Source organism: Arthrobacter sp. P1_C12_2 (assembly GCF_056406415.1).
The window spans coordinates 1-54,395 of record NZ_JBFUAF010000013.1; the positions used below are offsets into that span (position 1 = coordinate 1).

At 65.4% G+C, this 54,395-nt stretch carries 55 protein-coding genes (1 of these 55 running past the window's edge); 23 read left to right on the top strand and 32 right to left on the bottom strand.

The features are described 5' to 3' along the window. The 5 genes from AC1DZQ_RS14340 to AC1DZQ_RS14360 form a co-directional block, all read right to left on the bottom strand. The coding region (locus AC1DZQ_RS14340) for a xylulokinase (protein ID WP_476964160.1) at positions 1-804 on the bottom strand (804 nt) is incomplete at its 3' end. 340 nt (positions 805-1,144) lie between these two features. Beyond that, the gene (locus tag AC1DZQ_RS14345) at positions 1,145-2,287 is read right to left on the bottom strand and encodes a glycerate kinase (protein ID WP_476964161.1); all 1,143 of its coding nucleotides are present in this window, start codon (positions 2,285-2,287) and stop codon (positions 1,145-1,147) included. A gap of 1 nt (position 2,288) precedes the next feature. Further along, positions 2,289-3,755, bottom strand: coding sequence for a C4-dicarboxylate transporter DctA (gene dctA / locus AC1DZQ_RS14350; RefSeq protein ID WP_476964162.1), 1,467 nt, complete (start codon positions 3,753-3,755; stop codon positions 2,289-2,291). A 113-nt stretch (positions 3,756-3,868) separates the two neighbouring features. Beyond that, positions 3,869-4,966: a tartrate dehydrogenase gene (locus tag AC1DZQ_RS14355; protein ID WP_476964163.1), complete on the bottom strand. Its 1,098-nt coding sequence runs from the start codon at positions 4,964-4,966 to the stop codon at positions 3,869-3,871. A gap of 117 nt (positions 4,967-5,083) precedes the next feature. Further along, entirely contained in the window at positions 5,084-5,998 is a 915-nt protein-coding gene (locus AC1DZQ_RS14360; RefSeq protein WP_476964164.1) for a LysR family transcriptional regulator, read from the bottom strand. 342 nt (positions 5,999-6,340) lie between these two features. Between AC1DZQ_RS14360 and AC1DZQ_RS14365 the strand changes: the two genes are divergently transcribed. Next, the gene (locus AC1DZQ_RS14365; protein WP_476964165.1) at positions 6,341-7,858 is read left to right on the top strand and encodes a CYTH and CHAD domain-containing protein; all 1,518 of its coding nucleotides are present in this window, start codon (positions 6,341-6,343) and stop codon (positions 7,856-7,858) included. A 16-nt stretch (positions 7,859-7,874) separates the two neighbouring features. Here AC1DZQ_RS14365 and AC1DZQ_RS14370 read toward each other — a convergent pair whose 3' ends face one another. Then, the gene (locus tag AC1DZQ_RS14370) at positions 7,875-8,624 is read right to left on the bottom strand and encodes a phosphotransferase enzyme family protein (protein ID WP_476964166.1); all 750 of its coding nucleotides are present in this window, start codon (positions 8,622-8,624) and stop codon (positions 7,875-7,877) included. A 168-nt stretch (positions 8,625-8,792) separates the two neighbouring features. On the opposite strand from AC1DZQ_RS14370, the gene AC1DZQ_RS14375 reads away from it, so the two are divergent. Further along, complete coding sequence (locus tag AC1DZQ_RS14375) at positions 8,793-9,731, top strand: 5'-3' exonuclease (protein WP_476964167.1); 939 nt, start codon at positions 8,793-8,795, stop codon at positions 9,729-9,731. Between the two features lie 83 nt (positions 9,732-9,814). Here AC1DZQ_RS14375 and AC1DZQ_RS14380 read toward each other — a convergent pair whose 3' ends face one another. The 10 genes from AC1DZQ_RS14380 to AC1DZQ_RS14425 all read right to left on the bottom strand — a co-directional run bounded on the left by AC1DZQ_RS14380 (position 9,815) and on the right by AC1DZQ_RS14425 (position 16,938). Continuing rightward, positions 9,815-9,991 (bottom strand): CsbD family protein, encoded by a 177-nt coding sequence (locus AC1DZQ_RS14380; RefSeq protein ID WP_476964168.1) that lies wholly within the window; start codon positions 9,989-9,991, stop codon positions 9,815-9,817. Positions 9,992-10,141: 150 nt separating this feature from the next. Continuing rightward, positions 10,142-10,273: a hypothetical protein gene (locus AC1DZQ_RS14385; protein WP_476964169.1), complete on the bottom strand. Its 132-nt coding sequence runs from the start codon at positions 10,271-10,273 to the stop codon at positions 10,142-10,144. Positions 10,274-10,712: 439 nt separating this feature from the next. After that, positions 10,713-11,789, bottom strand: a complete 1,077-nt coding sequence (locus AC1DZQ_RS14390) for a cation diffusion facilitator family transporter (protein WP_476964170.1) — start codon at positions 11,787-11,789, stop codon at positions 10,713-10,715. After that, positions 11,786-12,163 (bottom strand): ArsR/SmtB family transcription factor, encoded by a 378-nt coding sequence (locus AC1DZQ_RS14395; protein WP_476964171.1) that lies wholly within the window; start codon positions 12,161-12,163, stop codon positions 11,786-11,788. The genes AC1DZQ_RS14390 and AC1DZQ_RS14395 overlap by 4 nt, the downstream gene beginning before the upstream one ends. A gap of 80 nt (positions 12,164-12,243) precedes the next feature. Beyond that, positions 12,244-12,849: a PadR family transcriptional regulator gene (locus AC1DZQ_RS14400; protein WP_476964279.1), complete on the bottom strand. Its 606-nt coding sequence runs from the start codon at positions 12,847-12,849 to the stop codon at positions 12,244-12,246. A gap of 125 nt (positions 12,850-12,974) precedes the next feature. Next, on the bottom strand, positions 12,975-13,508 hold the full coding sequence (locus AC1DZQ_RS14405; protein ID WP_476964280.1) for a DinB family protein: 534 nt from the start codon (positions 13,506-13,508) through the stop codon (positions 12,975-12,977). A 37-nt stretch (positions 13,509-13,545) separates the two neighbouring features. Next, entirely contained in the window at positions 13,546-13,968 is a 423-nt protein-coding gene (locus AC1DZQ_RS14410) for an arsenate-mycothiol transferase ArsC (protein ID WP_476964172.1), read from the bottom strand. Then, positions 13,965-15,392 (bottom strand): FAD-dependent oxidoreductase, encoded by a 1,428-nt coding sequence (locus tag AC1DZQ_RS14415; protein ID WP_476964173.1) that lies wholly within the window; start codon positions 15,390-15,392, stop codon positions 13,965-13,967. Before AC1DZQ_RS14415 ends, AC1DZQ_RS14410 begins: the two co-directional genes overlap by 4 nt. A gap of 193 nt (positions 15,393-15,585) precedes the next feature. Then, positions 15,586-16,008, bottom strand: coding sequence for an arsenate reductase ArsC (locus AC1DZQ_RS14420; RefSeq protein WP_476964174.1), 423 nt, complete (start codon positions 16,006-16,008; stop codon positions 15,586-15,588). Positions 16,009-16,263: 255 nt separating this feature from the next. Next, positions 16,264-16,938: an arsenate reductase/protein-tyrosine-phosphatase family protein gene (locus tag AC1DZQ_RS14425; protein ID WP_476964175.1), complete on the bottom strand. Its 675-nt coding sequence runs from the start codon at positions 16,936-16,938 to the stop codon at positions 16,264-16,266. Positions 16,939-16,983: 45 nt separating this feature from the next. On the opposite strand from AC1DZQ_RS14425, the gene AC1DZQ_RS14430 reads away from it, so the two are divergent. The 3 genes from AC1DZQ_RS14430 to AC1DZQ_RS14440 all read left to right on the top strand — a co-directional run bounded on the left by AC1DZQ_RS14430 (position 16,984) and on the right by AC1DZQ_RS14440 (position 18,700). Continuing rightward, complete coding sequence (locus AC1DZQ_RS14430) at positions 16,984-17,724, top strand: aquaporin (protein ID WP_476964176.1); 741 nt, start codon at positions 16,984-16,986, stop codon at positions 17,722-17,724. Between the two features lie 104 nt (positions 17,725-17,828). After that, positions 17,829-18,179: an ArsR/SmtB family transcription factor gene (locus AC1DZQ_RS14435; RefSeq protein WP_476964177.1), complete on the top strand. Its 351-nt coding sequence runs from the start codon at positions 17,829-17,831 to the stop codon at positions 18,177-18,179. Beyond that, positions 18,176-18,700: an N-acetyltransferase family protein gene (locus AC1DZQ_RS14440; RefSeq protein ID WP_476964178.1), complete on the top strand. Its 525-nt coding sequence runs from the start codon at positions 18,176-18,178 to the stop codon at positions 18,698-18,700. Before AC1DZQ_RS14435 ends, AC1DZQ_RS14440 begins: the two co-directional genes overlap by 4 nt. Here AC1DZQ_RS14440 and AC1DZQ_RS14445 read toward each other — a convergent pair. Then, positions 18,697-19,980, bottom strand: coding sequence for a DUF1479 domain-containing protein (locus AC1DZQ_RS14445; RefSeq protein WP_476964179.1), 1,284 nt, complete (start codon positions 19,978-19,980; stop codon positions 18,697-18,699). The two genes, AC1DZQ_RS14440 and AC1DZQ_RS14445, sit on opposite strands and share 4 nt — an antisense overlap. A 192-nt stretch (positions 19,981-20,172) precedes the next feature. Here AC1DZQ_RS14445 and AC1DZQ_RS14450 point away from each other — a divergent pair, with 192 nt between their 5' ends. After that, positions 20,173-21,312 carry an ROK family transcriptional regulator gene (locus AC1DZQ_RS14450; protein WP_476964180.1) on the top strand — a complete coding sequence of 380 codons (1,140 nt, stop codon included), beginning with the start codon at positions 20,173-20,175 and terminating at the stop codon, positions 21,310-21,312. Between the two features lie 84 nt (positions 21,313-21,396). Here the strand turns inward: AC1DZQ_RS14450 and AC1DZQ_RS14455 are convergent, their stop codons facing one another. Continuing rightward, a complete protein-coding gene (locus tag AC1DZQ_RS14455; RefSeq protein WP_476964181.1) occupies positions 21,397-22,041 on the bottom strand; it encodes a MerR family transcriptional regulator in 645 nt (214 codons plus the stop codon). A 71-nt stretch (positions 22,042-22,112) separates the two neighbouring features. Between AC1DZQ_RS14455 and AC1DZQ_RS14460 the strand changes: the two genes are divergently transcribed. Next, on the top strand, positions 22,113-22,589 hold the full coding sequence (locus AC1DZQ_RS14460) for a DUF4188 domain-containing protein (protein ID WP_476964182.1): 477 nt from the start codon (positions 22,113-22,115) through the stop codon (positions 22,587-22,589). A 35-nt stretch (positions 22,590-22,624) separates the two neighbouring features. Here AC1DZQ_RS14460 and AC1DZQ_RS14465 read toward each other — a convergent pair whose 3' ends face one another. Beyond that, entirely contained in the window at positions 22,625-23,338 is a 714-nt protein-coding gene (locus tag AC1DZQ_RS14465; protein ID WP_476964281.1) for a TetR/AcrR family transcriptional regulator C-terminal domain-containing protein, read from the bottom strand. A gap of 274 nt (positions 23,339-23,612) precedes the next feature. Here AC1DZQ_RS14465 and AC1DZQ_RS14470 point away from each other — a divergent pair, with 274 nt between their 5' ends. Further along, positions 23,613-23,870, top strand: a complete 258-nt coding sequence (locus tag AC1DZQ_RS14470; protein ID WP_476964183.1) for a hypothetical protein — start codon at positions 23,613-23,615, stop codon at positions 23,868-23,870. Positions 23,871-24,512: 642 nt separating this feature from the next. Here AC1DZQ_RS14470 and AC1DZQ_RS14475 read toward each other — a convergent pair. Further along, complete coding sequence (locus AC1DZQ_RS14475) at positions 24,513-25,388, bottom strand: PhzF family phenazine biosynthesis protein (RefSeq protein WP_476964184.1); 876 nt, start codon at positions 25,386-25,388, stop codon at positions 24,513-24,515. Positions 25,389-25,509: 121 nt separating this feature from the next. Next, entirely contained in the window at positions 25,510-25,887 is a 378-nt protein-coding gene (locus tag AC1DZQ_RS14480; RefSeq protein ID WP_476964185.1) for a MarR family winged helix-turn-helix transcriptional regulator, read from the bottom strand. An 84-nt stretch (positions 25,888-25,971) separates the two neighbouring features. On the opposite strand from AC1DZQ_RS14480, the gene AC1DZQ_RS14485 reads away from it, so the two are divergent. The 5 genes from AC1DZQ_RS14485 to AC1DZQ_RS14505 all read left to right on the top strand — a co-directional run bounded on the left by AC1DZQ_RS14485 (position 25,972) and on the right by AC1DZQ_RS14505 (position 32,546). Then, positions 25,972-27,438 carry an MFS transporter gene (locus AC1DZQ_RS14485; protein ID WP_476964186.1) on the top strand — a complete coding sequence of 489 codons (1,467 nt, stop codon included), beginning with the start codon at positions 25,972-25,974 and terminating at the stop codon, positions 27,436-27,438. A 472-nt stretch (positions 27,439-27,910) separates the two neighbouring features. Then, positions 27,911-29,509, top strand: coding sequence for a glycoside hydrolase family 68 protein (locus tag AC1DZQ_RS14490; RefSeq protein WP_476964187.1), 1,599 nt, complete (start codon positions 27,911-27,913; stop codon positions 29,507-29,509). 115 nt (positions 29,510-29,624) lie between these two features. Then, on the top strand, positions 29,625-31,580 hold the full coding sequence (locus AC1DZQ_RS14495; RefSeq protein ID WP_476964188.1) for a glycoside hydrolase family 32 protein: 1,956 nt from the start codon (positions 29,625-29,627) through the stop codon (positions 31,578-31,580). 265 nt (positions 31,581-31,845) lie between these two features. Further along, positions 31,846-32,079, top strand: a complete 234-nt coding sequence (locus AC1DZQ_RS14500; protein WP_476964282.1) for a hypothetical protein — start codon at positions 31,846-31,848, stop codon at positions 32,077-32,079. Beyond that, complete coding sequence (locus tag AC1DZQ_RS14505; protein WP_476964189.1) at positions 32,076-32,546, top strand: pyridoxamine 5'-phosphate oxidase family protein; 471 nt, start codon at positions 32,076-32,078, stop codon at positions 32,544-32,546. Before AC1DZQ_RS14500 ends, AC1DZQ_RS14505 begins: the two co-directional genes overlap by 4 nt. Before the next feature lie 10 nt (positions 32,547-32,556). On the opposite strand, the gene AC1DZQ_RS14510 is transcribed toward AC1DZQ_RS14505, so the two are convergent. Continuing rightward, positions 32,557-33,213, bottom strand: coding sequence for a M15 family metallopeptidase (locus AC1DZQ_RS14510; RefSeq protein WP_476964190.1), 657 nt, complete (start codon positions 33,211-33,213; stop codon positions 32,557-32,559). Positions 33,214-33,315: 102 nt separating this feature from the next. Here AC1DZQ_RS14510 and AC1DZQ_RS14515 point away from each other — a divergent pair, with 102 nt between their 5' ends. Next, positions 33,316-33,762: an SDR family NAD(P)-dependent oxidoreductase gene (locus AC1DZQ_RS14515; RefSeq protein ID WP_476964191.1), complete on the top strand. Its 447-nt coding sequence runs from the start codon at positions 33,316-33,318 to the stop codon at positions 33,760-33,762. Here the strand turns inward: AC1DZQ_RS14515 and AC1DZQ_RS14520 are convergent. The 4 genes from AC1DZQ_RS14520 to AC1DZQ_RS14535 all read right to left on the bottom strand — a co-directional run bounded on the left by AC1DZQ_RS14520 (position 33,657) and on the right by AC1DZQ_RS14535 (position 37,802). Next, positions 33,657-34,634 carry a carbohydrate kinase family protein gene (locus tag AC1DZQ_RS14520; protein WP_476964192.1) on the bottom strand — a complete coding sequence of 326 codons (978 nt, stop codon included), beginning with the start codon at positions 34,632-34,634 and terminating at the stop codon, positions 33,657-33,659. The two genes, AC1DZQ_RS14515 and AC1DZQ_RS14520, sit on opposite strands and share 106 nt — an antisense overlap. 100 nt (positions 34,635-34,734) lie before the next feature. Further along, positions 34,735-35,529 (bottom strand): ATP-binding cassette domain-containing protein, encoded by a 795-nt coding sequence (locus AC1DZQ_RS14525; protein WP_090955893.1) that lies wholly within the window; start codon positions 35,527-35,529, stop codon positions 34,735-34,737. Further along, positions 35,526-36,572 (bottom strand): ABC transporter permease, encoded by a 1,047-nt coding sequence (locus tag AC1DZQ_RS14530; RefSeq protein ID WP_028275204.1) that lies wholly within the window; start codon positions 36,570-36,572, stop codon positions 35,526-35,528. Before AC1DZQ_RS14530 ends, AC1DZQ_RS14525 begins: the two co-directional genes overlap by 4 nt. Positions 36,573-36,683: 111 nt before the next feature. Then, positions 36,684-37,802 (bottom strand): substrate-binding domain-containing protein, encoded by a 1,119-nt coding sequence (locus AC1DZQ_RS14535; RefSeq protein WP_476964193.1) that lies wholly within the window; start codon positions 37,800-37,802, stop codon positions 36,684-36,686. 162 nt (positions 37,803-37,964) lie between these two features. Here AC1DZQ_RS14535 and AC1DZQ_RS14540 point away from each other — a divergent pair, with 162 nt between their 5' ends. From AC1DZQ_RS14540 to AC1DZQ_RS14550, 3 genes are all read left to right on the top strand, one after another. Further along, positions 37,965-38,963: a LacI family DNA-binding transcriptional regulator gene (locus AC1DZQ_RS14540; protein ID WP_091564630.1), complete on the top strand. Its 999-nt coding sequence runs from the start codon at positions 37,965-37,967 to the stop codon at positions 38,961-38,963. A gap of 55 nt (positions 38,964-39,018) precedes the next feature. Then, positions 39,019-39,312 carry a putative quinol monooxygenase gene (locus AC1DZQ_RS14545; RefSeq protein ID WP_476964194.1) on the top strand — a complete coding sequence of 98 codons (294 nt, stop codon included), beginning with the start codon at positions 39,019-39,021 and terminating at the stop codon, positions 39,310-39,312. A gap of 288 nt (positions 39,313-39,600) precedes the next feature. Beyond that, on the top strand, positions 39,601-42,237 hold the full coding sequence (locus AC1DZQ_RS14550; RefSeq protein ID WP_476964195.1) for a GH32 C-terminal domain-containing protein: 2,637 nt from the start codon (positions 39,601-39,603) through the stop codon (positions 42,235-42,237). A gap of 147 nt (positions 42,238-42,384) precedes the next feature. Here the strand turns inward: AC1DZQ_RS14550 and AC1DZQ_RS14555 are convergent, their stop codons facing one another. After that, a complete protein-coding gene (locus AC1DZQ_RS14555; RefSeq protein WP_476964196.1) occupies positions 42,385-42,846 on the bottom strand; it encodes a hypothetical protein in 462 nt (153 codons plus the stop codon). Positions 42,847-43,301: 455 nt separating this feature from the next. Between AC1DZQ_RS14555 and AC1DZQ_RS14560 the strand changes: the two genes are divergently transcribed. Continuing rightward, positions 43,302-44,120: a GAF domain-containing protein gene (locus AC1DZQ_RS14560; RefSeq protein ID WP_476964197.1), complete on the top strand. Its 819-nt coding sequence runs from the start codon at positions 43,302-43,304 to the stop codon at positions 44,118-44,120. A gap of 57 nt (positions 44,121-44,177) precedes the next feature. Here the strand turns inward: AC1DZQ_RS14560 and AC1DZQ_RS14565 are convergent, their stop codons facing one another. The 3 genes from AC1DZQ_RS14565 to AC1DZQ_RS14575 all read right to left on the bottom strand — a co-directional run bounded on the left by AC1DZQ_RS14565 (position 44,178) and on the right by AC1DZQ_RS14575 (position 47,718). Continuing rightward, positions 44,178-44,771 (bottom strand): NADPH-dependent FMN reductase, encoded by a 594-nt coding sequence (locus tag AC1DZQ_RS14565; protein ID WP_476964198.1) that lies wholly within the window; start codon positions 44,769-44,771, stop codon positions 44,178-44,180. 100 nt (positions 44,772-44,871) lie between these two features. After that, positions 44,872-46,134, bottom strand: coding sequence for an N-acetylglucosamine-6-phosphate deacetylase (locus tag AC1DZQ_RS14570; protein ID WP_476964199.1), 1,263 nt, complete (start codon positions 46,132-46,134; stop codon positions 44,872-44,874). A 474-nt stretch (positions 46,135-46,608) separates the two neighbouring features. After that, positions 46,609-47,718 carry a M20/M25/M40 family metallo-hydrolase gene (locus tag AC1DZQ_RS14575; RefSeq protein WP_476964200.1) on the bottom strand — a complete coding sequence of 370 codons (1,110 nt, stop codon included), beginning with the start codon at positions 47,716-47,718 and terminating at the stop codon, positions 46,609-46,611. Positions 47,719-48,201: 483 nt separating this feature from the next. On the opposite strand from AC1DZQ_RS14575, the gene AC1DZQ_RS14580 reads away from it, so the two are divergent. Genes AC1DZQ_RS14580 through AC1DZQ_RS14595 form a run of 4 tightly spaced genes read left to right on the top strand, consistent with a single transcriptional unit; the run spans position 48,202 to position 52,130 of the window. Beyond that, the gene (locus AC1DZQ_RS14580) at positions 48,202-49,296 is read left to right on the top strand and encodes an extracellular solute-binding protein (RefSeq protein ID WP_476964201.1); all 1,095 of its coding nucleotides are present in this window, start codon (positions 48,202-48,204) and stop codon (positions 49,294-49,296) included. 1 nt (position 49,297) lies between these two features. Next, positions 49,298-50,185 carry an ABC transporter permease gene (locus AC1DZQ_RS14585; protein ID WP_476964202.1) on the top strand — a complete coding sequence of 296 codons (888 nt, stop codon included), beginning with the start codon at positions 49,298-49,300 and terminating at the stop codon, positions 50,183-50,185. Then, a complete protein-coding gene (locus AC1DZQ_RS14590) occupies positions 50,172-50,999 on the top strand; it encodes an ABC transporter permease (protein ID WP_476964203.1) in 828 nt (275 codons plus the stop codon). The genes AC1DZQ_RS14585 and AC1DZQ_RS14590 overlap by 14 nt, the downstream gene beginning before the upstream one ends. 9 nt (positions 51,000-51,008) lie before the next feature. After that, complete coding sequence (locus tag AC1DZQ_RS14595; protein WP_476964204.1) at positions 51,009-52,130, top strand: ABC transporter ATP-binding protein; 1,122 nt, start codon at positions 51,009-51,011, stop codon at positions 52,128-52,130. Positions 52,131-52,354: 224 nt separating this feature from the next. On the opposite strand, the gene AC1DZQ_RS14600 is transcribed toward AC1DZQ_RS14595, so the two are convergent. Next, positions 52,355-53,197, bottom strand: coding sequence for an alpha/beta hydrolase (locus AC1DZQ_RS14600; RefSeq protein WP_476964205.1), 843 nt, complete (start codon positions 53,195-53,197; stop codon positions 52,355-52,357). Positions 53,198-53,554: 357 nt separating this feature from the next. Between AC1DZQ_RS14600 and AC1DZQ_RS14605 the strand changes: the two genes are divergently transcribed. Next, positions 53,555-53,974 (top strand): DUF7793 family protein, encoded by a 420-nt coding sequence (locus AC1DZQ_RS14605; RefSeq protein WP_476964206.1) that lies wholly within the window; start codon positions 53,555-53,557, stop codon positions 53,972-53,974. A gap of 23 nt (positions 53,975-53,997) precedes the next feature. On the opposite strand, the gene AC1DZQ_RS14610 is transcribed toward AC1DZQ_RS14605, so the two are convergent. Beyond that, positions 53,998-54,395 carry the 3' portion of a helix-turn-helix transcriptional regulator gene (locus AC1DZQ_RS14610; protein WP_476964207.1) on the bottom strand. 496 nt of this gene lie beyond the right edge of the window, so the window shows 398 of its 894 coding nt (coding positions 497-894); the start codon falls outside the window, past its right edge; the stop codon is at positions 53,998-54,000.

Consider the following 54,395-nt stretch of genomic DNA (forward strand, 5'->3'; position numbering starts at 1 on the left):
ACGCCGGACCGGCTCGGCCGTGCCCAGGATGTCCACGACCACCCCGGGCCGGACGCCCCCGGCGCCCAGGCACGCGGCGTGGTCATCGCCGGTGCTCACCACGACCGCGCACCGCGTGGTCAGGCCCAGCGCGGCCGCGGCCTCCGCGGTCAGCGTGCCGGCCACGTCGGTGGCCCGGCCGATCTCGGGCAGCTTGGCCCGGTCCAGCCCGGCCGCATCGATCAGTTCATCGCTCCAGTCCCGGGCCACCACGTCATACAGCAGGGACGAGGAGGAATTGGCGTGGTCCTGGATCGACCGGCCGGTCATCCACGCCACCGCGTAGCCGCCCACCGAGGGCAGCGACGCGGCCCGCGCGTAAACCTCCGGCTCGTTGTCGGCCAGCCACATCAGCTTCGGCCCCGTATGCGAGGCATCCARRTTCAGCCCGGTCCGGGCGAACAAACGCTCCGGATCGATCGCCCGGCCCAGCCGGGCCACCTGCTCGGTCGCGCGCCGGTCCAGCCARATAATCGCCGGCCGCAGCGGCCGCAGGTCCCGGCCCAGCGGAACCACCCCGTCCACCTGGCTCGACAGCCCGACATGGGTCACCGCCGCCGGATCCACCCCGGAGGAGGCCAGCACCGCACGCACACTGGACGCGATGCCGTTCCGGTAGTCCGCCGGATCCTGCTCCGCCCAGCCGCTGTGCGGGTGCGCCATCGCATACCCCGCACTGGCCGTCGCGACGATCCCGCCCTCCGGCGACATCAGCACCGCCTTCGCGCTCTGCGACCCGAGGTCACAGCCGATTACATATCCCAATGAAATACTCCTTTGTATCCCAGCGGCCGTCCCCCGAAGCCATCACCATCTGCGCAAGTCGTCAGACGTCTAATAACTACGATACGGGCAGTGTTCCGTGATCGTCAACTCGTGGAACCGGCCGCCCGGTCCGGAGACCATGAAGGAAGCTGCCTGGCCACCGCCGCCCGGGACATCCTTCGAACTGAATGACTTCCGGGGGGCCTGCTCCGTTGCGAAAACCCGGCCAGAGCCGCCGGCCCGAGCGTCGAAGTCACTGCCTGCTCGACCCGAAAATCACGAACGCCCGCCCGGGTTACCCGGGCGGGCGCATTTGGATTCTGCGGCACGTGAAGGCCACCTACAGCAGGCTCGTGCCGATGTCCCTTCCGATCCGGCGAAGCAGCGCGGCGGAAAGTTCGGGGTCTTTCGACGAGTCCTGGTCGGTGTACTCGGCCAAGGTGTAAACCCGGGTGAGGTCCATTTCGGACCACCGTTCCTGTGGCAGGAGGGAGCGGCCGGCGACGGCGATGATCGGACGGGATCCGGACCGCCGGGCGACGGCGGCGGGCAACTTCCCGGCAAGGGTCTGTTCGTCGAGGCTGCCTTCGCCGGTGATGATGACGTCGCAGGTGTCCTTGCGGGCATTGAAGTCCAGCAGGTCCAGGAAGTAGTCGGCGCCGGAGACCTGCTTTGCCCCGAGCAGCAGGCATGCGTAGCCGATTCCTCCGGCGCTGCCGGCGCCGGCGTGCCCAGCCAACCGGTCCGCCTCGGTAATTCCTGCGGCCGTCAGCTGGGCGACGAAGTGTTCGAGGCCCTCGTCAAGGGCGGCGATCTCCTCGGGTCCGGCGCCCTTTTGCGGACCGAAGACCGCCGGCGCCCCCTGGGCGCCGAGCAGCGGGTTATGGACATCGCTGGCGACGATTAGCTCGGTGTCGGCCAGTTCAGCAAGTGTGGTCTGTTCGATGGTGTGGATCTGTGCCAGCGCCCCGCCGCTGCCGTTGAGCTGCCGGCCGTCGGCGTCGCGGAAGCCGTACCCGAGGGCGGTGAGCATGCCCATGCCGCCGTCGGTGCTGGCGCTGCCGCCCAGGGCCAGGACAATCCTGGCCGGTTTCAGGCTGAGCGCGAACAGAATGGCCTCGCCGAAGCCGCGGCTGGAGGCACCTAGCGGATCCGGTGTTCCGCCCGGCAGGAGTCCGAGGCCGCAGGTGTTGGCCACCTCGACGACGGCGGTGGCGCCGTCGAACGCGATGTTGGCCTGGACGTGCCGGCCGGTGGGTCCTGAGACGGTGTAGCTGCGCCGGGTGAAGCCGGAGGCGACGGCGGCATCGACGCTGCCGTCACCTCCGTCCGCCAGGGGAAGCAGTTCGCAGTGGATCGTCCCGGCTGCGGAGCGGAGTCCTGCCGCCAGGGCATCGGCCACCGCGCCGGCCGTGAGGCTGCCCTTGAACTTGTCGGGTGCGATCAGGGCTCGCACGCTTTTCGGGGCGGTTGTGGTGAACATGTCAGATGCTTTTCGAGTAGGCAGGGCGCCGGTCATCACTCGAGGCGGGGGCGTCGTCGGCGGATTCTGCGTGCTGGGGACTGGCCGTGCGGGGATCGTGGACGGTCAGGTCAGCAGCGATGTCCGTGAACTCGTCGAGGGGGGTCGGATCCTCACTGGGCAGGGGCTCAACCACTTCGCCGTTGAAGACGCGGCGGACCCGGTCCGCGTCCAGCGTCCGGTCCCACCAGGCGATAAACAGGGTGGCGACGGCGTTGCCGGTGAAGTTCACCAGGGCCCGGCATTCGGACATGAACTTGTCGATGCCGAAGATGAGCATGATGCCGGCAGCCGGGATGGTGCCGATGGTGGCCAGGGTGGCCGTCAGGGCGATGAAGCCGCCGCCGGCGACGCCGGCCGCGCCCTTGAACGTGAGCAGCATGACCGCGATCAGGCCCAGTTGCTGGCCGATGGTCAGCTCCGTGTTGGTGGCCTGGGCGATGTAGACCGCGGCCAGTGACAGGTAGATGGCGGCGCCGTCGAGGTTGAAGCTGTACCCGGTGGGGACGACGAGTCCGACCGTTTCCTTCTTGACCCCTGCGTGCTCAAGCTTGCGCATCAGGCCCGGCAGCGCCGGTTCGGCGGTGGAGGTGCCGAGGATGAGCAGGTACTCCTCCTTGAGGTGGCGGATCATCTTGAAAATGTTCAGCTTCAGGAAGGCCATGACCGATCCGAGAACCACGACGACGAACAGGATCGAGGTGGCGTAGAAGAGCACGATCAGCCCGCCCATGCTGGAGAGGGAGGAGACGCCGTACTTGCCGACGGCGAAGGCCATCGCGCCGAACGCGCCCAGCGGGGCGGCCTTCATGATGAAGCCCAGGATCTTGAACATGACCCCGGTGAGGCGCTGGACCCCGTCCAGGACGGGCGCCCCGACCTTGCCCATGGCGTTCAGGGCGATGCCGAAGATCACGGCGATGAAGATGATCTGGAGGATGTCGCCTTCCACGAAGGGCGCGACGATGCTGGTCGGGATGATGTGGGTCAGGAACTGCCACCATTCCTGGTGGGCGCCGGCGTCGATGAGCTTGGCCGCGGAGTCCGTGGTCTTGATGGCGCTGGCATCGGCGTTGACGCCATCGCCTAGGCGGAAGATGTTGATGGCAACCAGGCCGAAGAGGAGGGCGAAGATGGTGCCGATCTGGAAGTACGTCAGGGCCTTCAGGCCGGTCATGCCGACCTTTTTCAGGTCCGCGACGCTGGCGATGCCGCCGACGATGGTCAGGAACACGATCGGACCGATCAGCATCCTCATGGCGTTGACGAACGTGGTGCCTATCGGTTCCAGTGCGATGCCGGCGGCGGGCGCAAGCCAGCCCACCAGAATGCCGAGGACGATGCCGGTCAATACCCAGAAGTACAGCTGCCTGTACCAGCGTGTCTTGGGGGCGGGCGTTGCGGCGCCCGCGGTGGTGATGGGTCCCATGATTCCTACCTCATTGTGGAATGTGAATGCCAGTGGTGCTTGAAGAATGAAGAGCTGGGTCGGGCGGGCGGCGGCGACGGTGCGCGGCGCCGCCCGCCCCGAACGTGGGCTGGCTAGACGGCGGCCAGGGTGTGGGTGAGGGCCTTGATGATGGCGTCGGTGACGTCATCGGTGTTGGCCTCGCCGCCGACGTCGCGCGTCAGGTGGCCGCCGGCCGTGGTCTGCTCGATGGCGGCCTCGACCAGGCGGGCTTCCTCATGCAGGCCGAAGTGGTCCAGCATCAGGGCGGCGCTGGCGATCGCGCCGATCGGGTTACTGATGCCCTTGCCGGCGATGTCCGGCGCGGAGCCGTGGACCGGTTCGAACATGGACGGGAAGCGGCGTTCCGGGTTCAGGTTTGCGCTGGCCGCCAGGCCGAGGCTTCCGGCCAGGGCCGAGCCGAGGTCCGAGAGGATGTCCGCGTTCAGGTTCGAGGCGACGACGACGGAGAGGTCTTCGGGGTGCAGGATGAACTTGGCGCTCATGGCGTCGACCAGAACGCTTTCCGTGGCCACGTCCGGATAGTCCAGGGCCACCCGCTGGAAGGTTTCGTCCCAGAGGACCATGCCGTACTGCTGGGCGTTGGACTTGGTGACGGAGGAGACCTTCTTCACCGTGCGGGTCCGGGCGAGGTCGAAGGCGAAGCGCATGATCCGCTCGCAGCCCTTTTCGGTGAACAGGGCGGTCTGGAGGGCCACCTCATTGCCGGGACCGCGGCCGCTGAGGTTCCGTCCGCCCAGGCCGGCGTACTCGCCTTCGCTGTTTTCGCGGACCACGATCCAGTCGAGCTCGGTGTGATCGGCCTTGCGCAGCGGAGACTGGATGCCGGGCAGGAACTTCACCGGGCGGATGTTGGCCCACTGGTCGAAGTTCTGCGTGATGTTCAGACGCAGGCCCCAAAGGCTGATGTGGTCCGGGACGTTCTCCCAGCCGACGGCGCCGAAGTAGATGGCGTCAAAGTCCTTGAGGACTTCCAGACCGTTCGGGTCCATCATCTGGCCGGTCTTTTCGTAGTAGCCGCAGCCCCACGGGAACTGGGTCCACTCGAAGGCGAACTTACCGCCGGAATTCTCGGCAAGGGCATCCAGGACGCGGCGCCCCGCGGAGACGACTTCCTTGCCGACGCCATCGGCAGGTATTGAAGCGATGCTGAAATTCTGGGTGGCGCTCATGTGCCTACCTCCTCGTTGAGTGTGTTAGCAGCGTCACACTGCTTGTCCTCTTCAAGTAGAAGGCCCGGCACCAGCCACCGTCCAAGACCAAGATCCGATCCGATAGATAGGTTTAGCCTATTCGTCGACGACCTGCGAGCCTTTGGCCGCCGACACGTGCAGCTCTGCGACCGTCAGGAAGGCATTGGCGGCGGGCGTCAGATCGTCCTTCCGGCTCAGGATGGCGACGTCGAGATGGGACACCGGTTCGATCAGTAGGGTCCGCAATCCTGACTTGTGCGCCAGCGGCGCCCAGGACGAGGGCATCACGGCGTGGCCCACCCCCGCCAGGACCAGCGGCAGGATCGACGTCCGGTGTGCGACCTCCACCACGATTTCAGTGTCGACGCCACGGGCCAGGGCATCGTCGACCAGCCAGCGCATCAGGGATCCGCGCTGGCTTGCGATCAGCCGGTGGCCGCCCAGATCCTCACGCTGAATGGCCGTCCCCGGGCCGAACGTGTCCGCGTGCGGGTTGACGATGAGGATCAACGGCTGGCGCTCGAGCTCCAGGACCTGGACACCCGGGACCCGGATGGGGTTTGGGGATCCGGCCAGGCCGATCTCGGTGCTGCCGCTGCGGACGGATTCAACGACCTCCTCGGGCGTGAACGCGGCACTGACGTTTAACCGCACCGACGGATGCGCCCGGGTGTACTCGGCGATCATGGACGTCAGYGGCTCGATGCCGGGCGAGGGCATGGAGATAATGTCCAACCGCCCGCTCCGCACGCCCCGCAGCGCCTGCACCGCGGACTGCGCGGCATCCAGGTCCCGCATGACGAGCCGGGCGGGCCCGACGAGTTCCTTACCCGCTTCGCTGAGCACCGCCCGGCGGCCGATGCGGTGAAAGAGCGGCACCCCAAGGTCCTTTTCCAGGCCAGCGATTGTCTGGGAGAGGGACGGCTGGGCGATGAGCAGGTGCTCTGCGGCGCGGTTGAAACCGTCGTGGTCAACGACGGCCAGAAAATACTTGAGCTTCCGTGTGTCCACGCTAACTCCTTCACCGGTCCGGTCTTGGGCTCCCGGCGCCCTGGGAATGCACGCCCGAGGGCGGCAAGGCGTGCGGCGCTGAAGCATAGATAGCCTACGCCTATCAGGAGGCGCCGGCTCAGCGTGACGTAGGCGCCCGCTGACGGTCTGGTCTGGCTGCAACCCCCGGGCCTAGAATCGGGCTGGGCGCAACGGGCCAAGGCACCGGCCGGACACGCCCGCCGGAGGATCACATCCATGTTCCAGCGGTGCCAGTAGGGGGAGCCCCGCCATGACTGTTGTTAACAGGCCCATCAGTTCGCTGCCRCCGGAACGCGCATCCCGGGTGGAGTCCTGACCGCCGTGGAGACCACCGGAAAGCTTGAAACGGAACGAAAATACGACGCCGAGACCTCCTCAGCGCTTCCGGACCTGCGGGAAATGAAGGGTGTGGACGACGTCGCGGAGCCGGTGACGGATCACCTTGAGGCTGTGTACTTCGACACCCCGTCCCTGGCCCTCGCCGCACGGCGCCTGACCCTGCGGCGGCGCACTGGCGGCACGGACGCCGGGTGGCACCTCAAGCTTCCCGCCGGAACCGACCAGCGGGAGGAAATCCACGCCCCGCTGGGCCAGCCGGAAACCGTTCCGGAAGAACTGTCCGATCATCTGCAGGTATTTACCCGGGGCGAAGAACTGATGCCCGTCGCCCGGCTGAGTACGCGGCGCACCACCTACCGGCTCTACGGGCCTATCGGTGAGCACCTGGCCGACTTCGCCGACGACCAGGTCCATGCCGAGGCTCTGCAGCCGCCGGGGCCGGCCCTCGACTGGCGTGAATGGGAGCTCGAACTCGTCCACGGAACCAGGGAGTTCCTCGACGCAGCCGCCGAAACCCTGACGTCCACGGGAGCGAGCCGCTCCGCCTATCCTTCCAAACTTGCCCGTACGTTTGGCGAAGCGTGGCCAGCGGAGCTCAGCCCCCGGAGCGGAAAGCCCCGGAAGAAAGGACCGGCATCCGACGTCGTGACGGCCTATCTGGGCGCGCGGATCGAAGACTTCATCGCCCATGATCCGGGCGTCCGGCTGGGAACACCGGATTCCGTCCACAAGATGCGGTCCGCGACCCGCCGGGCGCGCTCCGTCCTGGCCACCTATCGCAAACTTTTCAACCGCTCAGCGGTCCGCGAACTCCAGGCTGAACTGAAGTGGCTGGGCCAGAGCCTGGGCCCGGCCCGCGACGCCGAAGTCATGCTGGAGCGACTGCGCCAGCACCTGCTGGAACTCCCCGAAGAACAGAGGTCCGGCTCTTTGAACCAGATGATCGAACTGGAACTGGTCGCAGTCCACAACGCAGGTTACAGAAACGTCCTCAAGACGCTCCAGACCGACCGCTATTTCCGCCTCCTTGGCTCCCTTGAGGACTTCCGGGACCACCCGCCGGCCAAGCCTCGCGCCTTCCGCCCCGCGCGCAAAGTGACGGCGAAGCTGGTGAACAAGGCCGCAAAACGGGTTGAGCGTTCCCGGAGGGCCGTCAAAAGCTCCGCCGACCGGACTGCCCGCGACACGGCGCTGCACGAGGTCCGAAAAGACGCCAAACGCCTGCGCCACGCGGGCGAATCGGTCACCGAGATCCACGGCAAACGCGCCGGCAAGCTCACAAAATCCGCTGGACGGCTCCAGACAGTACTCGGCGACCATCAGGACAGCGTCATGGCGATCGCCCTGCTGCGGAGACTGGCGGCCATCCCGGACCTGCCCGCCGACGCTGAGCTCGGCCTGCAAAGTTTGCTGGAGATGGAGGAACGCCTCGCCCGGAAGACGGACAAGAAGGCCCGCAAGGCAGCGAAAAAGCTTCGCGGCCTGCGCCTCCGCTCCTGATCCGGGATGCGTCGAGTTACTGGTCGGACAGCCTGCGGGCCATCGCGGAAACTCTGGCGCGATCCCTGCGGTACATGGCGGAGTGATCGAGAAAATCTTCCCGTCCGGTAGCTGCAGCGCGACCGTCCGTCAGCTCAGCCAGTTCGTCCAGCCTGGCCGCGAGGGTTTCGAAGACTCGCACGTGTCCGAAACGGACACCGTAGGCGTCAATCAGGGCATCCAGACGGGACAACCGCTCCTGCTCGTCCGGGGCCCCGGGGCCGCCGTTTTCTCCCAGCGGCACGAGCCGGTATGCCAGGTAGGCAAAGTCCCATATCCGTGGTCCCGGCGAGGCCGTGTCGAAGTCGATGAGCGCCGTCAGCCGCCCGCCGGCAAACACCATGTTGTACGGCGCGGCGTCGTTGTGGCACACGACTTCTGCGGGTTGGTGCGTGGGCAGTTGCCACGTGAGATCCGCTTGGGCCAGCCCGGCGCTGGCATCGTGGATGCGGCGCAGTAAGGCCCCGGCGTCCTGCAGAACGGAAGGATCCCAAATCCACTCCGGCAACGGGTAGTGTGCCGCATCGCCGTCGATGAAGCTGAGGATCTCCCGGCCATGTTCGTCCAGGCCCAGTGCCTGGGGGACCTCAGCGACGCCAGCATGCCGAAGCGCTTTCAGGAGCGCATGAACTGCCGGCGTCCACGGCCCCGCGGTCCGCCGCACCGTCCCACCGACCCGCGTGACGAGATTCGAATTGCCTCCGGTCAGAACCTCTTCTCCATCCATCCGCCCAAATCTACCCTCGTGGACCCTCGCCGCAGGATTGGGGGAGCGAGGGCCCGGTTCGGCATCACCGGGTCGGGGCGTCGGCGCCGACTGCGTCACTTTGTGCCCCTCCGACGACGAAACCGTGACGTTACACCCCGAGCGGGCGCATCCGTGTCAGGATCAGTCATGACCGACCGCCTGATGCTCCTCGACACCGCGTCGCTGTACTTTCGCGCGTTCTACGGCGTGCCCGACACGATCCGCCGGGCCGACGGCACCCCGGTGAACGCCGTTCGCGGGCTGCTCGACATGATCGCGCGGCTCACCACTGACTACGGCGCGACGCATCTCGTCGCGTGCTGGGACGACGATTGGCGCCCGCAGTGGCGGGTGGATCTCATCCCGAGCTACAAGTCGCATCGGGTCGCCGAGGCGGTGGCCGGCGCCCCCGATGTCGAGGTGGTGCCGGACGAGCTCGAGGCGCAGATTCCGATGATCCGCCGGGTGCTCGGGCTCGCCGGCATCGCCGTCGTCGGGGCTGCCGAACACGAGGCCGACGACGTCATCGGCACCTACGCCAGCCACGCCGAGCTCCCGGTCGACGTAGTAACGGGCGACCGCGACCTCTTCCAGGTCGTCGACGACGCTCGTCAGGTGCGGGTGATCTACACCGCGCGCGGCATGAAGAACCTCGAAGTCCTGACCGACGCGGTCGTCGTCGGCAAGTACCGCGTGCTGCCCGGGCAGTATGCCGACTACGCGACCCTGCGCGGCGACAGCTCTGACGGGCTGCCGGGCGTCGCCGGCATCGGCGAGAAAACCGCGGCGTCGCTGCTCGGCGAGTACGGCACGCTCGACGGGCTGCTCGCAGCTGCCGCGGACGCAGGAAGCGGGCTGTCCACTGCCGTGCGGTCCAAGCTCGCCGCGGCGGCGGACTACCTCACGGTCGCTCCCGCCGTCGTGAAAATCGTTCGGGACCTGGAACTGCCGACGCTCGAGGAGGCGGGAGCGCAGCTGCACCCGGTCCCCGACGGTTCGCGCGCCGACCTTGAGCGTCTCGCCACAGAGTGGAACCTTGGCGGCTCGGTCAGGCGGCTCCTTGAGGCGCTCGACCTGCGTCGTTAGGGGAAAGTCCTTGGATTGCGTGGGCAAAAGGCCGCGGCAGAGGTGCGATCCGGACCGCACCTCCGCCCTCCGGCTGCCTGTTTTCAGTGTTTCTTGAAGGCGTCTTTGACTTTTTCGCCGGCCTGCTTCAGGTCTGCTTTGATGTGCTGGGTTTTGCCTTCGGCCTTCATCTTGTCGTCGCCAGTGGCACTGCCGGCCGCTTCTTTGCCCTTGCCGTGGAGTTTCTCGGCGGCGTTATGGATCTTGTCACCCATGCCCATGATGATCCTCCTTATTTGGTCGCCCCCGCGACGTGAATGCCATGGAGGCCACAATTAATTGTATGGACAGAGCGCCGAAAGTGGGGCGATGATCCATCACCATTTGCAGTGGTCCGGGGGCTGCCGTGCGGCGCGGGGTAACAACCCAAATCAGGCGATCAAGGTATGCAGATCCACTCCGAAGATGGCCACCAGGGGCCAGAGGATAATTGCCACCAGGCCTTCCAGGATGTTGCCGGGAATGTTCCATGCCACGAGGTAGCCGTGGGTGGCGGCGACCACTACACCTACGGCCAGATATATGGTCCCGATCAGACCTATTCCGCGCCCGCCAGATTGGCGCCTGCCTAGTCCGCGCATCATCGCTCTTTTCCCGCTGCGGGTTGTGGCTTTAACTATAGTGATGGCGCAGGTAGTCGGGGAGGGGCCATTGGCAGGGATGGCTGTGCGCCGGCCGCAACGGCGGTGTTAGTCGGCCCGGACGCGGCGTGCCGGCCTCCGGTTCCTTGCTGGACACGCACCGTACAGGGGCCCAGATCCGTGGGAAAGGATATGCCGCCGCAGCGTGGCCGTTCCCGCGCCGGCGGTTTCCTGCTGAACACCCATGGTCACCTTCTGTTCGTGATCTCTGGAAGTGATTCGGAGCGGCAGGGGCGCAGGACCGGAGTGAGGTCCAGCGGGTTGTGGCCGGCGTGGATCAGCGCTTCCTTGACGGCCGCCGTTATCCGTCGCTCGGGGGATGCAGTGGTCCGCCCTGCCCTGCCCGGGCGAACGTGGGCACCGTTGTCACGGATCCCACGTTCGGGAGCGCGTGGCGGGTGGCGTGGTCGATTTCGTTGTGGAGAGTGGCAAGTTCCCCTAATGCGGTGATCGAGGTCAGCGGGATGGAGACCTCGACGTGAAGCCGGTGGCCGGACCAACGCAGCCGGGATGTTGCACCCGCGGGGGCGTGGGCGGTGACGACTGCTGCCAGGCGTTCCGTCAGGTTCGGGTCGACGCCGTCCATGAGCCGGCGCCCGATGTCGCGAATGGTTCCCCAGAGCAGCACGGCGATTGCTGCGGAGATGAGCAGGCCCACGATCGGGTCCGCGAGCGGAAATCCGAGCCATATGCCGATGACTCCGGCAACGACGGCCAGAGAGGTGAAGCCGTCGGTGCGGGCGTGAATGCCGTCGGCGACGAGCGCGGCGGAACCGATCCGTCGTCCCACGCGGATCCTGTAGATCGCGACAAGTTCGTTGCCGGCAAAGCCCACGAGCCCGGCGGCGAGCACCCAGCCCAGGTTCTGGACGGGCTGGGGTTCAAAGAAACGGCGGATGGATTCGACGGCGGCCACCACGGCCGAGAGTGCGATCATCGCCACGATGAACAGCCCTGCGAGGTCCTCGGCACGGCCAAATCCATAGGTATACGTCCGGGTCGCGCGGCGGCGTCCGAGCAGAAAGGCGATCCACAGCGGCACGGCGGTCAGGGCATCGGAAAAATTGTGCACCGTGTCCGCCAGCAACGCCACGGAGCCGCTGATGAGGACGATGACCAGCTGGAACAGCGATGTGGCCCCCAGCCCGAGCAGGGACACTTTGACGGCGCGAATACCTTGGGAGCTTGTCTCCAGGGCTGAGTCGATCGAGTCGGCCGAGTCATGGGAGTGGGGCACGAATAGCTCCTGCAGCCACCCCTTGAACCCGGTCGCATGAACGTGCGTGTGCGGGCCGTGATCGTGGTGATGGCCGTCGTCGTGCGCGTGTCCGTGCGGGTGCGGGTGGATATCGTGGCCAGGATGCATCGGCTGGTTCATGCGCCGGCCTCCGTCGTGAGGCGGTGCGGGGCGGTGCTGTGATGCGGAGCTGTGCCGAGGGTGTGTTCGGCCTGGTGGATGGCATCGGCAACGAGCTGCCAGGCGTGCCCGTCCTGCAGCCGGTAGTAGACCTTGGTGCCTTCCTGGCGGGTGGCGACCATGCGAGCCAGCCGCATCTTGGCCAGATGCTGGGAAACCGCGGCCGCCGATTTCCCGGCCTTTTCAGCGAGCTCGTTGACGGGCAGTTCGCCGTGGCGCAGGGCCAGGATGAGCCTGACCCGGGTGGCATCGGCCAGCATGGCAAAAACCTCTACCGCAAGTTCGACGTACTGGCTGTCCGCGGTGAGAGCGCAAGCCTTGTTATCTGCATTCATACGCAGATACTTACATATAAAGGTGCTTCGCTCAAGACGGCCCTGGCGGGCCCGCGTGCGGTGGCTCCGGAACTGTGGTGTCAGTCGGCCAGGATGCGGTAGAGCGCGCGGCGGGTCTCGTCGATTTTTTCCGTCGCGGCAATGCGTTGCTCCTCGGTAGCCGAGAAGCGGAACTGGTGGATGACTCCGAAGAGCTTTCCCACGCTCTCGTGAAACGCCGGCCCGGATCCCTGGGGATCGGTGTTCCACGCGTTCGCGAGCTCCTCGGCGTGATCGGCCACATAATCCTTGCCGGCATCGGTGAGCGTGAACTCAGTGCGCCGGCCGTCACCAACAGGCGCAATCAGCTCTTCATCAACGAGCTGCTGCAGTGTCGGGTAGACGGAGCCCGGGCTCGGACGCCAGGCGCCCGACGTCTTTTCAGCAATGGTCTTGATCAGGCCGTAGCCGTTGGACGGTGATTCGGCCAGGAGGGAGAGTATCGCCGAGCGAACATCGCCCCTGTTGGCCCGACGTGAACCGCCCGGACCAAAGCCCGGACCAAAGCCGGGGCCGAAACCTGGGCCAAACCCGCGGCCCGGTCCGAATCCGCCGTGTCCGTGGGGCCCGCGGCGGCTCCTGCCGCGTCCGAAGCGTCCCAGGTTGGGTCCGCCGTCGGTAGTTTTGTCGTCGTGAATGCCTTTCATAACGGCATCGTCCTTCCACTTTGTTGTGTTCCCCTGATGACCGCCGATCGTTCGGCGATAGTTAACGATATATCGGCGAGTGTCGCCGGGCAAGGGGTAATTCAACTGAATATCGATCGTGGCCGTCAGGACGATCCCGGCGTGTCCGGATGCCGAAGACTCAGCTGCCGGGCGTGGAAGTCGAAGTGAAGTGTGGGGTAGGCGTACACATCGTTGAGTGTCATCAGCGGCGCGAAGAAGGGGTCCCACCTGTCGGGGAACGGCATCGACCTGGCGAGGGAGCCGGAGTTTTCGTGTTCGAGCCGGCGGGAGAGTGCGGCGATGGTTTTGTCCAGTTTCCGGCTCATCCTGCGCTTGTTGTAGACGCGGGCGGCGGCCCGGGAACCCCAGTAATTCGCCACATCAAAGGGACCGGTGCCCGCGTTGAGGACGGCAGCGAATGCTCTGCCAACCGGGCGGGGGAGCCGGCTGACAACGTGGACCAGCGGAAGCAGGGCACGGACCACCATGTAGCCGAAGACCATGTGGAAGAGCAGCTCCTCGTTGGTCCAGCGGGTGCCCTCGCTTCTGCGGTCGAGATCCTTGGGCGCAGCGTTCTGCAGCAAAGCGCCGAGGTCGCGGCGGGCGCGGCTGTACCCGGCCAGGATCTCTTCCCTCATCGGGTCCACGATGTGCGCTCCGGTGTCGCGGGCTCGGTCAGCTTCCGGTGAGCTCCGCATACAGCTTCTGGACGCGCGCCCGGATGTCGTCCCGGACCAGGCCCATGCGTTCCATGCCTTCGATGCCGCGTTCGGAGGGCTCGTCCGTATCCCAGAACTCGAGCCGCTGGCCCTCGCGGGGCTCGACCTTAGCCTGGTTGCCCAAGACGATGACGACGTCGGCCGCGTCCCGTATTTCGTCGGTGATGGGTTTCGGGTGTTCGCCGGTGATGTCGATGCCGAGCTCTGCCAGGGAGTCCACGGACTGGGGGTTCAGCGATTCGGCGGGTTTGGTCCCGGCAGAGTGCACCGTGACGGTCCCGTTGGCGAGCTGGTTCATGAGTCCGGCGGCGAGTTGGGATTTTCCGCCGTTCTTGCTGCAGACGAACAGGACGCTGGGTGTTTTCGTGGTCTCGGTCATGCGTTCGATTCTTCCTTATCGGAGCTCGGGCTGCTGAGCAGTGATGCTGCAAGTGGGTCTTCGCCGGAGCGTCCGTGGGACAGTCCGGTGGGGAAGCCGACGAATACTGGCTCCGGCGCCGCGCAGCACGAGGACTCGGATGCGGCGGCGGCCGCCGGAACGTCGCAGCTGGTGCCGGCGTCGGAGGAGCAGACGCCGGTTTCGGGGAGTTCGAGCTGGACCGTGTTGGCCGCCTCGCGGTCACCGGCCAGGGCGGCGACGACGGAGCGGACCTGTTCGTAGCCGGTGGCGAGCAGGAAGGTCGGCGCCCGGCCGTAGGACTTCATGCCGACGATGTAGAAGTCGTTGTCCGGGTGCGCCAGCAGTGCTGCGCCATGCGGGGGAACGGTGCCGCACGAGTGGAATTCCGGGTCGATGAGCGGGCCCAGCTCCACGGGTGCTTCGACGGCCGGGTCCAGGTTCAGCCGGAGTTCGCGCAGGATGTCGAGGTCCGGGCGAAAGCCGGTGCAGGGGACGATGACGTCGGCGTCGAGAGTCCGGCCGTCAACGGCTCCCACCGTCACGCCGGAGTCCAGGGCTTTGAGGGAAGCAATGCCGAAGCCGGTGTGCAGTTCGATGGTGCCTGCCTCGACGAGGCGGCGCAGGCGGGCGCCGAGCTGGCCGCGGGCGGGCAGCCCGTCGGCGTCGCCACCGCCGTAGACCTTCTCGGCGGACGCGCCGCGGACCGCCCAGAGGATCCGGGTGCCCGGTTCGTCTTTGGCCAGGTCCGCGAGGCTGATCAGGGTGTTGGCGGCGGAGTGGCCGGCGCCGACGACCAGGGCGCGTCGTCCGGCGAACGACGCGCGGTCACGGCCGGTGACGTCGGGGAGCGGCGAGGAGATCCGGTCCGCGGCGGATTCTTCGCCGATGGCGGGAAGCCCGGAGGTTCCCAGCGGGTTGCGGCTGGACCAGGTGCCGGAGGCGTCAATGACCCCGGCCACGGTGTGGTCGCGGGTTTCTCCGTCCTCGTGCTCGACCCGGACGACGAACGGTGTGCTCTCGCGGTTGCGGGTGTGGGTCTTGTCCATGCCGGCGCGGGTCACCGCGATGACCCTGGCGCCGGTCTGCAGCTGCGGGCTGATGGCCGGGAGTGCGGCCAGCGGGGACAGGTACTGGTCGATCAGTTCCCCGCCGTAGGGCAGGGCCGTGGGCCGGGGAGATTCCCAGCCGGAGGCTTCGAGCAGGCGGACGGCGGCGGCGTCGATGTTGAACCGCCACGGGGAGAAGAGGCGGATGTGGCGCCACTGTTCAATGGCGGCGCCCGCGGAGGGTCCGGCTTCGAAGATCAGCGGTTCGAGTCCGCGTTCGATCAGGTGGGCCGCGGCGGCCAGGCCCGCGGGGCCGGCGCCGATCACGGCAACGGGAAGGTTCTTCGCTGAATCCATGGTTTCCTCTTTCATCCGTTGTGGTGTTGCGGTTGTTTTCGGTTGGCCCTGCCGGCCGGGGTTTGGCCGGCAGGTGCCGGGGTTGGGTTAGCAGCAGTCCTGATCCTCGTCGTCGCAGCATCCGTCGTCGCAGCATCCGGTGTTCATTCAGCTCACCCCCCTCCGTCCTCTGTCAGACGTGTGGTGCTGCCCGTTACTTGATGACGGGCGTCAGGGAGGCGATCAGGCCCTCAATGCGGGCCTTGATCTCGTCGCGGATCGGCCGGACGGAGTCCACGCCCTGCCCGGCAGGGTCTTCCAGGACCCAGTCCTCGTAGCGCTTGCCGGGGAAGTAGGGGCATTCGTCGCCGCAGCCCATGGTGATCACGACGTCGGATTCCTTCACGGCCTCGGTGGTGAGGATCTTGGGGATTTCGGCGGACATGTCGATGCCGAGTTCCGCCATGGCCTCGACGGCTGCCGGGTTGACCTTGTCCGCGGGCTGGGAGCCGGCGGAGCGGACCTCGATCCGGCCCTCGCCGAGGGTGGTGAGGAAGGCGGCGGCCATCTGGGAGCGGCCGGCGTTGTGGACGCAGACGAAGAGGACGGAGGGCTTCTTGGCGGTTTCGGTGCTCACGGGGTTCTCCTGGAGTCAGTTGGGTGGCGGGTGCATCGCGGGCCGGTGGAGGTCCTGCGCCCGACACGTGCAGCGCTCGACAAAACATTGATAAGGATCGATGTACAAAGTATTGGACTATAGATTGATGATTGTCAATATTTAGATGATGTCGACTTCACCGGCCCTTCGGGCATCCCGGCCAGCCCTGGAGGGGCCTGCGGGATATGCCCCTCGTCCGTAGCGGCAAGGAGTGGGCGGGCATTGTCGGGCGAGTCAGGCTGCGAGCACGCGCGGTGCAAGCTCATTGATCCGGTGGGCGATGTCATCGAAAGCCTTCTCGAAGGCGTCTTCGGTGCCCAGGCGCAGCGGATCCGGCACTGACCAGTGCACGCCGCCAAGCCCGACGAGTTCCTCATGGGCGTTGTCGCACACGGTCACCATGAAGTCGCCCGGCGCGGCCACCAGGTCCAGCTTGCGCGGGGGGCGGTCTGCGAGGTCCACGCCGTGGCGGCGGGCGACCTCGATGGCGCCTTGGGCGATGCGGTCCGCGGGGTGCGTTCCCGCCGACGTCGAGGGGATTTCGCTGACCTGCTGCCAGAGTGCGGCGGCCAGCTGGGACCTGGCGCTGTTTCGCGTGCAGATAAACAGGACGCGACTGGCCCCGTGTTCGGCCCCCGGGACCAGGCCTTCCAGGGCGCCGGCAGCAAGCCGGATGTAGCTGCGGCGCCTGTCGGCTTCGGAGCGGTGGCGGGTTGCCAGGCCGGCCTCTTCCAGCGTGCGCAGATGGTGGGAGAGCAGATTCGACGGCATCCCCAGCTCTGCCTGCAGCTCCGTCGGGGACAAGTCGCCCAGGGTCAGCAGATCAACGATGCGCAGCCGCGCAGGATCGGCCAGGGCCGCGTGCTTGGCTACCCGCGCCCGAAAACCGTCTGCTGCCTCAATGTTCATTGGTTCAATTTTGACTGAGTTAAATCTCTCGGTCAAGCTGTTGCCATGACTTCCAACCAGCCGCCGCTGTGGCGCCGTGCCGTCGCTGAACTGATCGGCACCAGTTTGCTTGTGATGATCGTCGTGGGCTCCGGGATCGCCGCGCAGCAGCTTTCCCCCAATGACGTTGGCCTGCAGCTGCTGCAGAACAGCACGGCCACGGTGCTGGGCCTGACGGTGCTGATTCTGGTGGTGGGGCCGGTGAGCGGCGCGCATTTCAATCCTGTGGTTTCCCTCGCCGACTGGATCCTGGGACGACGCAGCGGTACCGGCTTGACCCTGCCGGAGCTGGGCACCTACGTGGCTGCCCAGACCGTGGGTGCGGTCAGCGGCAGCGTGGTCGCGAACGCCATGTTTGAGGTGGGCACTTCCATCTCCGCCAAGGAGCGAGCAACCACGGGGCATCTGCTGGGCGAGGTTGTCGCCACGGCGGGACTGGTCCTGCTGATCTTTGCCCTGGCCGCCACCAAGCGTGGCGTCCTCGCGGCACCCGCGGTGGGCGCCTACATCGGAGCAGCGTACTGGTTCACGTCCTCCACGTCGTTCGCCAACCCGGCCGTGACGGTGGGCCGCATCTTCAGTGACACCTTCGCCGGCATCGCACCGGCCTCCGTTCCCGGCTTCGTTCTGGCGCAGCTGGTCGGGGCGGCTGTAGGCCTTGGCCTCCTCCTCATCCTGTTCCCCTCCGCGGCCCGCACCGCGGACGACGTCGTCCTGGCGCACAGTGCCGAAGCGGCCCGTTCCTAACCTTCGCCAGTCCTTCTGGGGGTCCTCGCAGTCAGGGCTTGCGCCGGGGCCACTTCCACCCGACCATATATTGATGAATATCAATATCAGGGCATAATGGGTACATGAACTCGCTGCCTATCCTCGAACCGGCCACGGATGAATCCTGCTGCGCACCGGCAGGAATGCCTGCCCTCGGCGCTGAGGAGGCGCAGCAGAAAGCCTTGGTCTTCAAGGCGCTGGCCGATCCGAACCGGCTGCGGCTGCTCTCCATCGTCAAAGCCGATCCCTCCGGTGAATCCTGCGTGTGCGACCTGACCGAGCCGCTGGACCTGGGCCAGCCGACGGTCTCCCATCACCTCAAAATCCTGGTCGAAGCCGGGCTGCTGCACCGCGAAAAGCGCGGCACGTGGGCCTATTACTCCCTGGTGCCCGGGGCGCTCGAGCAGACGGCCGAACTCCTGGCGACCCTGTGACCGCGCCGGAACCGTCCGCGATCACGATCCGTCCCATGCGCGAGGACGACTGGCCGGCCGTCCAGGGGATCTATCGTGAAGGAATCGCCACCGGCCACGCGACCTTTGAAGCAGAGGTGCCGGACTGGGAACGCTTCACCAACTCCCGACTGCCCGGCCACCGTCTCGTCGCCGAGGCTCCCGAGGGCGGGATCCTTGGCTGGGCGGCTGTCTCCGCCGTGTCCGCGAGGCCCGTGTATGCCGGTGTGGTCGAACACTCCGTCTACGTCGCCGCGGCAGCCCGCGGCAGGGGAGTCGGGGCCTTGCTGCTTCAGGCCTTGGCCGCATCGACCGAGCAGTGCGGGATCTGGACGATCCAGGCCAGTGTCTTCCCCGAAAACGAGGCCAGCCTGAAGCTCCACCTCGCGAACGGATTCGCCGTCGTCGGCCGGCGGAACCGCATTGCCCGCATGGGCTACGGCCCTAGTGCAGGGCAATGGCGGGATACGGTGCTGATCGAGCGGCGCTCCCCGGTCGTCTAGAACGTGGGTCGCGGGTCCAACCCGAGTCCGCGCTTGCCGATTTCGTTGAGTTCGGTCGCGGGGAACCGGTTGTGCCAGTCGGTTTCGTAGTGCTCCTCGGGGAAGTCCCGGGGTGAACGGCCGGCCTTGAAGTCCTCCGCGACGAGGGTGGCGTAGCGGGTGTTCTTTTCGCATTGGGGGGCTGCTGGGATGTACATGACGTTGCCCCATCCCTGTTGGTCCTGGACAGGCGCGACGGCGTGGATCACGTCGCAGTGCCACCACACCGAGTCACCCGCCTTCACGTTCGGGATGGACGAGAGGGCACGCATCAGCAGGGGGTGCCACTTTTCGCTGATCGGCAGGACGTGGCGGGGGCTTACCCCGCACAGCTCGTCCTCCGGCACGTCGTCCAGCAGCGGGCGGAGCAGGATGTAGGCCATGGCCTCGGGGATCGGTACGGTCTGCAGAACGCCCTGATCGTTGTCCATGTCCGACAGTGCGGTCCAGCCCTGGAATGTGCGGAAGGCCGAGCACATCGTGGTGCCGCCCTCGTACTCGTCAACTTCGGTGCGGTAGGCCGCGTCCCAGGGATCGTACTTCTCCGGTTCGCCATTGAACACGTGCCGGAACACCTGCTGGTAGGCCGGCAATAGCCAGCGTTCCAGGGCGCCGGAGTCGGTGTGGGGGCCCAGGCCGCTGGAGTCCGCACCCGGCGGGCGGCGGCGGATCCGGTCCGGGTACATCGAGTCCTGGTCCGGGTCGAACCAGGTCCTGCCTTCCGATTCGAAGGTCCAGCGGCGGTTGAGGAAGGACTGGACGGCGGCCATCCGCGGATCCTGCCGTGCTTCCATCTGGGGGCGGGACCAGTAGATCGGGTAGATTTCCGGGCGGGAGGCGCTCAGCGTGCCGAAGAAGTCGTCCCCGGGGCCGCGGTACTTGGCGTCGAAATTGTTGCTCTCGACGTAGTCCACGAGTTGCCGGTCCCAGTTCAGGGCCCTTTCGCGGGGGAAATGCCCGCGGACCACGGCGCAACCGCGCTGCTTGAGCGCTGCCAGCTGGGCCTCGCTGACGCTGCCGGACTCGATATCGGCGTAGTCGATGACCGGCCAGACCTCTTCGCCGCGGGCCCGGGTGGCCTCGATTTCCTCGACCTGGGCCCGGATTCGGTCCTCGAGCCGCCGGAAGATGCCCTCGACGTCGCCGATCCGGTTGCGCAGCCCGGCTTTGAGGGCGCGGATCTCGCCCGGGACATCGGCGGGGACCTGCGGGAACTGGTGGATGGTGTCCTGTTCGTTCATTTTCATCACTCCTGGTGTGGTCATTCCTGAACTGCGATTTGTTCCAAGGGGCACTGCGGTGGATGGGGGAGCTCCCTGTTCGAGGGCAGTTCCACCGCATCCGCTCCTTTAGTAAAGATTCCTAACTAATTCCGATTTCAACTATAGATCACTCAGCTACGATGGGGAAGACCCCTATCGGAGGACACTCCCGTGACCCGTTCCTCGCAGTCCCTGGCCCCGGCTGGTTCGACGCCGCAGGCCTTGGCCACCGTCACTGACCGGCGATTCTTCGAGCATCTGCGCCGCAACGGCCCCAGCTCCCGGGCCGCCATCGCCGCCGCCACCGGATTGTCCAAGCCCACCGTCTCCGAGGCGGCAACCCGGCTGACCGAAGCCGGCCTGATCATTGAGACGGGCCAGGCGGCGGGACCGCGCGGCCGCACCGCGGCGATCTATGACATCGCGCCCGGCTACGGACATACCCTCGCCGTCGCGGTGGCTACCGGCAGTGCCCAGCTGCGCGCCACCGACCTGCGCGGCAGCATCGTCGGCGACTACCACGTGTCATCCGGAACGCCGCACACCCGGGAACAGCTCGAGTCCGCCCTGTCAGAGCTGTTCGCCGAATACCGCCGCGATGTCTCCACGCCCTGTCTGGCCGCGGGTGTCTCCCAGGCCAACCCCGTACAGGCAGCCCGGCAGGACGTGCTGAGCCTGCCGAACGCCCCCTTCCCCGAAGGACAGTGGAACCTGGCCGAAAGGTTTCTCGGCCACTGTCGGGGATCGGTCCGGCTCGACAACGACGTCAACTGGGCGGCCCTCGCGGAGCAACAAACCGGATCCATGCGCGGCGTTGAGGACTTCGTGCTGGTCTATGTCGGTGCCGGCATCGGCGCAGCCCTCGTCTTGGGCGGCGAGGTCCGCCGCGGTGCCCACGGCATCACGGGTGAAATCGCCTACTTGCGCCACGGCGGACGGACGCTGATGGAGCGTCTGCTCGATCTTGGCGTCACCACCGCCGGCGGGCATTCCCTGGACACGGACGCCTACCGCAGGCTCTTCACCAAACAGCCCGACTCCCCGCAAGGACGGGAGTTCCTCGAACTCCTGGCCGAGGCCATCGGCAATACGGCCACCCTGAGCGATCCCGCGGCCATCGTGCTCAGCGGGCCGCTGGTGGACTGCCCTGCCTTTGTCAACGGGCTGCGCCACAGCCTGGCCCCGCACCTGCTGGAACCCTCGACCGTGGTGACCGTCAGCGACATCGGCGCCGAGGGACCCCTGGCCGGGGCCGCGCTGCACGCCCACGAAGCGGCAGTGGACGGAATCTGGGCCGAATACCGCCGTTGATCCTCCGGGCCGGCACCGCGGCACTCGGGTCAGCCGGGGGCCGTTCCGTAGGTCGATGCTGCGGCTGATTATTTACGCTTTTACTTAGACTTCCGACGACGGGGGACTGCCGGGGGACTCCGCCGCGCCAAACCGCTGGAAGGATGCGCTTTGCTGGGCAAGCCGGCGCATGGCCAGGAGTACGGGTTCCATCAGGAGTGTCCCGAGGATCACGTGCCGCATCGCAGCCTCGGCCGAATCCGTGGGGACACTTTCGACGTCGGCCTCCGCGATGTCCTGCATTGCCGCGGCGTAGCGGTCCAAGAGCGCCGCCGGCGCGTCGAATCCCGCATCTGCAAGCCCGTGCAGGGCCTCCACCAGGGCGGCCTGCGTATCGCGGTCGCAAATCTCTGCGCCCCAGCCCCAGCGGTCCAGGAGCTTTTGTGCTGAGGAGAGGTCGACGTCGTCCGGTGCGGTCCGGGTGACCGCGTGGTGCGCGATTCCGAGCAGATCGTGGCCGGACCCCGGCGGGATTTCCAGGCCGAGCAGTACCTGACGGGTGGCGCTGACGCTGAGCCCGGCGGTGCCGATGAGTGCCCGGATGAGCTTCAGCCGCCGTACATGCGAGTCGTCGTATTGGGCCTGCGTCGCGGACGTCAGTACGCCGTCGTGAAGCAATTTCTCCCGAAGGTAGTACTTGATGGTGGCCACCGGTATCTCCGTGGCCGCGGCCAGCTGTGAGATGCGCAAAGTTTCTCCTTGACTTAGATAGTGGTACTCGCCAATATTGGGGAGTATCGGTATCCAGTTAGGAGAAAAGTATGGCACGCATCAATGCTGGACGTTTCACGCACCGCCATTCCGGTGATTTGGTGGTCTTCCTCATCGGCATGCGCATCAACAGTCCCTGGCGTCCGGATCTGTGGCTGCCGGCGTTCCTCGCGATGCCCCGGATGCTGACCGAGCTCTTCCGGGAGCCGGGGTCCGGCCTCCTTGGTTGCCGATTTGCCCTCGGAGCGGGCGGGCCGGTCATCGTGCAGTACTGGGACTCGCTGGAGAAGCTGTATGCCTACGCCAGCGCGCCCCAGTCCGAGCACAGACCCGCCTGGGCCGCCTTCAACCGCCAGGCGCGAAAGGCCCCCAAGGCCGTCGGCATCTGGCATGAGACATTCCAGGTAAGCAGGGCCGAGAGCATGTATGTCTCGATGCCTACCGAAGGTCTCGCGCAGGCCACCGGGCTAGTGCCCGTGGGTCCGGGAAGCCATCACGCAAAGGACCGGCTGTCCAACCCGGGCTGAGACGGCAGGTGTGTCTTTCCAGGGGAATTTCCGGTTCAGGGTTGGGTCCGGGTGCCCGGCAGCGGGAGGTGGGACGCGAGTCCCGAGAGCAGGATGGTGATTCCCTCATCCAGCTCGGCCATCCCGTCGTAGTCGGCGAGGACCGGGGCAAGGGCGCGGAGGCGGGGGAAGTCTTTCGGCGGCAGGCGGTGCAGGCCCAGGCGGAGAAGGGCCTCGTTTTCCTCGGGGTCGACGACGAATTCCTGCAGTTCGTTGAGGATGTGCCCGTAGAGGTATCCGTAGTAGGCGCGGTAGACGTGCAGTGCATCAACGGGAGCAAACCCGGCGTCGATCAGCAGGGACAGAATCTGCTCCAGTGGCCGCAATGTTCCCAGCGGCCGCAGGCCCAGTGGCGTTGACAGGGGGCGGGTCACAAGGAGGGGCACGACGTTGGGGTGCCGGAGCGCCAGGAGCCGCAGGTCGTGGGCAATGCGCCGGAGCTGCGCCTGCCAGTCGGGGTCATCAGGAATGATGGCCAGTTCGTTCAGCACGAGTTCTGAGACGCCGTCCAGCAGTGCTGCGCGGTTGGCGGCGTAGCGGTACAGGCTCATGGGATCCCGGCCGAGTTCCTGGCCGAGCCTGCGCATGGTGAGGGCGTCGAGTCCTTCGGCGTCCACCAGTGCCAGCGCTGAGGACAGCACAAGCTCACGGCTGAGCCGCGCCTTCTTGCCGGGAGCCCTGGGGGGTCCCGGGTTCTCTTCGGGCGACATGGTGTTCCGTTCGGGTGGGTTGGGAGTGGTCACGTTTGCACGGTAAAAAGCAGGTTGCTTAATATGTAGTCTACGCCTACAGTCTACATTGTAGAGAAGTTGTTTTGACTGGTTTCCGCGGCATGTGGATTACCAGCCCAATAACGCTTTATCCCCGGATCTGCGGTGACGCAGCAGTGCGGGATCTTGCTTCATCGCCCCGTGCATGGCTTTGACGCGTAGCTGCTGTAGCCACACGGCGGCACAAAATGCACCGCGAAGAAACGAGCCATTCATGGCAACTTCCCAATACAACCAATTCCTGCAGGAAGCCACTACCCAGGACCCTGCATCCGATCACGCTCTCGGCCGGGACTGCCTCTACGGGCTCTACACCAGCTGGTGCTTCCTTCGCCAGTCCACTCCCCGCTCCGAAGCTGCCTTTTGGGCGGGCATGAAAGAGAACCAGGTCCATCCCAAGCGCACCGGCCTCCGCATGAAAGGACCGGCCGCGGCGGACTACATCCTGGCCAGCTACCCGGGCCTCGTCTGAACCGGATGACAATCACGTCAAGCACGTACTTGCCCCGGGATGCCCACCAGCCGCGAGGCCGCCGGCCTTGGTGCGCGACATGCGAGACCGACCGGCACCTCCTCCTGGACTCTGTCACTACGATGAATCCGCAGCGGGAAACCCTGGCGGCTGCCATCAGCTGCATCGGCTGCGGCAGCTCGCACGTGGTGGCCACGAGTGCGGCGTTCCTGGCAGCTATTCCGGCGCGAAACGGGAGCAGTGGCGGCGCCGTGCACCGGGACGACGCCTACAGCCACTGCCAGGAGCCGATGTCCGCGGTGGACCCTGAGAGGCGAACCGCCCACCGGCCGGTTTCCACTCACGCCGGGAGCCCGGATCTTCTTGGCGACTATCTCCGGACGCGCGTCCTGCGGTGCCGGTGCGGGTTCCAAAGGGAAATACCCGGCCCATGACCGGCAGCATTCTCCCGGGTCTGTATCCAACAACGTATTAGGGGCACACCGTTTCCAATCACAGCACACCCAACACCGGACCCTCCGCGGCCCACAATCAACGACCCGGGCTTATGGACATGGATCTGTCCCCGCAGGGACTCGCGGATGCCCCGGCGAACGAAGTCGATCCGGACAGCCTCGTCTACACCGGCAACAGCTAGACAAGTCAGCTGTTGCCCGTAGCCGCGGGGATCCGGACGGCCCTGCCTCTGACCACTATTCCGCCGGCAGCGGGAATGTCCACCGTGAGTAGGCTCGGGCGGCCGACGTGCCGTCCCTGGTGGATCAAGACTCTTGACGGCGGCTCGACCAGGCCCAGAATGCGAAGGTAGGCGCCGACCGCCGCCGCGGCGGCCCCTGTCGCGGGGTCCTCCGTGATGGCTCCCACCGGGAACAGATTCCGGGCTTCGAATTCGCCATCTGCAATCCGGTTCAGGACGGCTACCGTTGCGGCCCAACCCTGTGCGTCCATGAGTTGGCGCACCGCCTCCGGATCGAAGGCAAAGGAGTCGAAAAGGTTGCTGTCGGCGAAAACCAGGACTGGATGCCAGTTCCCTGAATACGCGATCCGCGGCGGATAGGCGGGATCGATATCGGTCAGCCCGACGCCGAGCAAGCCCAAGAGGTCGGCCAGGACGTCGTCGTCGAACGCGGCCAGCTGTGGCTCAACGCCCGTGAACGATGCGGTGATGTCGTCGCCGTCGCCCGCTGTTTCGATGAGGACCGGGCCGACGGGGGTGTCGAAGGTGAAGGATCCCGCCCCGTCGCGTGCGCTCAGCGCAACAGCCAGCGCAATGGTCGCATGGCCACAGAATGGCACCTCGGCGATCGGCGAGAAGTACCGAACCCGGCTCCGGCGCGGGTCCCCGTCGACAACCGGCTCCGTCACGAAGGCGGTTTCGGCGTACCCGACGGCGGCCGCCACCGCCAGCATCCCGGCATCATCCAGATGGCGCGCATTCAGGACCAGGCCGGCAGGATTGCCGCCATCCGGCGTCGTGGAAAAGGCCGCATAGCGGAGGACCTCGGGGGTGGTTTCCATACCGCGATCCTCCCACGTCCAGCCACCGCGGCAGCGGCCGTCCATCAAGGGGGCGGTTTATGACAAGGCCTCACGGGGAGGCTAAAGCGAGGGCGCGCCGCGGCAATCTTGTGGCGACGTCTCAGGCCAGGTTTTCCTTGAGCAGGGCGCGGTGTTCGATCGCGGCTGCCCGGTGGAGTGCACGGCCGGCGTCGGTGAGTTCCAGAAAGAGTGAGCGCCGGTCATCTTGGCAGGAGCGGCGGGAAATGAGCCCGGCCTTGTCGAGGCGATCCACCACCTTGGACATGGCGCTCTGGGTCATGGGGGTGCGCTCACCCAGCTGCTTCATCCGGCACGCTGCATCTTCGCTTTCGGCCACGAGATCCAGGATTTCAAACTCAGTCAGGCCGATGTTGAACCGCGACTCCAGGGCACGGTCGATCGCCCCCGCAGTGCGAAAGTACGTGGTCTGGATGCTGCGCCATTGCTCTACCAGCTGGCGGTCCTGCGGTGTTGCCATGCCGAAATTCTAGTTCATGACGAATTAAAAGTCCACGTCATAATATTCCTTGTCATTCAATGACGGGTCATATAAATTGGTGGCATGACCTCAACTTCCACTCTTCAAAGGCCTGCCGGCGAACGGCTTGCTCCCGTCCACTGGACACGTGCGCAGTGGATGCTTCTCCTCGTCCTGTGCACCGTTTTGGCGCTGGACGCGCTGGACGTATCCATGGTCGGTGTGGCGCTGCCTTCCATCGGGACCGAACTTCACCTTGGAACCGAGTCCCTCCAGTGGATCGTCTCCGCCTACGTGCTCGGTTACGGAAGTCTTCTTCTGCTCGGCGGCCGGATGGCCGATCTGCTCGGCCGGCGGCGCATCTTCCTGATCGCGCTCAGCGTCTTCGCCGCGGCTTCTCTCCTCGGCGGCCTGGTGGACGACCCCGCCCTGCTGATCGCCACCCGCTTCCTGAAGGGCCTTGCCGCCGCGTTCACCGCTCCTGCCGGCTTCTCGATCATCACCACCAACTTCGCGGAAGGTCGCGAACGCAACCGGGCCGTGTCCATCTTCACCACTTTCGGCGCAAGCGGCTTCTCACTCGGTCTGGTCGTCGGAGGCCTGATGACCGCGATGAGCTGGCGCTGGACCTTCCTGGTCTCGGTGCCGGTGGCGGTCGCCGTCGTGATTCTTGGCCTGAAATACATCCCCCGGGACAACGCCACCGGCCGGGATCCTGACAGTGGGCACGACGTCTGGGGCGCCGTCACGCTCGCCGCCGGCATGCTGGGGCTCGTGTACACGCTCGTTTCAGCACCCGGGAATGGCTGGGGATCTGTGGCAACTATCGCCGGATTCGTGGCCTCCGCAGCAGTGCTGGCAGCCTTCGCGGTGATCGAGAACCGCGTCAGGCACCCCCTGATCAGGTTCAGCATCCTCCGGGAAGGCTGGGTGGCGCGGGCGAACCTCAGCGCCGTGGGGTTATTCGGCTCATATTTGAGTTTCCAGTTCATCCTCACGCTCTACCTGCAGTCCGTGCTGGGATGGAGCCCCCTCGGCATGGCCCTGGCCCTTCTTCCCACGGGCCTGTTGGTGGCCTCGAGTGCACCTTTCGCCGACCGGCTCATCGACAAGTTCGGCGCCCCGCGGCTGATCCTGACCGGTTTGGCCTCGCTGACGCTCGGCTACCTGCTGTTCCTGCGGGTGGGCACCTCGCCCAACTACGTGACGGACATTCTCCCCTCCGTCCTGCTGCTGGGCGTCGGCTTCGCCCTGGCGTTCCCATCAATCAACGTCCAGGCCACCGCGGGCATCCGGAATTCTGAACAGGGTCTGGCGGCCGGCCTGATCCAGACCAGCACCCAGGTGGGGGCCGCACTGGTTCTCGCCGTCACCACCGCCATGGTCAGCGGTCACGGCAACGCGTCCGGCGGCGGCACTGGCCTGGGTGCGGCGGCCATGCTGGAACAGTATCGCCCGGGCCTGATCCTGAGCGCGGCAGTGGCGCTTGCAGCCCTGCTCATCGCCGCGGCACCCTCGCGGAGCCGAAAACGGGTGGCAGCAGAACACTGACCGCCCGGATGTGACTTCCAACCAGAGCCCTCGGCCTACGCCGAGGGCTCTGGTTCGCGATGGCCAATCCGCCGTGGTCGGGCTGAACGGCGGGCGCCTGCGGCGCAACAAGCGGATGAACAGCCTGCGACTTGGTAAATAAAGCATATTTTTTAGGAAACATTTGACTCAATCTTTGAGTCATGGCACGCGCGCGTAGTCTTGTGCAAGCGCTTACATTTGGCGCGTTCTGAGCCTCTTTGGCGTCCGAAATGTGGTTTTGAATCCTCGCCAGCACTGTCTACGGTGATGAACGTCCGGGGAATCAGCACCCTCCCGGGCCACTAGGCGGGGCCCTACCGAGGTCCCGCCCCCTCGACACAATGGCGTCCTCGATGACGCCTGCGGTGTCATCGGGGCTGTCGGAGTTTCGGGGAATGAGGGCACACGCCCGTCTTCCACGAATGGTCTCAACTCCGCGAGAAGAGCAAAAATGCACGAGCACCCCAATACACCCCGGAAGCTGCGGTGGCGTTCTGTCGCCGCAGCACTGGCGGCGGCCGTGGCGGCCTCCGTCTTCCTTTCCGTTCCGTCGGCGCAGGCAAACACGCCCTCGGATCCGCCGAGCAGCGGGGAGATGCCGGCTCCGACGCCCGGCTTCCCCCTGCCCACGAAGCACACCCAGCAGGCCTTCGATCCGGCCGCGGCCTTCACCTCCAAGTGGACGCGTGCGGATGCCAAGCAGATCATGGCCCAGAGCAGCACCGCCGTGTCCCCGGGCCAGAACTCCATGAGCCCGAACGTCACCATGCCGGAAATCCCGCAGGACTTCCCGGCCATGAACGACGACGTGTGGGTTTGGGACACCTGGTCCCTGACCGACGAGAACGCAAACCAGATCAGCTACAAGGGCTGGGACGTCATCTTCTCACTCGTTGCCGACCGCCACGCCGGATACGGCTTCGACCAGCGGCACTGGAACGCACGGATCGGCTACTTCTTCCGCAAGACCAACGCCGACCCGGCCAAGGACAAGTGGAACTACGGCGGACACCTGTTCCTGGACAACACCTCCATCGGCAACACCGAATGGTCCGGTTCCACCCGTCTCATGCAGGGGAACCACGTCAACGTCTTCTACACGGCAACCACGTTCTACGACGTTGCCGAGCGCAACGCCGGCGGCGGCGGAATCGCCCCCGATGCCGTGATCGCCAAGGCGCTGGGCAACATCCACGCGGACCAGAACGGCGTGAGCTTCGACGGCTTCGAGCACACCAAGCTCCTCGAGCCCGACGGTGTCATGTACCAGAACAAGGCCCAGAACCCGGGCTTTGCCTTCCGGGACCCGTACACGTTTGCGGACCCGGCTCAACCCGGCAAGACCTTCATGGTCTTCGAAGGCAACACCGGCGGCAAGCGCGGCGACTACAAGTGCAAGGACGAGGACCTGGGCTACCAGCCCGGCGATCCGCATGCCGAAACCACGAACACTGTTAACACCACGACCGGTTCCTGGTTCCAGACCGCCAATGTCGGCCTGGCCGTCGCGGACAACAAGGACCTGACCAAGTGGCACTTCCTGCCGCCGATCCTGTCCGCCAACTGCGTCAACGACCAGACCGAGCGCCCGCAGATCTTCATCCAGAACGAGGGCGGCAAGAACAAGTACTACCTGTTCACCATCAGCCACCAGTTCACCTACGCTGACGGAATGCGTGGCCCCGACGGCGTCTACGGCTTCGTGGGCAACGGTGTCCGTTCCGACTACCAGCCGATGAACAACAGCGGCCTGGCTCTGGCTTCCCCCACGGACCTGAACATGCCGGCCAACGCGCCCGAAGGACCGAATCCCCTCCAGAACGGCCGCCAGTTCCAGGCCTACTCGCACTACGTGCAGCCCGGCGGTCTGGTGCAGTCCTTCATCGACAACGTCAACGGTGTCCGCGGCGGGTCCCTCTCGCCCACTGTGAAGATCAACTTCCGCAACGGTGTTTCCGCAGTTGACCGCAGCTTCGGCCAGAACGGCCTGGGCCCGTTCGGGTACCTGCCCACGAACCTCAAAGTCGGCGGTGCCGGCCTTTACAAGTAGTCAGTAGGCAGTCACGAGGCGGAAGTGCCCGGAATTCCAGGCGCTTCCGTCCTCGGCATATACAGGCCATAGATGGGGCGGGATGGCTTCCGCCAGAAACCAGGAATGTTGAATCATGAAAAACCTTCGGACGATCTGGATTGTGGTGGCAGCAGCGGCCGCGGCTGTTCTTGTCGCGCTGGCGCTGGTCCCTGCGACGGGATCCCGTCCGGCTGCCCAGAGCCAGGGCGCCCAGAGCCAGGCCGAGCAGGCGCTCCGGGGCATCGCCGACGCCCAGACCGAAGCCAACGAATCCCACGGGCGTTACGGCTCCTATTGGCTCAGCAGTGGCGACCGCACTCTTGAGGAGCTGGCGCATCCGATCCGGACCGAGGGTGTGGCGGACCTGCGGAGCATCGAATGCCCCGGCGGGTGGGTGGCAGCCGCACGGATCGGAGACGACGTCGAGGTCATGTCCAGCGTGGAGGACCGGGTGGTCCGTGCAGGATCAGGTGAGGTGGTTCGCCCGGAGTGCATGAGCCCCGAGGCAGTCGAGTCCATGCTCGCCGATCTGGGTATTTCACGGCAGACGTCGGCGCCCGCGGTTTCAGCTTTCGACCGGCCCGAGGGGGCATCCGAGTTCCGGCCGGGCTATCACATCACGCCCGGGAAGAACTGGATGAATGATCCGCAGCGTCCCATCCTGCTGGACGGCGTGTGGCACTACTACTACCTCTACAACGCCGGGTACCCGAGGGAGAACGGGACCGAGTGGTTCCACCTGACCAGCACAGACCTGGTGCATTGGAAGGACGAGGGGGTGGCGGTCGCCAAGTACAAAAACGGACTCGGGGACATCGAAACCGGAAGCGCCGTGGTGGACCACGACAACTCGGCCGGCTTTGGCAAAGACGCCGTCGTCGCGGTCATGACGCAACGGGACCAGGGCGTCCAGCGGCAATCCCTGTTCTATTCCACCGACAACGGATACTCCTTCACCGCATATGCGCAGAACCCGGTGATGGAAAACCCCGGCGAACCGAACTGGCGGGATCCTAAGATCATCCGCGATGAAGCCCACGGCCAATGGGTGATGGCCCTGGCCGAAGGCGACAAAATCGGCATGTACACCTCGCCGGACCTGAAGAACTGGCGCTACGCCTCGGGCGTCGAACGCACCGGCCTGGGCACCCTCGAATGCCCGGACCTCTTCCAGCTGGATCTTGACGGTGATCCAGCCAAACGGACCTGGGTCCTTGCCGCCAGCGCCAACGGCAGCGAAGAGGGATTCACCACGGGCGTTGCCTACTGGACTGGCGAATGGGACGGAACCAGATTCACCCCGTCCGGCGAGCCGCACCAGTGGCTCGACGCCGGCTCCGACTTCTACGCCGCCGTGACGTGGGACGATCCGAGGCTCACCGAAAGCCAGCGGATGTCCTCCCGGCACGCCATCGGGTGGATGAACAACTGGGCGTACGCCCGGCAGCTGCCCACCGAGGACTGGCACGGCGGCGCCGACTCCATTGTGCGCGACATCCGGCTGGAAACAATCGCGGGAAAGTCGACCCTTGTGTCGAACCCCTCCGCCGCCATGAAGTCCATTGAAGGCCCGGTGGCAACAACCGGGGAACGCCGAATGACACAGGATGGCGCAGGACAGTTGCCGGCTCCGGAGGGCGGGGCGTACCGGCTCGATGTGACTCTTGAACGGACGGCGGACGACGACGGTTCCGTTGCGAGGATCGAGCTCGGAAGCGACGGGGGAACGTTCGCGACGGTCGGATATGACTTTGCCGACGAATCGGCATTCATCACCCGCGATGCCGATGCTGCCGCCACCGGCAAGGCCGAACTCAGTCCGGACTATCGGGCATCGCGACGCGCAGTCAGTCCGGCGCGTGACGGGAAGGTGGAGCTGTCGATTTTCGTCGACTACAGCTCGGTGGAGGTTTTCATCAACGGCGGGGAAAAGACCATGACGTCGCTCGTTTTTCCCACCGCAGGGACGCCGAGCATCAAAGCCGCGACGGCGGGGGGCACGCTGACGCTGAAGTCCTTCAGCTACCGGCGGTTGGCCTCGACGCACTGAGCAGTGGGGCAGCAACTCGTGATGGGCGGGGTTCCAACGGAACGGGGCTACGAGATTTCAGTTTGTCACGTTGACGGACGGTCCATTCGATCCTGGAACACGTAGGGTTGATAGGAGGAGTGGACTTCGGTGGGGGATTCCGTCTTGTCGACATAAATGCCCCTCCAACACCAATCCAGCACGACGGCATCGCACGCATTCCCCTGTCTGAAAAGCCTGACAGGTTTTTCGTTGAACCGATGCCTGAGAGGCAGCAGTGATTGAAATGCACATCAAGGAACAATGGAACCGGCTCGATCCCACCACCCAGCAGTGGCTGATGAACAACCCTGGATGCATGGTCCTGCCCCGTACCCTGACGGCAGTTTTCAACAAGGAAACGAGCGAAAACGCCGACGTCGACATGCATGGCGAAGCCGTGCTCACCGACGAGGACAGGGAGTTCATCCAGTTCAAGGCACGCGAAGCCGAAGCCGCAGGCGTATCGTCGGCAACATGACGAATAAACCATCAGCACCAGAGACGGAAGTCCTCGAATCCCACCAGTGCTGGGAGCTGTTGCGTCGCGTATCGGTAGGCCATCTCGCCGTCTGGATGGGAGACCATCCTGACATCTTTCCCATCAACTACAAGGTCGATCACGGAACTTTGGTCTTCCGAACCGGAGACGGAACCAAACTGCATGCCGCATTGGGCGAGACCCCCGTTGCGCTGGAAGCTGACGGTGTCGATGCGGAATCCGGCGTCGCGTGGAGCGTGGTGGTGAAAGGACAAGCCACAACCATAAGTCTGGTCGAAGATGTCCTCGTCACCGTTGGACTGTTCCTCTTTCCCTGGGAAGCCGGCCGCAAAGACCACTTCATCCGGATCGTTCCGACGTCCATCACCGGCCGCCGCTTCACCATCACACCACCGCTGACCTGGTGGAGCCCCCTGGACGACGCTACCCGTGCCGGATTCGAATGATGGCCTTCTCTTATTGGAGATAATCCGGGGCCGCTTCCAGGCCGAAGTACTTCTCAAGGGTGGTAATCCCGGTGCTTTGCATATCCTCGGCGATGGCCCGTCCCACATAGCGCAGATGCCATGGCTCGTAGGTGTAGCCGGTAGTGGCCCCTGCCCCGGCCGGATATCGGATAATGAATCCGTACTCCCAGCCGTGTTCAGCCGCCCACTGGCCTGCCGGGGTATTTGCGAAGCAGGCTAGCAGGGCGCAGATTCCGCTGGCATTGCCGATGTCCATCGCCAGGCCGGTCTGGTGTTCGCTGTAGCCGGGCCGGGCGGCAAGGGTATCCGCCGTCGCCTGTCCGTACTGGCGCACGTAGCTGTCATAGAGGCTGGCCTGCTCGCTGAACGAACGGTAGCCGCTGATCGGCAGGATGTTCACGCCGGCCGCCTTGGCGGCTTTGGCAAACTGCTTGTAGGCGTCCGCGGCCTGCGCCCGCAACCGTTCCCCCTGGACTCTGACCAGCTGCCCCGGCACATAAGCGGCCGGGTTCAGCTGCCGGTGCTTGTTGACCACCACCTGCAGGCTGGAGGCAGAATCAAAGTCGTAGCCCACCGCGGCCACTGCCGTCACCGATGGTGCGATCATGCCGAGCGAAAGCACCAGCCCCGCCACAGCACCTGTCATCCTGCTGATTCCCTTAAGCACGATGGCCCCCAAGAAGTGTCCGGAACAGATGCGGGAACTCTACCGGTATGCAGGGCCGTGGTCGAGGTTTGAACGCTTTAGATGGTCAACGGAGGACGGTTCCGCCCCTTCGGCCACTATGGCGTCTACAACCTCACCAAGTTCGGCGTCAACGGATTCACCGAATCCCTCCGTCAGGAAGTCACTCGGCGGCACGTGCGGGTCGGCGTCCTGCAACCCGGCGGCGTCGACACCGAGCTCGGTTCACACAACAAGCCCGACGTCCGCGGCGAAATGATCGACCCCTTCTATGAACAGACCGAAGTGCTCGCGCCCGAGGACATCGCCGACGGCGTCGCCTATATGGTCACCCGGCCCCGCCACGCCTCCCGTGCGGAACTGGCCGATCTGATTCGGGTTGATTCCAGGCATATGGCAACCGGTTATTTTGACGACGTGCTTCGGGCGCCGGCGTATTGGGCCAAGGGATGGGCTTCGACGGCGATGTCGAGTTCTTCCAGGGTCGGGGGGTTCGCTCCCGGGCGCTGAACGGTAATGGCCGCGGCTGCAGCTGCGGTGTGTCCAAGCTGCTCCAAGACAGCTGGGGCGAAGCCTTCGGTTCCTCGGGTGAGAAAGCCCAGGATCAGGGCGGACATGTAGGAGTCCCCGGCGCCGATGGTGTCGGCAACTTTGGACTTCACGGCAGGAATGCTGATGTTAGCGGCGGAAGTGGTGAATTGTGAGCCTTCGGCGCCCTTGGTGATGACGGTAAGTCCGGTGCCCAAACCAAGGATGTGGGCTGCGGTTTCGTCCAGGCTTTTTTGCGGGTATAGCCATTGGGCGTCTTCGTCGCTGAGTTTGACGACGTCGGTTAGTGGCACGAGCTCTTCGAAGGTGGCCTTCGCTTCTGCATGGCTGCCGAGCAGGGCTGGCCTGATGTTGGGATCGTAGGTGATCATGCAGTCTCTGTGTGTCTGTTCGAGCAGTGATCTCACGGCGCCGGCGCCGGGTTCGAGGAAAGTGGCGATGGAACCGGTGTGCAGTATTTTGGGGACGTAGGCGGGGGCTGCTGGCGCAAGGTCCCAGATGATGTCGAAGTCGTACCTGGCGGAGCCGTCCGGTTCAAGGGTTGCTGTTGCCGATGCTGTCCGGGTGAGGGATCTTGATCCGGGCAGAAGTACGACTCCCGCGCTGCGGAGATGGTTTTCGATAGAGTCTCCCCGCGCGTCCGGGGCAATGGCCGTGAGCAGACCTGTGGTCACGCCCAGGCGGCCAAGTCCGTAGGCGACATTGGCCGGTGAGCCGCCCGGGTGTTCCACTGTGTCGTGTGACGTTGTGACCACGTCAATCAGCGCTTCGCCTACGACCATGACGTCGAGGGAATGGTGAGCGCAGGGCCGGGCTGTTTTGAGGTAATCCATGGTGTGTCTCTCGTGGGAAGCTGATGTCGGGGCCTGTCCGAGGTGCATCAGTCCGCGGACCGTGACCGGTCCGCGGACTGAAAGTAGGGGCAGCAGGTGATCAGGCGGTGGCTGCACCGGTCATGATCGCAACTGCATCGGTCATGGTGTGTGATTGCGGGGTGATGGTGGCAGCGCATTTGCCGAGGCGCTGGATGTGGATCCTGTCCGCTACATCAAACACGTGGGGCATGTTGTGGCTGATCAGGATGACTGGCAGACCCCGGTCCCGGAGGTCCCGGACCAGCTGCAGGACCTGGTTCGATTCCCGGACGCCGAGTGCCGCCGTCGGCTCGTCCAACACGACCACCTTTGAACCGAATGCCGCGGCGCGGGCCACAGCGACAGCCTGGCGCTGGCCGCCGGACAGGTTCTCCACCGGCACTGTGACGTCCTGGAGGGTGGAGATTCCCAGCCGGGTCAGCTCATCCTTGGCCTTCGTGCGCATGCCCTTGGTGTCGAGCATCCGGAACACGCTCCCGAGGAGTCCTGCACGCCGTTCCTCCCGGCCCAGGAACAGGTTGGAGGCGACGTCCAGCGCCGGTGAGACCGCCAGATTCTGGTACACGGTTTCGATGCCGTGGACCCTGGCGTCCTGCGGCCGCTTGAAGTGCACCTGCTGTCCCGACACAAAGAGTTCTCCTGTGTCGGGAACTTCGGCGCCGGTGAGGCACTTGATCAGGGTTGATTTGCCTGCACCGTTGTCGCCAATGATCGCCAGGACTTCACCCGGGTACAGATCCAGGCTGACGCCGTCCAGTCCCACGACACGGCCGAAGGTCTTGACGAGGTTGCGGGCCTGCAGGATGGGCTCGCGGGTGGCGACGTGGGGGGCTTCAAATTCTGTCATGGTCATGACTTGACCTTTCGGATCCACTGATCGACGGACACGGCAACAATGATCAGGACGCCCACGGCGAGGGTCTGGTAGAGCACGTCCAGCCCGGCGAGCGAGAGGCCGTTGCGGAAGACTCCGACGATCAGGGCGCCGAGGAGGGTTCCCCAGACGGAACCGCGGCCGCCGAAGAGGCTGGTTCCGCCGATGACGACGGCGGTGATGGAGTCCAGGTTCAGGTCTACGCCGCCGTTGGGGCTGGCTGCGTTGGTGCGTCCGATTTGGATCCAGGCGCCGACGGCCAGGACGGCGCCGGCTGCGAGGTAGACGCTCATGAGGACACGGTTTACCGGGATCCCGGCCAGGCGGGCGGCTTCCTTGTCGTCGCCCACGGCGTAAACGTGCCGGCCCCAGGCCGTCTTGCCCAGGATGAAGGCGACCGCGATGTAGAGCAGGAGCATCATGACGACGCCCGTGGAGATCCTGACCGGGCCCACCGGGAAGGTGGTTCCTGTCCAGGTCAGCAGGGGCGGCATGGCCGAGCCGCGCACGGTCGCTCCGTTGGAGTAGAGCAGTGTCAAGGCGATGAAGATGTTCAGCGTTCCGAGCGTGACGATGAACGGCGGGAGCCGGAACCTGGTGACCAGGAATCCGTTCAGGGCTCCGGCGGCGAGTCCGACGACCAGGCCGGCGAGCAGGGCGAGAGGCGCGGGTATTCCGTTGTTGACGGCGAGCTGGGCCATGACCATGGAGGACAGGATCATCACGGCCCCGACGGAAAGGTCGATGCCTGCCGTAAGGATGATGAGGGTCTGGGCGATGGCCAGGGTGCCGACGACGGAGACCTGCTGGGTGATCAGGGAGAGGTTTTCAACCCGCAGGAACCTTTCATTGAGGAGGCTGAACACCACCACTGCGATGAGAAGCACGAGGGCGGGGCTGACGGCGGGGTAACGGTGGAGGATATTGCGTATCCGGCTAAGCGGTGTCTGGCGGTCGAGGAATTCCTCGGCCAGGTCGGCCTGCCCGGCGCTGGGCGGTCCGGCGGTCTGTTGCTGGGTCACGATTGGTCCTGATCTTCGGTGATGGTTGCTAGGGCGGGCTAGCTCGGTAGATGAAGTGCGGGGAGGCCGATAGCGAACTCCGGCCTCCCCGCCCGCAGTGAAGCTGGGTGGTTACTTTCCCCAGCAGATGTCGGAGGCCTCGGTGGTGGTGATGCTCTTGACGCCGTCGGCCGGCTTGTCCGTGACAAGCTCGACGCCGGTGTTGTAGAAGTCAAGCCCCGGTGAGTTGGCCGGCTTCTGGCCGGTCTTGGCGAGGTCAACGATGGCCTTCACTCCCAGTTCGGCCATCTTGACCGGGTACTGCTGCGCCGTGGCACCGATGACTCCGGACTTGACGTTGTTGACGCCGGGGCAGCCGCCGTCCACCGAAACCACCAGGACGTCTTTTTCCTTGCCGGCGGCCTTCAGGGCCTCGAAAGCGCCGGCCGCGGCGGGTTCGTTGATGGTGTAGACGACGTTGATGTTCGGGTTCTTGGACAGGAGGGTTTCCATGGCGGTGCGGCCGCCGTCCTCGGCGCCCTGGGAGGCCTGGCTGCCGACGATCTCGTAGTCGCCGCCCTTACCGCCGGTGTACTTTCCGGTCTTGGCCTCGTCACCGTTCTTCTTCTTGTCCGCGGTGTCGATGCCCAGTCCCGTGAGGAAGCCCTGGTCCCGGTTGTAGTCAACCGAGACAACCTTGTCGTCAAAAAGATCGACGAGGGCAATGGTCGCTTTCTTCCCCTCCAGCTGGGCCGCGGTCCACTTGCCGATCAGCTCACCCGCGGCGAAGTTGTCGGTCGCGAACGTGATGTCAGCGGCGTCGGCCGGGTCCGGCGGCGTGTCCAGGGCGATGACGAACAGGCCGGCATCCTTGGCCTTTTTCAGGGCATCCACTACAGACGGGCCGTTGGGGGTGATCAGAATGCCCTTGTCGCCCTTGGAGATCGCGTTCTCGATGGCCTGGATCTGGGTGTCCTCGTCGCCGTCAGCCTTGCCGGCAGCCAGCTTCAGGTCCACGCCCTCGGCCGCGGCGGCCTTCTTCGCCCCGTCTTCCATGGCGACGAAGAACGGGTTGGTCGTGGTCTTAACGATCAGCGAGACGCCGACCTTTTCACCGGACGCGGTTCCCGTTGATGAGGCGGACGGGGAACTTCCACCACAGGCTGAAAGACTGAGCGCTCCCAAGGTCAGCACTGCTCCCGCAGCGAACAGGCGGGTGGCCGTTGAACGGGGTGCTTTGGAACTCAACATTGAATCTCCTGGTGTTTGAGGCCCTCACTGGCCTCGACAACGATGTCATGTACGATGTAAGCAGCATCACACCGGAGAGTCAATAGATGCAACTTAGAAGGAGCGATATATTTGACAACGATGTCCGATCGTAGCCAGGCCCTTTCCGCCAGTCGTCCGACAATGCGCCACGTGGCTGCCCTTGCCGGCGTCGGAATTAAGACCGTGTCCCGGGTGATCAACGACGAACCTGGCGTGTCGGACGCCACCCGGGAAAAGGTGCTCAGCGCTTCACGACAACTCAACTACCAGCTGGACATGGCCGCCGGCAGCCTGCGCCGCGCGGGCAGGCGAACGCTCTCCGTCGGGCTGCTTCTGCCGAGTGTCTCCAACCCATTCAGCGGCGAGATCAACCGGGCAATAGAAGATGCGCTGGGAGCCAGGGGAATCGCGGTTTTTGCGGCCAGCCTCGATGACGACCCCGAACGGGAGCAGGCCATCGTTGCGGCGTTTCTTGGCCGGCGCGTCGATGGGCTCATCCTCACGCCGATCGCCAGGAGCCAAGCGTATGTGATCCCGGAGCATTCCCGTGACCTGCCTGTGGTCTTCATTGACCGGGAACCTGTAGGAGTGGAAGCAGACGCCGTCGTAACCGACAACGCGGCAGGCTCCGCGAGGGCGGCCGCCCACCTGATCAGCCGCGGCCACACCAGGCTCGCCTACCTGGGGGACCGCACCGACATCCAGACCGCGCGGGAACGCCGTCGGGGGTTCCTGGAAGAGATTGGCCGGCAGGGCATTCCCACCTCAACGGTTCCTGTCCGTGAAAACCTTCACGACGAGGAATCGGCGAGGTTGGCCGCGTTGGAGCTTCTCACTGCCGGCGAACCGCCGACTGCGATCTTCTCCAGTCAGAACCTCATCACTTTCGGCGCCATGCGTGCCCTGAGAGAGCTCGGGCTAAGCAAACGCGTGGCGTTGATAGGGTTCGATGACTTCACGCTTGCCGACATGATGGATCCCGGCGTGACAGTCATCGCCCAGCACCCCGAGCGGATCGGGAAGCTGGCAGCGGAGCGACTGCTGGCCAGAATTGACGGCGACCAGCAGCCTCCGCATACCTATGTTGTCCCGTCTGAGCTGGTGCAAAGGGGCTCCGGGGAACTCCGCCCTCCGGCCTGACGCCGGGGAACTTCCTGAACAGTCCGCCGAACATATTGACCTGAAAGGGATCACGATGACCAAAACCCTGTACGCCGAGTTCACCGTCAAGCCCGGCAGCGAAGCCCGCGTCGCGGAAATGATGCTCGAACTGACCGAGCATGTCCGCAGGGAACCGGGCAACGAGCTGTTCCTTCCCTATAGGCGGGAAGAGAATCCCCGCGAGTACTTTGTCTTCGAGGTCTACAGCGACGAAGCGGCATTCCAGAAACACATCGGCGCCGACTACGGCGCCAAATTCAATGAAGAACTGGCCCGCCACATCGAAGGCGACGGGTCAGCGCTGACCTGGCTCCTGCCCGTGGAATAGCCTTCAGCCAAATCCAGCCCGATCCACGGTCGCGGGAGTTGCTGCGTCCGGGACCCCATGGAGAGGGCTGAACGGAGCCGGCTACCGGAAAAGGACCCTTCCAGCAGTACCGCTGGGAGGGAATTTTCTGCTGCCCGCCCGTCGCTTCGCCCGGCTCAGCCGCGCGGCTGGCGGCCTCTTGCCTGAGCTGCCAAAACCGTTGACTTGTCTGATGGACATCACTTAGTGTCCTTCGAGCTGACAACGTTGTCTACCGATGACGCGCGCAACGAAGGGCGAATCAAGCGAATGAAGAACACGACCACCCGCAGGACGCATGCCGTTTCTGCACTGACGCTCGCGGGACTGACACTGGCCGCGGCACTGGCAGGTTCCCTGCCGGCGTCGGCCGCGTCAGGCCCCGGGGACGAACCCTACCGGCCGGCCATTCACTACACGCCGGCAAAAAACTGGATGAACGACCCCAACGGGCTCGTCTTCTACAAGGGCGTCTACCACATGTACTACCAGCACAACCCCTCCGGTAACACCTGGGGGAACATGTCCTGGGGCCACGCCACGTCGAAGGACCTTGTCCACTGGCAGGAGCAGCCGCTGGCGATCTCCACCGATGCAGAGCAGGACATCTTCTCCGGCAGCGTCGTTGTGGACAAGGACAACACGACCGGTTTCGGTACGAAAGAGAACCCACCGCTGATCGCGATCTTCACCAGCGCCTACAAGGACGCCTCTGCGCACCGCGGCCTGCAGGCGCAGTCCCTGGCCTACAGCCTCGATGACGGCCAGAGCTGGACCAAGTACTCCGGCAATCCTGTGCTGAACCGAAACTCCGCCAACTTCCGTGACCCGAAGGTCTCCTGGTACGACAAACCCGGAGGAGGAGGAGGAGGAGGAGGCTACTGGCTCATGACCGCGGTCGAAGCCACGGAACACAAGGTCGTCCTCTACAAGTCCGCCAACCTCAAGGACTGGACCCCACTGAGTGAATTCGGACCAGCCAATGCCACCGGCGGGCAGTGGGAGTGCCCGGACCTGTTCCCCCTGGCCGTGGACGGCGACCCGAAGAACGTCAAGTGGGTCATGGTGGTCAACATCAACCCCGGCGGCGTGGCCGGCGGCTCCGCCGGCCAGTACTTCGTGGGCAACTTCGACGGCACCACCTTCACCTCCGAAACGACCAAACCGGCCGCGACGCTTCCTCCCGGGACGGTCCTGGCCGGATTCAACGACGGAACCTACAACGGCTGGACCGTCAACAATGAGCCGGGCAACTGGAAGAACGGCCCTTTCGGTGACACACCGGCCTCCGGCGCCCTTCCCGGCCAGAGCCCCGTGACCGGCTTTGACGGCAGTGGCCTGATCAACTCCTTCAACGACGGCGACTGGCCGCTCGGGTCCATGCGGTCACCTAACTTCACCGTGACCGACGACTACCTGAACTTCCTCGTGGGCGGCGGCAAGCACCCCCGCGTCTCCGACAAACTGGACAACACCCCGCCCGCGGGAGAGCTCAAGTTTGGTGGCTTCGAGGTTCCCGACGGGACATCGCTGGCCGACACCGGCTGGACCGGAACCGGCGACCTCACCCCCAACTTCCAGCCCGCCACCAGCGGCGGGGACTTCTACCTCGGGGCCAAACGGATCAACACCTTCGAAACCGGCACCACGCCGGGCGATGACCGGCAGGGCACCCTGACATCACCGGAATTCCCCATCACCAAGAATTTCATGAGCATGCTGGTCGGCGGCGGCAACCGCCCCGCGGACTCCGGACAGATCCTGGCCGTCCAGTTGCTCATCAACGGCAAAGTGGTCCGCTCCCTGGCGGGAGATAATTCCGGGGTCCTGAACTGGAAGGGATGGGACGTCTCCGAATTCGCGGGACAGAATGCACAGTTGCGGGTCGTCGACCAAGCTACCGGCGGGTGGGGACACCTGACTCTGGATCATGTCATGCTCACCGACACCGCCGCTGTTACCAGGTCCGATGAAGAAACCGTGAATCTGGTAGTCAACGGAAAGGTGGTCCGCACGGCCACGGGCAACGACAGTGAAACGCTGGATTGGGCGTCATGGAATGTCAAAGAATTCGTTGGCCAACAGGCACAAATCAAAGTCGTCGACAACAACCGATTCGGCTGGGGGCATATCCTCGCTGACGAGTTCATAGCGAGCTCCACAGCAGCCACAAGCCGACTGCAGTCCTATGACTGGCTGGACTACGGTCGCGACCTCTACGCCAGCGTGTCCTTCAGCAACATGCCCGATAACAAGCGGGTCATGCTGGGCTGGATGAACAACTGGGACTACGCGAACGACATCCCCACCAGCCCGTGGCGCAGCGCCATGGCACTTCCCCGCGAGGTCAGCCTGACTCAGACCCCCGAAGGTCCCCGACTCACCCAAAGCGCCGTAAAGCAGGTCGACAAGCTGGCCCAAAAGCCAAGCTACTCGACCAAGAAGATCATCCCCATTGCGGAGGGGACAACCCCGCTGCCCGCGGCCGCCTCCGGTCAGGTCCAACGGGTCGATATCACCTTCGCTCCGGGCACGGCCAAGAAATCCGGCATCACCGTGCTGGGCGACGGAACATCATCCACCGTCATCGGCTATGACGCCACGACTGAGAAGCTCTTCGTTGACCGCGCCAACTCCGGCAACACCGCGTTCCACCCGGCATTCGCTTCCATCGAGGACGCCCCCGTCACCTTGGACAAGCAGGGCAACATCACCATGCGGATCTACCTCGACCGCTCATCAGTAGAGGTGTTCGCCCAGAACGGTCTGAAGACCATCACCGACCAGGTATTCCCCAACGACGAAGCCGACAAGATGGCCCTCTTCTCAGAAGGCGGGATCGCCCAGCTCAAATCACTCACCGTGACGCCGCTGGAAAAGGCAATGTTTCTCCCGGAAAAGAAGTGACCCGGCTCGCCGCCTGACCCGCTCCCCAAGGAGTTGGAGCTGAAGGGATTGCGTACGGTATTGCACCGGGCGCAATCCCTTCAGCTCGTCCTTAGTGAGCTCGTCGTACCGGTGACTGAAACACGAACTTCGTCACAGGCATGCCAGCTAGCAATTGACCTCAGTCCTGAGGTCGCGGACCGCGGCCTCGACGTTGGAGGCTTCGTCCCGCAGGGAATCAGCTGCCTGAGTCAACGTGGCGTCGTTGGGCACCGCGGCGACGGCGGCATTGAACTTCGCTTCGGCGGCCTTGACGGCCTCCGCCCGTTGTTGGGCGAGGTTCTGGCTCGCTTTGACCAGATCGTCATAGGTCTTGGTGACTTGGTCTTGGGCGGCGTGGACCTGCCCGACCGTGGCGTCCGGCTTCAGCGTGGCCTTGAAATTTGCCAGCGCCGCGGCATGGGCATCGACAGCCGCGCAGACCTCAGACACGCTCGCGGGCGGGCTCGAGATGGCCGCGGTGGGGCTCGGGGTGGACGCCGGCGGACTGGTGGGGCTGCAACCGGTGAGCAGTGCGACGGCGGTCCCGAGCGCGATTGATCCCACGAGGATGGCGTGCGTTCTTGACATTGGAAGATCCTCTCCCAGCTGGGCTGTTCCCCGAGCATTGAAGCATCGGAGGGGCATCTCCATCGTCTGCCCGGACGCGGGCGCGGACCTCATCCGCCGCGGGTGAAAAAGTGGCGGAAATGCCGGGCCATCCGGCACGGGCCCAATGGCCCTTTTGGGACCGGGAAAACGCGCGTATTAATGGTTCTGCCACGGCGGACGGGTCCTCCGCGACTGGTGTTGAAGCCGGGGCGGGCGGTTCAGGGTGGGACGTTCGAACTACCCTGGGCCGCCGCGGAGCTGACGCGGTCCACCGCTTTCACGGGAACAGCTCACCCGGAACAGCCGGGAAACCATACCGATTCGACGGTGCACTTGGCTCTGACAAATGGGGTGGCGCAGTGGTGTCCGCCCGGACGTATGCTGTTTTCATCGGTTTAGCAGTGAGCTGTGTGCTTTGATCTCGAGCGTGGAACATGACCCAAGGAACTGCAAGAGACGGCCGGCAGGATCGTCATGCCTCCTTCTGGGAGTTGCACTTCAACGACCCGGATGTCGGCGCTTTCCTCAGCGAGGCCGTGAGTGAGTTTGTCGACGACATCGGTGGTCCCGGCCGCGGGATCAGCTGGGCCATCACCCTGCTCGGGTCCGTGGATGCCCTGACCCTCACCGCGGGCAGCGCACCGGCGAGGGCGGCGGACGAGGCGCAGCGATCCTTCGACGACGGGCCGGCCCGCACGGCCGTCCGCAGCGGTGAATTTGTGTTCGTGGGTGACACGTCCTTGGAGCGCCGCTGGCCCGGGTATGCCAGCGCCGCCGCAGCCTTCGGAGTCCGGTCCCTCGTGTCCGTTCCTCTGGTCCCGCAAGCGGTATTCCAGGCCTCGGTGAACCTTTATGCCCCATGGCCGCACGCCTTCACCAGCTCAGACATCACCGCAGCGGCTCGGCTGGCCCGCTACGTGTCCCGTGCACTGCGTTTGGTCCAGGAGCTGGCGCTGAGGTCCGGGACCAGCGCCGATCTCTCCTCGGCGCAGCTCTCCCGGGCGCTGGCTGGGCTGGCGTTGCGAACGCTGGTGCGGGAGTACGGGTTTAGCGAAGAGGGGGCCCTTGACTATCTTCGCAGCGTCGCGGGTGGCGCTACGCGCGAATCAGCCGGCGGCACGGTCCATGTCCTCGTGCCCGAATCCGTTCAGGTCCAGAAAGAACCCCTACCCAGTTCCTATGCCGCGGCGCCGCACGGCGCGGACACGCCTCCCATCCGTCGACGGCGGCGCAGGACGGGAACTCCGGCCTAGGCGGACATCGGCGCCCGCCCAGCGGGCACGGCAAACCGCGCTCCGCCAAGGCAGCGGTCAGGCAGCGCTGGCGTCTGCTGTCCCGTGGGCGTGGTCCGGCCGGAGGATCTTCAGCGCGCCGGCCCACGCGATCACCTGGTCAAACAGGGTCTGCAGGCTTTTCTCCGCGGCCGCCGTCGGGATGAAAGTGCGGTAATTGGCGAACTCCGTGGCCAGGGGCAGCGCAACCTGGGCCCGGACGTCGGCCATCTGCAGTTCCGCGGACACTGCCCGCAGATGTTCGACGGCGCGGATGCCGCCGCTGCTTCCGTAGCTGACAAACCCGGCCGCCTTGTTGTTCCACTCCTTGTACAGGTAGTCGAGCGCGTTTTTCAGTGCCCCGGGGATCGAGTGGTTGTACTCGCCGGTGACGAAGATGTAGCCGTCGAATCCGTCAACAGCCTCGGACCAGACCTTGGTGTGGGGCTGGCTGTACCGGCCGAATGAAGGCGGCAGCGGCTCGTCGAGAAGCGGGAGCCGGAAATCGGCGACGTCAAGGACGCCAAAGGTGGCATCGCCGCGTTCTGACGCCCGGGAACTAACCCAGTCGGCGACTGCCTTTCCGAGGCGCCCGGGCCGGGTGCTCCCGAGCACGATAGCGATGCGGATCATGGCGGGCTCCTCTCCGGAGATTTTTTCTGCCGACACTCACAACAACAATCCGGACGGTTCGAAACTTCCGCAACCGCCGCCGGCCCCGTGGATTCAGGGGCTAAAGCGCGACGCGCCGACGGTCCGGCAGGATCCGTCCGCCGCGCAGGACGGTCACAAGTTCGAAGCCCGGGTCAACGGCGATGATGTCGGCTCGCATTCCCGCCCGGAGGCCTCCGATCTCGGTTTCCAAGCCCAGGACACGAGCCGGGCCCAGGGTCGCCGCCATAACGGCATCGGCAGGGCTCACGCCCGCCGCGATGGTGGCGCGGACAACCTCCAGCAGGGTCGCCGTGCCCCCGGCAAGGGCGCCGTTACTCCTCAGGGTGGCCACGCCGTCGTGCACCACAACATCCGCGGCGCCGAGTTCGTAGTCGCCGTCGGGGAGCCCGGTTGCCGCCATGGAGTCCGTCACCAGCGCGATGCCCCCGGCTCCGACCAGGTCAAACACCATCCGGACCGTCTCCGGGTCGAGGTGGACGCCGTCGCCGACGAGCTCGACCACAACCGTGCCGGCCGCCGCCAGCCGCAGGCATGCGGCGACGGGTCCGGGACTCCGGTGGTGCAGGGGAGGCATGCCGTTGAACAGATGGGTCACCGTGGGCCCGGCTTGCGGCCCGAAGGCCCCGCCGGCTGCGGCCTTGCCGATGAGGTCCGCGGCTTCCGCCAGCGAGGCGGCCGCCAGGCGGGCATCGGCATCGGTGTGGCCCAGCGACGGGGTGACGCCGTGGTCCGTGAGGATCCGGAGCAGTTCACTGGCGCCGGAGAGTTCGGGGGCGTAAGTCATGCTCCGCAGGGTTCCGCCGGCGGCCGCCAGCAGCCGCCGGAGCAGATCGGGATCGGGGTCCCGGAGCCAGCGGGGGTTCTGCGCGCCGCAGCGGGCAGCGGAGAGGAAGGGCCCCTCGGAGTGAACGCCTGCGATCAGTCCCTCGGCCGCCAGGACCTTGAGTACGCCGAGCGACCGCACCAGCTCATCGCCCGGGGCAGTGACCAGGCTGGCGAGCAAGGTGGTGGTCCCGTTGCGGTGCAGGAAGTCCACTGCCGCCCGGCAGGCCCGGTCATCCCCGGCCGGGAACCCGCCGCCCGCGGCGCCATGGCAGTGGAGGTCAACAAGCCCGGGAAGCAGTGAACTGCCGGGCGGCAGCGGGAGTTCCTCCGCACCCGGGAATTGGGCGGCGTCAAAGCCGCCGCCGGGTCCCGCGTAGGCGATCCTGCCGCCTTCCACCGCCACCACGCAGTCCGGCGTGCGGGCACCGTCCGTGAAGAGGGCGCCCCGCAGGATGTAGGCAGGAGCGGCTTCGCGGTCCTTGAGGGGCAGGATCATGGTGCCTGGTTTCTGTGTGGCCGGGCGTTAGCGGACGGAGGAGGTTAGTTGAAGACTAGCCGTGCTTCGCCGCAACAGGGGCCACCGCAGCACCACTGACCTGCTGCCCTGGAGGAGGATGCTTCCCTCGCAGGGAAGCTCAGCCGTTTTTCTTCCAGCGCTTCGGCCACGTCACGTTCATCAGAATCATTCCGAGCAGGAGCGAGTCGACGGTCATGACCCCCGCCATAAGGTAGGCCCAGCCGGCCATCATGGCTTGCCCGCCACCCGGCGGCCCGAAGTGCGCGTGTATGCCCCAATATCCATAACGATCTCCTGACTTGGATCCCCCCAGTCACTCGATAGTTCACCCAGTGTGCCAGCACGTCGCCCCGGAGGGAACGGCATACCTGGCCGGCCCAAGCTTTTCTCAAGCCCACGAATGCACGGCGCATTCCTCGGTGGGACGTCCGGGCTCAGCGGCAAACCGGGCGTTTAGCCGGTCTTCGCCATCGCGTAGGCGACGGTGCCGTAGGCCAGGGCGCCGGACATTTCCTGGAGCAGTTCCGGGTTGGTGTTGGCGATGGTGTCGCAGGCCTCGTGGTAGCAGGGATCGAGGTCCTTGCCGGCCGCCCCGCCATAGGACTGGGCCTGGGCCTGGGTCTTTCTCTTCTCATCGCCGGTGAACAGCCCGCCGCCGGGAATGCCGGCCGAGAGGAAGGCATCGTAGTCGGASCCGCCGTCAAAGGGCGTGGTCTCGGCGGGCAGCGCGTTCTCCTGGAAGTAGCGGAAGAAGATGTCCTCGATCGCCTTGGACCCGGCCGGRCCGGCGTGGCCGAAGTCCGTGCCGTCCCCGTCATGGACGGAGCGCACACCGTTGGGCGAGGCCGCCATGTCCACGTTCAGGTTCGCCGCGGTCTGGCCRATCTCGGCCKGRCTSAGCTCGTCGACGTAGTGCTGGGACCCGTACAGGCCGTCCTCCTCACCGCCCCAGAACGCGAACCGGACCCGGTTKGCCGGCGTGATCCCGGCCTCCTTCATCCACCGCGCGGTCTCCAGGACCGCCGCCACCCCGCTGCCGTTGTCGTTGATGCCCGGGCCCTCCTGCACGGAGTCCAGGTGCGCGCCCACCACCACGGTGTGCCCGGCACTGCCGCCGGTGTCGGCCAGGATGTTGAAGGACTCCACCGTCTTGCCGCGCCGGCCCTCCTCTTTGAACGTGAAGGYCTGCCGCACCGGCGCGTACCCGGCCGCGCGCAGCTGCTCCTCGACGTAGCGGGCAGATTCCTCATACCCGGAGGTGCCCGACGCCCGGTTTCCGCCTTTGGCATCGGCCACCCGCTGCAGCGCCTGCATGTGCCCCACCATGTCCCGGGACTTGAACGCGGCCAGCACCGTGCGCGCGTCCACAGTGCTGGCGGGCACCAGCTGCGGCACCGCAACACTGGGACTGGCGGGTTTGGCGGATTGGCTCGTCGCGCCACCGGATTCGCTCGTGGCGCCACCGGACGGGGCGCCGGCCGCGACCCCGGAGGTGCAGGCCGACGTCGAGAGCAGGACCAGGGCTAGGACCGAGGGGAGTACATGCTTGCGGAGAGTGATCATGCTGGGAGCCCATCACTAGTCGGTACAAGTTCGCTTGATTCCGGCTCGACTGGTCAAGACGCTCGCCACTGACGCTCCAGTAAATCGCGGCCACCATCGCCCGGCAAATACTCCTATCAGGTCGAACCATTGTCGGTCTTGCCGCTGTATCTGCGATAGCGCCCCGGCTGTGAATTTGCTGTGCATACCGTGCCTCGGGTAACCGCCGGCCGGGGGAGTGGGCCAGTCCGGAATTTCGGAGTTTCTTAAAGCAATACAACTGTTGACTAGTGAGCAACTTCACAGTTACAGTTGCGAAACCGAAAAGCCGCCGGAAAGCGGACTCGAGATCTCCAGGTGGAATGGATGGCGCGCGCGAACCGCCGCTGTCACTTCTTCTCACTTCACGGCGCCACACGCAATCACACGCACCGCACCCCACCACGCCGCAATCCGGCACGCCTTCTTTTGGCGTGCCCGCGTACATGAGAGGCACTTCCCCCCATGACAGCATTCCGTTCCACTCCCTTTGACCGCCGGCAGCTCCTCAAAGCGGCAGCGCTGACGCCATTTGCGGGTCTGGCGCTCTCCGGCTGCGCGGCGAAGCCCGCCGAAAGTGCCGCTGCCAACAAGACGGTGACGGTCACGTCCTACGGCGGCTCGTACAACGACCAGCTGACCCAGACGATCCTGGACCCGTTCTCCAAGCAGTCGGGGATCCAGACGACGCTGCTGGCCAACACCAGCCTGGCCGCGCTCAAAGCTCAGGTCCAGTCCGGGGACGTGCAGTGGGACCTCGTGGAAATCACGGCGCCGGAGTATGAGGTGGCCGTGGCCGAGGGGCTGCTGGAGAAGTTCGACTACGACATCATCAGCGACAAGGGCCTGCCGGGCTACGCGAAGGCCGAATACGGCATCAAGTACCTGAGCTTCCTGTTCGTCATGGCGTGGGACGAGAAGGTCATTTCTGACGCGCAGGCCCCGAAAGACTGGGCCCAGTTCTTCGACCAGGGCAAGTACAACACCAAGCGCTCGGTGTACAACCAGCTCTCGGACAGCTCCGTACTGGAAGCCGCACTGCTTGCCGACGGTGTCCCGTTCGACAAGATCTACCCGCTCGATGTCGACCGGGCCCTGAGGGTCCTGGGCCAGCACCCGGGCAAGGACCGGCTGCTGTACCACGCCGCCAACCAGGAGCCAATCCAGCAGCTCACCTCCGGCGAGGTCTCCCTCTCCACAAGCTTCAACAACCGCATCAACGCTGCCCGCAACGACGGCGCGAAACTGAACTTCTCCGCCGAAAACGCCGTCCTCGCAGGCGACTACTTCGTGGTGCCGAAGGGCGCCAAAAACAAGGAAGCGGCCTTCAAGTTGATGAACTTCATGTCCAACGACGCCGAGGCCGGCGCAGCGTTCGACAAGGTCACCAACCTGACCCTGGCCAACACCCCGGCGCTGTCCAAGCTGCCGAAGGAAATTGCCGACACGCTTCCCACCAGCCCCCGGCTCGCGGACAAGATCCTGGTCCGCGACGACAAGTGGTGGTCGCAGAACCTGAAGAAGACCGAGCAGCAGTTCAAGCTCTGGCAGGCCAGCTGAGATGAGTAACGCAACTCTCGAACGTCCGCGGCCCCGGGGCGGCGGTGCGCCGCCCGCCGCCGCAGCGGCACCACGACGGCGGCGCAACGGCTGGTGGCTGCTGCTGGCCCCGATCCTTGCCTTCGACGTCGTGCTGTTCCTGACGCCGCTGGGCAAACTGGTCGGCGCAAGCTTCGCCGACAACGCCTACCAGCGGGTCCTCGAGGACCCGCTGGTGGTGCGCGCACTGGTCAACACCCTGACCATCAGCCTGGCGAGCACCATTGTCACTGTGGTGCTGGGCTACATCATCGCCATGGTCCTGTGGCGGGCCGGCAACGTCACCCGGGTGATCCTGTTCGCCGTCGTGCTCCTGCCGTTCTGGACCGGCATCCTGGTGAAGAACTTCGCCTGGGCGGTCCTGCTGCAGGACAACGGCATAGTGAACGCATTCCTGCAGGGGATCGGGCTGACAGGTGCGCCGATCCCATTGCTGCACAACCGGTTCGCCGTGATCGTCGGCATGGTGCACTGTCTCCTGCCGTACGCCGTGTTCCCGATCTTCTCCTCGCTGACATCGATCGACGACCGGCTCGGGCTCGCGGCCCGCTCCCTTGGCGCGCGGGAAGGGTCCGTCTTCCGCAGGATCACGCTGCCGCTGAGCATGCCCGGCATTTCCGCCGCCGGGCTGCTGGTCTTCATCATCAGCACCGGGTTCTTCATCACACCCGTGGTGATGGGCGGACCCGGCGACATGATGATCGCCAACCAGATCGACTACTACGCCCGACAGCTCACGGACTTCTCCGGGGCCGCTGCGCTGGCCGTCATCCTGACGGTCATGGTCAGCATCCTCGTAGCCGTCTACCAGCGCGTCCTCAAGGCAGGAGGCCATCATGAAGACAATTAATCCGCAGCACCGCCTGCTGGCGCTGCTTTCCATCCCGGCCTTCCTTTTCCTCGTCATTCCGACGGCGATTGTGGTGCCGGTCGCGCTGAACGACAGCCGCTACATCACCTTCCCGCCCGAGGGGATCTCCTTCGCCGCCGTGGCTGGATTCTTCGCCGACCGGGCCTGGACCTCCGCTCTGACGGCCAGCCTCCAGTCGGCGGCGATCGCCGTCGTGATCGGCGTGCTGCTGGGCGCCACCGCGGCGATCGGCCTGCACGGGCGCAAGTTCCCTGGCCAGCCCGCAGTGGTGGGTCTGATCCTCGCGCCGATGATCGTGCCGACCGTAGTGCTCGCACTGGCGTTCTATCAGTTCTTCATCTCGATCGGAATGGTGGGCAGCATCGTTCCCATCGGTCTGGCGCACGCCGTCATCGCGACCCCCTATGTGTACCTGACCACCCGTGCCAGCCTCGCCGGGCTCAACCCGGCCCTGGTCCGGTCGGCGCAGAGCCTCGGGGCAGGGCCGCTCTCCGTCCTGCGGCACGTGTATCTGCCCATCATCCTGCCCGGCCTGATCTCCGGGGCGCTCTTCGCGTTCTCGGTCTCCATCGATGAGACGGTGATGTCCCTGTTCATGCAGTCCCCGGGGGCCACCACCTTGCCGGTGAAGATGTTCACGGATATCCAGTTCAACCTGACTCCGAAGATCGCCGTGTCCTCAGCCCTGCTGGTCAGCGTCGCCACCATCGGGCTCCTGCTGCAGGTCTTGTTTGTCCTCAAGCGCCGTTCTTCAACCCGGATGCTGCCGCTGGCCGTGTCCGCACAAACGTAAGGAAAGTCGATGACCGCATCAGTGATTTCCGCGGAGTCAATTCCCGGCACGGGCAGGGCCGCCCAGGGCGCCATTGAGCTCCGCCAGGTCAGCAAGCACTACGGCGACGTCGTTGCCGTGGACGAACTGGACCTGACGGTCCAGCCCGGGGAGTTCGTGACCCTCCTGGGCCCCAGCGGCTCCGGCAAGACGACCACCATGATGATGGTTGCGGGGTTCGAAGAACACACCGCCGGAACCATCCTCATTGACGGCACGCCCGTGGACTCGCTGCCGCCCCGGGAACGCAATCTCGGTGTGGTGTTTCAGAACTATGCCCTGTTCCCGCACATGAGCGCGCTGGAAAACGTGGAGTTTGCGCTCCGCATGAGGAAGGTGCCGCGCGCGGAACGGCGCCAGCGCGCCTCGGACGCCCTGGAGCGTGTGGGGCTTGGCAAGATGGGTGGCCGCAAGCCCCGCCAGCTGTCCGGCGGACAGCAGCAGCGGGTGGCGCTGGCCCGGGCCCTGGTTTTCAACCCGGCGGCCCTGCTGCTGGATGAGCCGATGGCAGCCCTGGACAAGCGCCTCCGCGAGCAGATGCAGGAGGAGATCAAGACCCTGCAGAAGAGCCTGGGCATCACCGTGCTGTTCGTGACGCACGACCAGGACGAGGCCATGGCCATGTCGGACCGGATCGTGGTGATGAAGGACGGGAAGATCGTCCAGTCCGGCCCGCCGGAGGAGGTGTACAACCACCCCATGACCGACTGGGTGGCCAGCTTCCTCGGCGACACGAACCTCATCCCGTGCACCATCGTGGAGCGAAACGGCGAGGAAGCCGTTGTGGACCTCGGCGGCCTGGGTCTGGCAAAGGTCCGGGACCGCGGCGCAAGCGGCGAGAACTACGCCGTCTCCATCCGCCCGGAGCACCTCAAATTCAGGACACGGGCTACGGCGGGCAACGGTTGCGCCGCGACCCTGGTGTCCTCCACGAATCTTGGCGCCACGGTCCGCCACCGCCTCACGGCCGGCGGCCACGAACTCCAGCTCCGCGAGCTCAGCTCTGACCGGGCCGCCGGGATCCGGCCGGATGAGGAGTTGTGGGTGGGCTGGGACGCGGACAAGGCCCAGCTGCTGGTCCTGGAGTCCTGACCACCGGACATGCCCTCTTCTGGCGCCCGGGGGTGGGCCGGTTCCGCTATTTCTCTTCGCGGACATGCCCTCCTCCGGCGCCCAGGGATGGACATAAGCCCACTATGTCCATCCCTGTGCCGCGCCAGGGGACATGTCCATTCTTGGAGGGGGACATGTCCACTGCTGAGGGCCGGCAGGGGGCATGCCCCTCGGCAGGACGAGGCGACGAAGGCGGGTAATACTCAGCCGAATTCTTTGATGAAGTTCAGGGCGGTTTGGGCGACTTCCCGCCAGCCGTGATCGATGGTGAGAGAGTGGCCACGTTCGGGCAGTTCAGTGATTGCTGTGTGCGCCGAGTTTCTTTCTTGCCGCTTGTAGGACGCATTGGCGATGGCCCACGGTACTGTGTGGTCTTTCTCCCCGGAGATGATCAGCAGCGGCCCCCGATCCGGGTTCTTCGTGTCAACTTTGGCCTCGGTGAACGGGTTGAGGTTTGCCGTTGCAGCCTGGAAGAGTGGCACGCCTGAGGCCGGGACATGAAAATCGTCAAACAACTGGCGGGCTTCGTCCTCGTCCAGGGCGTTGGCCCAGCCGAAACGGAATTCGTCAAAGGTCAACGACACGGCACGCTTGGCGTTGGCGGGATTCGCGAGAACAGGAGCTGCCGACTTCAGGGCTGAGGCCGGCAGCGGCAGGACACCCCGAAACGGTGCGGGGTCGATCGCTACTGTGACCGCAGAGGCTCCAGTTCCGGCAATTCGCTGGGCAATGAGTCCGCCGAAGGAATGCCCTACGACGGCGGGCTTGACGGTCAGCCGGCCAATCGCGTCGAGGTAGTGGTCCGTGACTTGCTTGACCATCTTCTTGGCAAAGACGTCCGGGTCGCGTCTGGCCTCCTCGACGCTTTCGGGATCATCGGGCCACGTAGGGGCGAGCGTGGTGTAGCCGTTTTCCTCGAACAGGGCCCGCCACCGGTCCCAACTGCTGGACAGGAGCCACAGTCCGTGGACGAAGACGACGGGTTTGAGGCCGGAAGCGTTCGCCCGGTCCACTTGCTGTTGCTCAAGGTTGGTCATATCAGCCATGGCGCTCATCCGTTCGCGTGTGCATCGCGGACCGTTATGGGGGGACGCGGGGACGTGTTCCCGCAGGCACGAGTATGCCTGCGGTCCGGGCCGATGGCAATGACTTCGCTGGATACCGGCACGGGCTGCAGTCCGCGTGGCAACCGGGGTGCCCGTTGTTGGTTGGCAGGAGGGGATTCGTCGGCCACCGACCGGCCCACGGGACATGCGCCCCTCTGGCGCCCAAGAGTGGACATAGCCCCAATATGTCCATCCCCGGGTTGCGTCGTGGGGCATGTTCCGGCACCGCCTGCAGTCCGCCACGCGCGTCGAGCCCCAAAGCCCTGGCTTGGCAGGACCGGCCCTACAATGGTCTCGATGATGCCAGGACATATAACAGCTGCTGACGGAAAGAACGTGCTGAGCGTCAGCGCGGGCATCATCACATCCGTCTGGCAGCCCGGCTCGTTTGTTGATGTCCACGACGCCAGGGACGCCATGCGGGCCGTAGCGCAGGTCAGCGGCGGAACCCCGATGCCGATGCTCTCCGAAATGACGGACGTGGAGATCAGCGCGGCCGCCAGGTACGAGTTCGCGCAGACAACAGGGGTCCTGGCGATTGCCGTGCTTGGATCCAGCACGGTGGATCGTGTGATTGCCGCGGCCATGAGCCGGCACACCCGGTACCCCCACGAATTCTTCACCTCCCGTAACGATGCCATGGCCTGGCTGAACAACTTCACCTCCGACGGCGGCCAGCCCGGTGGATACACGGACGGCGTTTCCGCCCTGGCGTGACAGTTCCGGCCTGCCCCGGGCGGCTAGGCCTTCTCCACCGAACTAGCTGCCTCGGCCTCCTTGACCTGCCGGTTGGTCGCGGCCCAGCTGGCCAGCAGCCGCAGCGCATCCTCCGACGCGGAGCCGGGCTCGGCGTTGTAGACCAGCAGGGACAGTCCGGCGTCGGCGGAGACGTCCATTGCCTCGTACATCAGGTGGAGTTCCCCGACTACCGGGTGGTGGAAGTGCTTGAGCCCGGTGTAGTGCTGGCGCACGTTATGCGCGGCCCACAGGGTGCGGAATTCCTCGCTCCGGGTCGATAGTTCGCCGACCAGGTCGGTCAGCCCGCGGTCGTAGGGGTCCCGGCCGGCCTCGGTGCGCAGGATCGCGACGGTGTCGTTCGCTGCACGGTCCCAGTCCGGGTAGAAGCTGCGCGAGCGGG

What these genes read in the sequence shown, in the direction of transcription:
- AC1DZQ_RS14475 (WP_476964184.1), bottom strand. Translation starts at nt 25,388, where the DNA reads ATGGAAACCACCCCCGAGGTCCTCCGCTATGCGGCCTTTTCCACGACG.
- AC1DZQ_RS14445 (WP_476964179.1), bottom strand. Translation starts at nt 19,980, where the DNA reads ATGAACGAACAGGACACCATCCACCAGTTCCCGCAGGTCCCCGCCGAT.
- AC1DZQ_RS14395 (WP_476964171.1), bottom strand. Translation starts at nt 12,163, where the DNA reads ATGAATGCAGATAACAAGGCTTGCGCTCTCACCGCGGACAGCCAGTAC.
- AC1DZQ_RS14545 (WP_476964194.1), top strand. Translation starts at nt 39,019, where the DNA reads ATGACCAAAACCCTGTACGCCGAGTTCACCGTCAAGCCCGGCAGCGAA.
- AC1DZQ_RS14500 (WP_476964282.1), top strand. Translation starts at nt 31,846, where the DNA reads ATGCACATCAAGGAACAATGGAACCGGCTCGATCCCACCACCCAGCAG.
- AC1DZQ_RS14555 (WP_476964196.1), bottom strand. Translation starts at nt 42,846, where the DNA reads ATGTCAAGAACGCACGCCATCCTCGTGGGATCAATCGCGCTCGGGACC.
- AC1DZQ_RS14560 (WP_476964197.1), top strand. Translation starts at nt 43,302, where the DNA reads ATGACCCAAGGAACTGCAAGAGACGGCCGGCAGGATCGTCATGCCTCC.
- AC1DZQ_RS14470 (WP_476964183.1), top strand. Translation starts at nt 23,613, where the DNA reads ATGGCAACTTCCCAATACAACCAATTCCTGCAGGAAGCCACTACCCAG.
- AC1DZQ_RS14580 (WP_476964201.1), top strand. Translation starts at nt 48,202, where the DNA reads ATGACAGCATTCCGTTCCACTCCCTTTGACCGCCGGCAGCTCCTCAAA.
- AC1DZQ_RS14535 (WP_476964193.1), bottom strand. Translation starts at nt 37,802, where the DNA reads ATGTTGAGTTCCAAAGCACCCCGTTCAACGGCCACCCGCCTGTTCGCT.
- AC1DZQ_RS14490 (WP_476964187.1), top strand. Translation starts at nt 27,911, where the DNA reads ATGCACGAGCACCCCAATACACCCCGGAAGCTGCGGTGGCGTTCTGTC.
- AC1DZQ_RS14375 (WP_476964167.1), top strand. Translation starts at nt 8,793, where the DNA reads ATGACCGACCGCCTGATGCTCCTCGACACCGCGTCGCTGTACTTTCGC.
- AC1DZQ_RS14550 (WP_476964195.1), top strand. Translation starts at nt 39,601, where the DNA reads ATGAAGAACACGACCACCCGCAGGACGCATGCCGTTTCTGCACTGACG.
- AC1DZQ_RS14345 (WP_476964161.1), bottom strand. Translation starts at nt 2,287, where the DNA reads ATGTTCACCACAACCGCCCCGAAAAGCGTGCGAGCCCTGATCGCACCC.
- AC1DZQ_RS14600 (WP_476964205.1), bottom strand. Translation starts at nt 53,197, where the DNA reads ATGGCTGATATGACCAACCTTGAGCAACAGCAAGTGGACCGGGCGAAC.
- AC1DZQ_RS14405 (WP_476964280.1), bottom strand. Translation starts at nt 13,508, where the DNA reads ATGAGGGAAGAGATCCTGGCCGGGTACAGCCGCGCCCGCCGCGACCTC.
- AC1DZQ_RS14515 (WP_476964191.1), top strand. Translation starts at nt 33,316, where the DNA reads ATGGTCAACGGAGGACGGTTCCGCCCCTTCGGCCACTATGGCGTCTAC.
- AC1DZQ_RS14460 (WP_476964182.1), top strand. Translation starts at nt 22,113, where the DNA reads ATGGCACGCATCAATGCTGGACGTTTCACGCACCGCCATTCCGGTGAT.
- AC1DZQ_RS14505 (WP_476964189.1), top strand. Translation starts at nt 32,076, where the DNA reads ATGACGAATAAACCATCAGCACCAGAGACGGAAGTCCTCGAATCCCAC.
- AC1DZQ_RS14570 (WP_476964199.1), bottom strand. Translation starts at nt 46,134, where the DNA reads ATGATCCTGCCCCTCAAGGACCGCGAAGCCGCTCCTGCCTACATCCTG.
- AC1DZQ_RS14590 (WP_476964203.1), top strand. Translation starts at nt 50,172, where the DNA reads ATGAAGACAATTAATCCGCAGCACCGCCTGCTGGCGCTGCTTTCCATC.
- AC1DZQ_RS14565 (WP_476964198.1), bottom strand. Translation starts at nt 44,771, where the DNA reads ATGATCCGCATCGCTATCGTGCTCGGGAGCACCCGGCCCGGGCGCCTC.
- AC1DZQ_RS14525 (WP_090955893.1), bottom strand. Translation starts at nt 35,529, where the DNA reads ATGACCATGACAGAATTTGAAGCCCCCCACGTCGCCACCCGCGAGCCC.
- AC1DZQ_RS14415 (WP_476964173.1), bottom strand. Translation starts at nt 15,392, where the DNA reads ATGGATTCAGCGAAGAACCTTCCCGTTGCCGTGATCGGCGCCGGCCCC.
- AC1DZQ_RS14605 (WP_476964206.1), top strand. Translation starts at nt 53,555, where the DNA reads ATGATGCCAGGACATATAACAGCTGCTGACGGAAAGAACGTGCTGAGC.
- AC1DZQ_RS14370 (WP_476964166.1), bottom strand. Translation starts at nt 8,624, where the DNA reads ATGGATGGAGAAGAGGTTCTGACCGGAGGCAATTCGAATCTCGTCACG.
- AC1DZQ_RS14425 (WP_476964175.1), bottom strand. Translation starts at nt 16,938, where the DNA reads ATGAACATTGAGGCAGCAGACGGTTTTCGGGCGCGGGTAGCCAAGCAC.
- AC1DZQ_RS14595 (WP_476964204.1), top strand. Translation starts at nt 51,009, where the DNA reads ATGACCGCATCAGTGATTTCCGCGGAGTCAATTCCCGGCACGGGCAGG.
- AC1DZQ_RS14520 (WP_476964192.1), bottom strand. Translation starts at nt 34,634, where the DNA reads ATGGATTACCTCAAAACAGCCCGGCCCTGCGCTCACCATTCCCTCGAC.
- AC1DZQ_RS14400 (WP_476964279.1), bottom strand. Translation starts at nt 12,849, where the DNA reads ATGAAAGGCATTCACGACGACAAAACTACCGACGGCGGACCCAACCTG.
- AC1DZQ_RS14465 (WP_476964281.1), bottom strand. Translation starts at nt 23,338, where the DNA reads ATGTCGCCCGAAGAGAACCCGGGACCCCCCAGGGCTCCCGGCAAGAAG.
- AC1DZQ_RS14435 (WP_476964177.1), top strand. Translation starts at nt 17,829, where the DNA reads ATGAACTCGCTGCCTATCCTCGAACCGGCCACGGATGAATCCTGCTGC.
- AC1DZQ_RS14480 (WP_476964185.1), bottom strand. Translation starts at nt 25,887, where the DNA reads ATGGCAACACCGCAGGACCGCCAGCTGGTAGAGCAATGGCGCAGCATC.
- AC1DZQ_RS14390 (WP_476964170.1), bottom strand. Translation starts at nt 11,789, where the DNA reads ATGAACCAGCCGATGCATCCTGGCCACGATATCCACCCGCACCCGCAC.
- AC1DZQ_RS14585 (WP_476964202.1), top strand. Translation starts at nt 49,298, where the DNA reads ATGAGTAACGCAACTCTCGAACGTCCGCGGCCCCGGGGCGGCGGTGCG.
- AC1DZQ_RS14430 (WP_476964176.1), top strand. Translation starts at nt 16,984, where the DNA reads ATGACTTCCAACCAGCCGCCGCTGTGGCGCCGTGCCGTCGCTGAACTG.
- AC1DZQ_RS14410 (WP_476964172.1), bottom strand. Translation starts at nt 13,968, where the DNA reads ATGACCGAGACCACGAAAACACCCAGCGTCCTGTTCGTCTGCAGCAAG.
- AC1DZQ_RS14495 (WP_476964188.1), top strand. Translation starts at nt 29,625, where the DNA reads ATGAAAAACCTTCGGACGATCTGGATTGTGGTGGCAGCAGCGGCCGCG.
- AC1DZQ_RS14380 (WP_476964168.1), bottom strand. Translation starts at nt 9,991, where the DNA reads ATGGGCATGGGTGACAAGATCCATAACGCCGCCGAGAAACTCCACGGC.
- dctA (WP_476964162.1), bottom strand. Translation starts at nt 3,755, where the DNA reads ATGGGACCCATCACCACCGCGGGCGCCGCAACGCCCGCCCCCAAGACA.
- AC1DZQ_RS14355 (WP_476964163.1), bottom strand. Translation starts at nt 4,966, where the DNA reads ATGAGCGCCACCCAGAATTTCAGCATCGCTTCAATACCTGCCGATGGC.
- AC1DZQ_RS14485 (WP_476964186.1), top strand. Translation starts at nt 25,972, where the DNA reads ATGACCTCAACTTCCACTCTTCAAAGGCCTGCCGGCGAACGGCTTGCT.
- AC1DZQ_RS14540 (WP_091564630.1), top strand. Translation starts at nt 37,965, where the DNA reads ATGCGCCACGTGGCTGCCCTTGCCGGCGTCGGAATTAAGACCGTGTCC.
- AC1DZQ_RS14510 (WP_476964190.1), bottom strand. Translation starts at nt 33,213, where the DNA reads ATGACAGGTGCTGTGGCGGGGCTGGTGCTTTCGCTCGGCATGATCGCA.